We start from the raw sequence: 57,671 nt of genomic DNA, 5'->3' as shown, positions 1-57,671 counted from the left end.
TCTTAAGCGCGTCGGTGTCGGTCTGCAGTCTGGCCTTGGCCCGCTTCTTCGTCCGCGTGATGGCCGCATCCACCTTTGCCTCCATGTCCGTAGCCGCCGCCACAAGGAGGGCGCACTTGCCCTTATCGAGGAATTCACCCAACTCCTTCAGATCAGACCGCCTCATACCTCCGGCCACGTGCCCAACGATTGCACCGGCTCCAGCTCCGAAAGCACCACCTCCGAGCAGTCCGGCGCCCAAGCCCACACCGAGCGGCGGAAACAGAGCAACAGCAGCCCCAACCGCCAGACCGACGACTAATCCGATTGCCCCACCATGACGGGTCGGCTCCTCCACCCGTTTGATGATGTTGACCTTCCCATCGGCGCTGTGGCAGAGCACTGCCGCATCATAGGTGTCGATGATCCCGAGGTCTGTGTAGAGCTTGCGGACGGCTTCAAAGTCGGCGAGCGCGTCTGCTTCACTATCGTACTGGTTGGCAAGTAGAACGAATGTATCGAGGGCCATAATATCTTCTCCTTTTGTTCAGTTGATTTGAATTAATCAACAATCCCATTCTACGACTACCCCGCGCTATTTCCGGTGTCAAGTTTGCCAGCCAGCCAACTCGATCAGTGGACAGTAAAGTTCTCAGCTTCCGCCATTGTGTCGCCATTCTGTCACAGCTACTTCAACTTGCCGTGCGCTGAACTGTCTCGTTGATTCCATCAGTCGAAAACACCACTGGCTTTGGATGGGTCCGTGATTCTATCACGCCGATCAAAGATACAAGGACACACGAAGTGCCTAATTCCGGTTCTTTTTCCCATTTCGGAAATTAATTTTTGGCATTCGGTGTAGGGCATATGAGTTGCTTAACAGCTTGTAACAGTCCGGGAACTGGCCTCTCGAATCTGTAGAAAACGGAAAAGTTTGATTATGTAAGTTATTTTGAAACAAAGCATTATAACTGAAAAGCAGCTATTATTCCAGACTGGTCGACTACCATTCTCCGCTTGGTTGGGTGAATTATGGTCAAGCACCTGTCAATTAATTTGGCATCTCGAAAATTGAATGCTCTGGTGGAACTTACAACGGCTTAAGTCTAGGAATCCTCAAACGCGTCGCCAGACCGTCGAGGCCATCGCTGCCACTGGTAATTCCAAGGCTTTCAAACCCATTCATGACGCCCTCAAGGACGAAGATTCCCAGGTCCGCCTCGCTGCCGCCAAGGCCCTTCCCACCTTCCGTGACGAACGCAGCGGTCAGGTTCTTGCTTCCGCACTCCTCCTTGATCGCAATGCCGAAGTTCGCGCCCAAGCCGCCCTCTCCCTGCGCTCGATCGCTGACAACCGCACCATCCCCGCCCTCGTCTCTGCGCTCAAGGACACCGATCACAATGTCCGTTGGCAAACCGCCACCACTCTCAATGCGCTCGGCTGGCGACCCGAATCCGATACCGAATTCGTCCTCCGCTCCGTCGCCATGGGGCAACATGAGGACGCCGCCGAGTACGGCAAAGTTGCCATCGAAGCCCTCGGCCAGATGTTGCTCGATAAAACCTCCCCCTCGTCGTCGCTCCATCGCAAACGCGCTCGGAAAAACTGGCGATGCCTCCGCCGTCAAATTACTCGAATCCGCGCTGAAGGGATGACGACACCCAAGTCCGCGTCGCCGCCATCGAAGGCCTCAGTCAAATCGGCCAGGCCTCCAGTGCCGGCTTACTATTGCCACTTTTGAAAGACAGGGACCACCACGTCCGCGCCGCCGCCATCGAAGCCCTGGGCCGCATGGGCGACGTCCGCATTATTGATCCCATCGCCCAAAAACTCCTGCAGGACTCCTCTTGGGACGTCCGCAAACTCGCCGTAGAAGCTTTGGGCCGCATCCGTCATGATCGCGTCACCGAACTCCTTTGTCTCGCCCTGTCCGATCAGGATAACGATGTCCGTCAGACCGCCGCCAACTCGCTTGGTCAACTTCCCGACCCGCGCGCCATTGGCCCCGCTCATCCTCGCGCTTACCGATGAAAACAGTTCCGTTCGGCAAGCCGCCAAAGCCGCCCTCCGCCAGATCGATCGCCAGTGGGAAATCTCAGAAACCGCGAAGCTGGTCATTCCGAAACTCGAAGACCGGGTGAAGCACAAGGACTACTGGGTCTCGCAAACTGCCGCTGACACCCTCGCGAAAATCAACGATATGCAACAACGGCATATCGAAGTCGCCGACCAGGTGGATCCCGAAAAGCAAAAGCGCGAACTCGCCATCGCCATGCTTACCGATACCTTGCGCGACATGGATCGCGACCTCCGGCAGGCTGCCGCTGAATCTTTGGGGCGTATTGCCGATATCGCAGTGGTGGGCCCACTCGTCTCCGCTTTGGATGACCATGACGAATGGGTCGGGCGCGCCGCCGCACTCGCCTTAAACCGTCTAAACTGGAACCCCGGCCCCGAGGACAGTAGCCGGGCGGATAAAATGAAATCGTTAATGCTAAAGGTCTGATGTCCACCGAAAATCCCAATCTAAAAAGAGTTCTCTTTGTGGACGATAGTCTCGAGTTTCTCCAGATGATCGAACGCATCATGGGCAACTGGAGCCAGGGCGAATGGAAAATCTTCCTCGCCCAAAACTCCGGCCAGGCCCTGCTCGCTTTGCAGGAGAACACCATGGACCTCGTGGTTGTCGACGTCCAAATGCCCGTTGTTGATGGCATTCAATTTCTCGCGCTGCTCAACCGCAAGTATCCCACCGTCCAAAAGGTCACTCTCAGCGCCTATGCCGATGAAAAGGCGCGTGCTGCCTGTCTGAGCAATGGCGCGGAGCTATTCCTGGAAAAGCCCCGCGATTCTCAGGGTCTGGAAATCATTTTCGGCACGTTACGTGAGTTGGCCCGTCAAAAGCCAGCCTCCGGGTTTCGCGGCGTCTTGCGTCAGGTCAGCCTCGAAGATGTCATCCAGATGGAATGTTTGAACCGCAATTCCTCCGTCCTTGAAATCCAAGCTGGCAAATGGCACGGCAAAATGTACATCAGGGAAGGCGCCATCGTTCATGCCGAAGTTGGCAATCGCAATGGCGAAGCCGCCTTGAACAAGTTGCTCTCGCTCCGTGGTGGCGAATTCAACCTCAAACCTTTTACCGAACCGCCTCATCAAACCCTCGAAGGACAATGGGAGTTCCTCCTCATGGAAGCCGCCCGCGTCCGCGATGAAACGGCGGAAAAAGGCGATGTTGAGCCCACTGCGGCTGATGGACTTGAGGTCATTCCCGAGCCACCCACACAGTTTGTCATCACACCTGATGATATTCCTGACTTAATACCAGAGAAGCAGGACACTTCCCGTCCCGCCCAAATCAATGAAATGGTCATCTGCTCCGCGAAAGGCGAAGTGCTTTACGACTGGCAGAGTATGAATGTCAGCGAACGCATCAGCTTTCTCGAATTCCTCTCGCAAAAATCTTTGCAACTGGGTGAAGGTCTGAACCTCGGCGCTTTCGACCGCCTTGAGATTGAAGGATCACGCACCCGCATCGTGGCTCAGATCACTCCCGATCGCGGCATATTCCTGCGCACTTCACGCGGTCCGGCTGGCTCACCTTCACCCTCACCCAGCCGCGTGTAAAAACCCGCAACTAAATCATTCATGCACGAAGAAATCCAAAACTGGCTGGGTGAGAAAATCAAAATCTCCGGAGTCCTTGCATGTGGCGTCCGCTTTCCAGACCGCAAGACCTACACCCGCAACCAATCCGCTCAGTTTGAACCGGTCGCGCTTGAAAACGCTTGTCGCTGCCTGGCCGATACGTTCCAAGTCATCCATTCCAACCATTTTGCTGTCGAACACCTTCGTTGGATCTTCGGCGGCTATTTCGTTTACGGCTCGATGAGAGACGACGGTGCCTGCTTTTCCTTCATAACCCGTCGCGAAGATTCCCCACTAAAGACCGATGCCGTGAACCATCTCCTCGAGGAGTTTAAGAAGTTGCAGGCCTGAGCATCCGTCTCGTTGCTAATTCATATCCTATGAATGAATTCGAGTTTCAAAAGGACCCGCTCTCCCCTTTGGAAATCTCCGGCGCGATTAGCGCCAAGGTCATCCATGATCTCGCCAACATGGTCGGCGGGATCATTGGCAATGCGGAGTACGCTGCCGATGCCGCTGGCGATTCTCCCTCATTGAAAAAAGCCATTCAGGCCATCACCACCTCCGCTAATTCCGCCGGCCGGATTTTGGGCCAATGCCTTCCCTTGCAACGCTCTATTACTGGTGCTGCCTTCGCCTGTGATACCAATGAGCTGGCAAAAAGAATTGCCGCTGCCAATAGCTACGCTCCCGAGTGGCGGGTAAACGTCCCCTCCAATTTGAGAGGCCAGGTGCAAGCTCAAGGCCGCTGGCTCATCGGCGCAGTCTGGCAAATCGTTCGCGAAACGAAGGCAGTCCAGGGAGAAATGGATTTTCTCTGCGGCCCCGCTGTCTTCCCCGTCACCTGGCGCAGCCTCGGCCTCAATCAAGGCCGCCCCATCGATTTATTCCAAATCAACCTCCGCTACCGCTCCGAACAAACATTGCTTCCCCCTGACAACTCGGTAACCGCCGAGAACCCCGGCCTCTTCGCCGCCTGCGAACTCCTCCGCGTTTCCAAAGGCCAGATCCAATGCCGCACCAAATCCCCCGGCCGCCAGGAAATCTCCCTCCTCCTCCCGCTAACTTGAGGCGAACTGGTAACCACCGCGCCGGCAATCAATAATTGCGTTGGTAGGGAACGCGCTGCGCCGCTTCCGTGACCTCTCTTGCGCTCCCATCCTATTCATCGTGCCGAACGCGTAGGCGACCGCCGACTCAATCCCAACCGATACTCATCTTTCCATCGCGTCCTCAACTCAATTTTGTGTCTCCTCCTCTGTCCTCGCAAGCCGTCTTTTCCGTCTGCACTCCAATGGTCTTTCGTAATTTTTCATTTTTCATTTCCCTTTCCCGCGCATAACTTCTCCCTGCGGAATGAATATTTACGAAGAATTGGAATGGCGCGGTCTCCTGGCCGACTGCACGGATAAAGTCGAACTGCTGAAACGGCTCGCTGCCGGCCCCATCACCTTGTACGCCGGTTTCGACCCCACGGGAGACAGCCTCCACGTCGGCAATCTTGTTCCTCTCCTCGCCCTCCGACGTTTCCAACTCTTTGGCCATATTCCCATCGCACTCGCTGGCGGCGCAACCGGTTCCATCGGCGACCCCAGCGGCAAAACCGTCGAACGCCAGCTTCTCACCAAGGAAGTGCTCGACACCAATATCGCCAGTATCAAGGTCCAACTCCGCCGCTTGCTCGATTTCGATGCCGCGGCCAATCCCGCCCGCCTGCTCGACAACAACACCTGGACCGCTCCCGTCAGTTACCTGGATTTTCTTCGCGAAGTCGGCAAGCATTTCTCGGTAAACATGATGGTTGCCAAGGAAAGCGTTCGCGCCCGCATGGAAGACCGCGAAACCGGCATCAGCTACACCGAGTTCAGCTACATGCTGCTCCAAGCCTTCGATTTCTATCATCTCCGCAAGGAATTCAATTGCGAACTCCAAATCGGCGGCAGCGATCAATGGGGCAACATCACCGCCGGCAGCGATCTCTGCCGCAAAAAGCTCAGCGCTCACGTCTTCGGCCTCACCCTCCCGCTGATCACCAATGCCGACGGCTCCAAGTTCGGCAAAAGCGTCGCCGGTGCCATCTGGGTCGATGCCAAAAAAACCAGCGTCTATCGCTTCTACCAATTCTGGATTAATACCGATGACCGCGATGTCATTCGTTACCTGAAATTCTTTACCTTCCTGACGCAGGACGAAATCACAGCGCTGGAGCAACAGCACACTGCGAATCCAGGCGCTCGTGTAGCTCACAAAGCCCTGGCCAAAGCCATGACCGATCTCATCCACGGTGAACAGGCCACAACCGAAGCCATCCGTGCCAGTGAAATTCTGTTTGGCGGCGAACTCTCCGGCATTTCCGAATCCACCTTCAACGACATCGTCGGCGAAGTCCCCACCAAGGACCTCGAGAAATCCAAACTCGAAGGTGCTGGCATCCCGCTCGTCGAACTCCTCGTCCACTCCGGCCTCAGTCCTTCCAAAGGCCAGGCCCGAAAAGACATCGAAGGCGGCGGCGTCAACCTGAACAACGTTCGCGAAGCCAACTTCCAACGCCCCGTCACCACCAGCGATCTCCTCTTCGGCAAACACCTCCTCCTGCGCAAAGGCAAAAAGAACTACACCGTCCTCACCGCCCATTGATTCAAACTTCATCTTTTGCCTTAATCACACCACCATGGATTACATCACAAAAATTTTTATTCTCCTCTTCATCGTCATTGCACCATTCCTCACCGGCTGCGCCTCCGATCAAAGCGCCGCCGCCTTTGAATACAAAACAGTCATGGTCTCAGGCATACCGGACAGTGCCAACGGTTCACCAATCCATGTTATTCAGAACGAGACCATCGAACGGCTGCAAAGCCAGGGCTGGGAAGTTTATAAATGCACTGCATCTCACCCCTTGCCCGACATTTGCCACTACTATTACTCCCTCAGGCGTCCCAAAGCTCAAATCCAACCTGTCCCCTGACCGTACGTATATCCTGCTGTACCGCCCGCTCCCTCCGTATTTCTTGATCCGGAAATTAGTTTCCGCATCAATCAAACTCATCACGCATGAAATTTCGTCTCATCAATTCCCTCACGGAAAGCCAGACGCACGACTTGCATCAACTTTACCAGCAGGAATGGTGGTCCAAGGGTCGATCGCTGCAGGAAGTCACCACGGTGCTGGCTCACTCCGACCTGGTCTTTGGGCTTTGCGACCCAACCACCGAACGGCTCCTGGCTTTTACCCGGCTGTTAACTGACCGCGTGTTTAAAGCCATACTCTTTGACGTCATTGTTCATCAGGATCACCGCGGCGAAGGCCTCGGAACTGAACTCATGCAACAAGTCCTCAACCATCCCGTGGTTCAACAAGTGCAGCACGTGGAGCTTTATTGCCTTCCCGAAAGATTTCGCCTCTATCGCTCCCTCGGATTCACCGAGGAACTCGGCACCCTCAGGCTGATGCGTAGAAGTCGCTCCGCCTGAGCGCTCTTCGTGTGCTGCTGTCTTGACTTTTGACGCCAGACGGGATGAAATGCGCCAGCACCACGAACGTAGGTGCTTAATGGAATGCAAACGAAAAACTTGGAACAATTCATCTCAATGAAATTCAAACTCGCCCAGGTAATCCAGGTCGCATGCTTCGCCGTGGCCCTTATGCTGCTCACCACTGGCTGTCAAACCGACCGGACCAGCTCCACGCACGCTGACTTGCTCAAACCTGGCTCGGCGGCTGAGATCGACCTGAGCAAGTATCAGATTGCCACCGTCCTGCCGTTCGAGACCAAGAGTCCGGTTGACGCATCCATCGGCGTTAAATTCGCAAATGAGGTTGCCATCCGGCTCAAATCCGATTTTGGCCCCATCTTTCAAGACGTCCGTAAAGAGCTGCCTCCCTTAGGCACCAACAATGAACTGATCGTAACCGGCACCATCACCGATTATACGCCCGGTGACAGGTTTGCCCGATTCACGCTCATCGGAATGGGCGCAGCATCATTGAAAGGCAATCTCATCCTAAAGGATGGCGCTGACGGACGAATTCTCATGGACGCTCCGATGAGCAAACTCTGGGCTTGGGGCGGTTATATCGGTGGAAGCCGGGGCATTGAGGATATGGTGGCTGAAAGTCAGGCTTCTGTCGCCGCGACCGTTGCCCATGCCAAAGGCTGGCAACCTCCCACTCAATCTGAAAAAGCCAAAACTCAGGCCGCCAAACAATAGTTTTCCGAATAGGATTTGTTCAGCTTCATAATTTCGTCATGCGCGGCGACCTGCCCGGCCGCCGGCTTCATTATCAGTTTTTTTAATCTTCGCGCTTTCTCGTTTTTTTCACATTTCCTACATCAATCCTTAAACTTTCCGCTTTTATCCTGTCTCTCGCGCCTGTTAACCTGCTCCCATGGCTAGAAAGGCATCGCCTGAAAAGGCGTCCACACATCGCGGCTTTAATGACATTATCGGCATTGTGCTGGTAGGGTTTGCTGTGCTCCTGCTCGTCGCACTGATTTCCTACAATCCGCGGGACGTCTCGGCCAATGCCACCCCCCCTAACCATCCTGCTCATAACGCGATAGGACCATTTGGCGCCTGGCTTTCCTATATCTTTCTCCTCACCTTCGGTGTCTCCAGCTACGTCCTGCCTTTCCTCTTTGTCTTCGTCGGCCTTGGCTGCTTTCTGGAAATGCTCTCCTACGTCCGCCGCCGCTGGGCATGGACTCTCGTCATTTTCTTCTGTTGCATCGGCATGTTTGATCTTTACAGGGACTACCTCGAAGGCCTGCACAAAAAGCTGCGTGTCATGCCTGGCGGCATCATCGGCGTCAATCTCAACAACTACATCTTCAACTACTTCGGCACTACAGGCGCGACCATCATTTTCATGATGCTGTACTTCATTAGCATCCTGTTCCTCACGAACTTTCAGCTCGGCGCATGGATTCGTGCCCTGGTCAATCGCGACAAAACCGCCAATGGCAAAGTCTCCGGCCTCGCCACCAGCCCCGCTGGCCTGACCGACGATGAAAAGGCTCTGGAGAAAAAGGCTCGTGAGTTGGAAAAGCAAGCTCGTAAACTCCAGGAACAAGTCGATAAATCCAAGGCCAAGGAAGCCAAAGAACTCGCTAAAGATGCCGCCAAAGCTGATGCCAAAGCTGAACCCATGGCTGCCCCAATCGGAGCCGATTTGAAGCCGCTTCCCGAACCGACTGTTCGCGACCTCAGCGTTCCTCAGGCAAAGCCTCTCAACGGCAAGCCCAAAAAGCCGACCGCTCCCGAACCACTCAAGTCCCCTGAACCGCCAGCGGATGCCGTCGTCATTTCTGCCCGCGAACTCTCTGCCGCCTCCTCTGCTGATGTTCTCGGCCGGAAAGCTCCCACAAAATCCGAGGAACCCGCCGCCACTGAAATGGCCGCCAGGGTCAACGGTGAGGGCCAGCCAGTCGTCGACGGCGCTTCCGCTGAACCGGAAGTCAATATTGCTCCCGCAGCTCTCCCTTCCGCGCCCAAGCCCAAGCTGCAGCCCAAAAAGCCCAAGCCCATCACGGTTGCTGCCACGCCGATGATCGGTAACTACCAGTTGCCGCCCATGGATTTCCTGCAATACCCTGACATGACGTTGAAACCCACTGAGTCCAAGGAAGAACTCATGGCCAACGCCCGCCTCATGCAGCAAACACTCGCCCAATTCGATATCGAGGTGCAGCTCGGCGATATCACCAAGGGCCCGACCATCACCCGCTACGAACTCCACCCGGCTCCCGGTGTGAAGCTCGAAAAAATTGCCGGCCTCAATAACAACATCGCCGCGGCTCTCAAAGCCGAACGCATCAATATCCTCGCTCCCATCCCTGGCAAAAGCTCCGTCGGTGTCGAAGTCCCCAACGCCGTGAAGACCAAGGTCATCATGCGCGACCTCCTCGAATCCGAGGAATGGGCCAATTCCAAGGCCCGCATCCCGCTCGCTCTCGGCAAGGACGTCTATGGCCATCCCATCATCGCCGACCTCGCGGAAATGCCACACTGCCTGATCGCCGGCAGCACTGGCTCCGGCAAATCGGTTTGCATCAATTCCATCATCGCCTCGCTGCTTTACAAGTTTTCACCCGATCAACTCCGCTTCGTGATGATCGACCCGAAGGTGGTCGAGTTGCAGCAATACAACGCGCTCCCTCACCTGGTCGTGCCGGTCGTGACCGATCCCAAGAAGGTCATTCTCGCGCTCCGCTGGGTGGTCAACGAAATGGAAAAGCGCTATCAAATCTTCGCCAAGGTCGGCGTGCGTAACATCAAATCCTTTAACGAACGTCCCAAGAATAAACCAATCCCGACACCCGAACCTGAATTGCCGCTCATGGCGAAGAAGGAAAAGGTCGAGCCCGGTGCGGACGGTTTTGCGGTCGAAGTGGATGAACAAATCGTCGTCCCGCGCGAAGACGATATTGTCATTCCGGAAAAACTCTCCTACATCGTCGTCATCATCGACGAGTTGGCCGACCTCATGCTCGTCGCTCCCGCCGACGTCGAAATGGCCATCGCCCGCATCACTCAGATGGCCCGCGCCGCCGGCATCCATTGCATCGTCGCCACGCAACGTCCCAGCGTCGACGTCATCACCGGCGTCATCAAGGCCAACATCCCTGCGCGTATCGCCTTCCAGGTAGCTGCGAAGGTCGACTCCCGCACTATTCTCGATGCCATGGGCGCTGATAAACTCCTCGGCAAAGGTGACATGCTCTACCTCCCGCCCGGCTCCGCCCGTCTCATCCGCGCCCAGGGCGTGCTCATCACCGACCAGGAAATCCAGCATTGCGTGGACTTCATCGCCAAGCAGGGCAAACCGAGCTACGAAGTCGAAATCCATAAACAACTCCAGAAACCCGTCAGCAGCTTCGATGGTGGCGGTGGTGGAGAGAGTGGCATCGATGAAGATGAAGACCTCATCCAGCAATGCATCGAAGTCATCCGCAGCGAACAAAAAGCCAGCGTCTCGCTCATGCAGCGCCGCCTGCGTCTCGGCTACACCCGCGCTGCCCGCATCATGGATGAACTGGAAGACCGCGGCATCGTCGGCCCCAGCAAAGGCGCCGAACCCCGCGACATCCTCATCGACCTCGATGGCGAAGGCGCCGACGGCGGCGGCGAAGCCAGCCACGGTAAATAATCTCAGACCGTTCCGACGGTCAGAGTTATCACTTTTCTCGACAAATCTGCAGCTATTTTATAATTTTGGCTGGCAGGGTCGCTTGTTGGGATGCCACGAAATGGAGAATGAACTAACACCAGAGCAAAAGTTCAATGCGGAGTCGCCAGAGACGATGGTGCCGCGTGCACTTTTGCAAGGTCGAAATCACGAAGCTGTCATCGCTGATTTAATGCGTTTGGATTGGTCACCCAAAGCCGCACGGAAATTCGTGGAGCGCGTGGATGCTGATATCAAACGTTATCAAGCTTCACCAGAGAGCCGAGCTGCCTTGATCAAGGAATGTCTCCAGGAAATGATTGGCGGTTTAATCATTGTGTTCCTTGGAGTACTTATCACCATTTTGGGCTTTTTCATGTTCGCGGAAGGATATGTTTGGATAATCTTATGGGGCGTTATCATTTATGGTTTGATTACCACTCACAGAGGGCATGCTCGCTGGCGTCTATATCGAAAGGACATATTACCTCTTGCCCCAAACAAATAAAGCAGCACCCGCAACAAACCGCCTGCCTCGACAAATTCAGTCTTCCGCCTTAGCCTCTTGTCGCTATGATTCTCGAAGTCGCACTGCTCACGGTCCGTGAAGGAATGAACGAAAAATTTGAAACCGCCTTCCGTGAAGCCTCCTCAATCATCTCTTCAATGCGCGGTTACATCTCGCACGAACTCCGGCCCTGCATCGAAGACCAGCATCGTTACGCCCTTCTCGTTCAATGGCAGACTCTCGAAGATCACACAGTCGGCTTCCGTCAATCGCCCGAATACCAGCAATGGCGCCAACTCCTGCACCACTTTTACGATCCCTTTCCAACCGTCGAGCACTACGGCCCCTCGCTCATTTAAACTCATCCCGCATGGAACCTCGCATCAGCGTCATCACTTTGGGCGTCACCGACCTCCCTCGCGCCATCCGTTTCTACCGCGACGGCCTCGCCTTTCCCACCAAAGCCGCGGACGACGCCCCCATCGCCTTCTTCGAAACCACCGGCACCCGCTTCGCTCTCTACCCGCTAGACAAACTCGCCGAAGACATTTCACCCGAAACGCCCCGCACCCGCGGCGCCTTCAGCGGCATCACCCTCTCGCACAACGTTCGCGCTAGAACTGAAGTCGCCCAAGTCCTCGCCCTCGCGGAATCCGCTGGCGGCAAAATCTTGAAACCTGCGCAGGATGTCTTCTGGGGCGGTCACAGCGGCTACTTCTGTGATCCCGACGGTCATCATTGGGAAGTCGCCTGGAACCCTCACTTTCCCCTCGCCGAGGATGGCACTCTTCTGATTTCCTAGTCTGCCATGCAGGCAACTCGCATCGCACTCGTCGGTGACTTTAATTCCAAGGTGATCGCCCACCAGGCAATCAATGCCTCTTTCGCTCTCTGGAACTCCTCCACCGCGAAACCTATCGCTCCCATCTGGACCGGCACCGACACCATCCTTCCCGGCAACGATTCATTGTTCACCGATTTCCAAGGCATCTGGTGCGTCCCTGCCAGTCCCTACAAAAGCATCGACGGCGCACTCTGGGCCATCCAATTCGCCCGCACGCGCTCCCATCCCTTCCTCGGCACCTGTGGCGGATTCCAACACGCTCTTTTGGAATACGCGCGTAATGCCCTCAATCTCGCCACAGCCAACCACACCGAGCTCGATCCCTCCACCGAATTTCCCCTGCTCCATCGCATGCAATGCTCGCTGGTCGAAAAATCACAAATCATTTCGGCCACAGGCCATGGTCGCTTTACATCGATGTATGGAGCCACCGAAGGCACTGAAGCTTTCCACTGCAGCTATGGACTGAATCCCGCCTACGAAAATCTTTTTCAAAACACTCCGCTCCAAATCACTGCCCGTTCCGAGGACAACGAAATACGCGCCATCGAATTGACCAACCACCCTTTCTTCCTCGCCACCCTCTTCCAACCCGAACGCAAAGCCCTCACCGGCCAACTCCATCCTCTTGTTCATTCCTTCTTCTCCGCCGCGGCTTCCTGTGCCCTTAAGAATGCTTAGCCGGCAGGGTGTCTCCATTGTTTGCTTAATTCCCGTTCCTGAAGTAATAAGTGTTACCGGAAAAAAGGGATTATATGAATAAACGCAAGCTCGGGAATTCAGGATTGGAAGTCGCTCCGCTCGCACTGGGAACCAATGTCTTCGGCTGGACCATCGATGAACCCACCGCCTTCAAAATCCTCGACGCCTTCGTCGCCGCCGGCCTCAACCTCCTCGACACCGCCGACGTCTATTCCCGCTGGGCGCCTGGCAACAAAGGCGGCGAGTCCGAAACCATTATTGGCAATTGGCTCAAACGCACCGGCAACCGCAGCAACGTAATCATCGCCACCAAGGTCGGCATGGAAATGGCCCCGGATAAGAAAGGCCTCTCCAAAGCTCACATCCTTCGCGCCGCCGAGGATTCCCTTAAACGCCTCCAGACCGACCACATCGATCTCTACCAAGCCCATCAGGATGACCCGAACACTCCTCTCGAGGAAACGCTCGAAGCCTTCGCTCAACTTATCAAGCAGGGCAAAGTCAAAGCAATCGGGGCTTCCAATTATACCGGCGTCCGCCTTTCCCAGGCTCTGCAGGTCAGCAAACAACTCAATCTTCCTCGTTATGAAAGCCTGCAACCACTCTACAATCTCTACGACCGCGCTGAATTCGAAAAGGATCTCGAACCTGTCTGCCTGCAAAATCACCTCGGCGTCATCTGTTATTATTCTTTGGCCAGCGGATTCCTCACCGGCAAATATCGTTCACAAAAAGACCTCGCCAAAAGTCCTCGCGGCGCAAAAGCTGCCACCTATTTAAACGATCGCGGCCTGCGCATCCTCAAAGCTCTGGACGAAGTTTCTCAACGCTTCAACTCCACCCCTGCCCGCGTCGCCCTCGCTTGGCTCATCGCCCGTCCCAGTGTCACCGCGCCCATTGCCAGTGCCACCAGCCTGGAACAACTCGACGACCTGATCGCCGCCACCAAACTCCAACTCGATCAAGCCGCCATTCAACTCTTAAACCAGGCCAGTGCCTGATGTCCCCCAACTCAGTCGTTCCCGCTCTTTTTCGGATCTCTGCGATACGGCTCATGCTTCTCGTACAGGACCAATCTCCCTTCCTCTACCTTCAACGATTCCTTTGGAATATCTTTGGTTGCCAATGCCTGTTTCTGATATTTGACTGCCTTCTCAAAATCTCCGCACTCCGCGTAGGCGCTTGCGAGTGTGTCCAGAGTGCGGTTCTCCTGCCACTTCGTCAATTCGCACGCCCGCTTCGCGAGGTCCACAGCTTCCTGCCCGTTGCGTATTGCCGCATCCTGACTCGTCGCAAGTAACCACGCCAAATTATTGCACGACTCCTCATCCCGCTTTCCAAACTGCAATGCCACTCTAAAATCCTTCAGCGCCTCGTCATCCCGGCCCATGGTGCTGTAAAGAGCCCCGCGTCGGTTGTAAGGCATCGACCATCTCGGACTCAATTTGACGGCGGTGTTGCAATCCTTGAGCGCATCATCGTAATTCGTTCTGGCCGCATAAATTCCAGCGCGATACGCATAAACCATGGCACTCCTCGGCTTCAACCTCAGTGCCTCATTAAAGTCATCCATGGCATGGTCGAACTCCTTCCTTTCCGCATAAACCAGACCGCGATCGACGTAGGCCGTGAAATACTCCGGATCTTCCTGAATGCACTTGTTGAAATCACTAATCTCGTTGGTCCAATCCCCTTTCCGGAGGTAAACGTAGGCGCGCCGAAAATAGTTGGTGCAGTTGTGGGGATTGAGCGCAATCGCCGCCGTATAATCACTGAGGGCTTTGTCGTAATTTGTCATCTCGGAAAACACATACGCCCGACAAGCATAGGCCCATTCGTCCTTTGGATTGTTCTCAATCTCCCTGGTTAACTCTTTCACCGCCTGGTCGTATCTCTTTTCCTTCAAAAGCGGGTAAATCCGCTTCTCTATCGGTTGCGAATTTCTGATAAACCTCACCGTCATCATTCCGCCAGCCACACCGGCTACCAGCACCGTCAGAAATATCAATATCGGTACGTATATTTTGGATTTCATTCTCTTCCTTTTATCGCCCTGCCATTATTGGCATTTCCAAATCAAAAGTCCAGTGCCCGACAACTGCCGCTTCCCAAATTACCTTGCTGTGCTAATCTTTACCATGTTGCCAGTGAGCGGCGCATTCCAAAACCTCAACTGAAATGAACTGGGCGAGAGCCGCATCTCTGCAGAAGACTTTGCCGTCGCCTTCATCGATGAAGGCGAAAAAACCAAATCCATCCGCAAACGCATGAGTGTCGCTTACTAATCTCATCCTATGCCCCAGCTTCCATCCATCGATCCGCGCGTCCGCATCGGCCATGTTCATTTAAAAGTCTCCGACCTCGAACGCTCACTTAAATTTTATCGCGATATCCTCGGCTTCAACGTCACCCAGCGCATAGGCAACTCAGCCGCCTTCATCAGCGCGGGGGGATACCATCATCACATCGGGTTGAACACCTGGGAAAGTCGCGGCGGATCACCTCCGCCTCCCGGCACCACCGGCCTCTTTCACCTCGCCATTCTCTACCCGGAACGTCCTCTGCTCGCCGATGCCCTCCGCCGCCTTGTCACCGCCGGAATCCCGCTCGAAGGCGCATCCGATCACGGTGTGAGCGAAGCCTTATATCTCCGCGATCCCGATGACAACGGCGTCGAACTCTACTGGGACAAGCCCGAATCCCTCTGGCCTCGCGCCGCCGATGGCTCCATCGCCATGCACACTCATCCCCTCGACCTGCAGAACCTGCTCTCCACGCTGAATAAATAATTCACTCGCAACAACTCCAGTCATCGAAAATCCGCATCAATCCTTCTTCGGAATTTCGTGATCTGTCTTATGCTGCTCGTATAGAGCAACCCGCTGCTGCATCCCTTCCTTATCCTGCTCAGTCACACCCGCAACGCCCATCGCCTGCTTCTGGTATTTGACAGCCTGCTCGAAGTCGCCTGTTTCAGCATAAGCTGCTGCCAGGGTTCCAATACAGTGCCACTCCTTCCAGTTCGTCAGTTCGCACGCCTTCTTCCCCGCCTCCACCGCTTCCTTGCCCTTCCTCATCGAGGCATCCGGGCAGGTCGCCCGAAACCAGGCCAGGTTGTTGTACGATTCCGCATCTTTCGGATTCAACCTCAAGGCCTCATTGATATCGTCGATTCCCTTCTGATATTCGCCCTTTTGGTAATAAGCATAACCCCGCTTCGCAAACGCATCTGCATCTTGCGGATTCAGTTGAATGCTCTTTGAAAAATTCTCGATCGCCTTCTCCCAATCGCCCTTCCCCACATAAATCAGGCCCCGATTATGAAATGCCCCGGCATCCTTGTCGTTGAGCTTTATCGCCTCGCTGAAATCTGCCAATGCCTCATCCAACTTTCCCTGGTTTTGATACGCAGTGGCCCGGCTATCATAACCAATCGAATCCGTCGGCTTAAGTTTTATCAACTCGCTGAAATCACTCACCGCCTTGTCCCAGTCCCCTTTCATTGCGTACGACAATCCGCGACTGCCATAAGCTGGCGCATCCTTGGGATTGAGCTTGATGACCTCACTCAGATCCCTGATGGCCTTGTCCATGTCCCCTTTCATTGCGTACGCCAGGCCTCGGCTGTTGTAGGCTGATACCTGTTTGGGATTCAACTTAACCACCTGATCATAATCCGCAATCGCCTTGTCCCAATCTCTCTTCATCGCATAGGCGCGCCCCCGACTATCATAATAGTTGGCGTCCTTTGGGTTGATTTGAATGGCTTGTGTGTAATCGCTGATGGCCTTCTCCGAATCACCTTTCTTATGGTAATCCGCCGCCCGTTTGGCATAAGCCCACGCATCCTTGGGATTCAACTTGATGGCTTCTGTATAATCACTGATCGCCTTCTCCACCTCGCCCTTTTGATCATATAAATTCCCCCGGTTATCATAAGCCCGCCCCTCCGGATTCAACCGTATCGTTTCATCGAAATCATGGATGCCACTGGTAAAATCTCCCTTTTGCGTATACGCCATGCCCCGATTGAAAAACGCCGCATCATTCGTCGGTTGTAATTTGAGCACCGACGACCAGCACGAAATCGCCAACTCATAATCCCCATCCTCCTGGGCCTTCTTGCCGATGGTAAAAAAATCTGCAATTTGATCCGCCGGCACCGACACTGCCGCCACCGTCAACATCATCCCCAAAATCCCAAATTTCTTTAACTTCGATTTCATCATTCTTCTTAAATTCACAGGATTAAGTATTTACCCAATCCCACCCAAAGTCGAGTCACAGACATAATTGAACCAATCACCTAAAAACATTTACTCAACCGCTGCATCGTGCTCATTTTCAAGGAATTAAATTTTTACAACTCTTGTTAGCACCACATTCCCCATCCGTCCTTTGATTAACTACGCCAGCTCATTGCGGGTATTCAACCCACGAACCCACGACCACCAGAAAACATTTTGTTCGGTTTTATTTTCGGGCGGGTTCTTAATAGAAAAAGTGAAAACGACAGACAATTCAAAATTGCTCTCGGAATTTGTGCAGCAGGCCTCCGAACCAGCCTTTCGGGACTTGGTGGCCCGGCATGTCAACCTCGTCTATTCCACCGCCTTGAGGCTCGTCGCTGGCGATACCCACCTCGCTCAGGATATCACCCAATCCGTTTTCACCGATCTTTCTCGCAAAGCCAAAACCCTCGCCGTCGACATCCCGTTGGCCGGCTGGCTGCACCGCCACACCTGCTTCACCGCCTCCAAAACCGTCAGATCAGAACAGCGCCGTCAACGCAGAGAAAAAGTCGCGGCCGAAATGAATGCACTCCATAACCACCCGGACGCCGACTTCTCCCAACTCACACCCGTTCTCGACGACGCCATCAACCAGCTTGGCGAATCCGACCGCACTGCCATCCTGCTCCGCTTTTTCGAACAACACGACTTCCGTTCACTCGGAGCAGTCTTGGGCACCAACGAAGACGCAGCGCGCATGCGGGTAACTCGCGCTCTCGATAAATTGCACTCCTTCTTGAAACGCCGGGGCGTTTCCCTGTCCGTTACCGCACTGGCGACCGCCCTCACCGCTGAATGTCTCACCGCTGCCCCCGCCGGATTCGCGCTGAAGATCGCCACCGCCGCCATCGCAAACGGCAAAAGCGGCGGGATTACTTTTACATTTCTGAAAATGTTCACTGCAACCAAGCTCAAGTTCGGAATTGTTTGCGCGATTGTTGGCGTCCTCGTTGCGCTCCTCCTTGTTCAACGCGCAACTGAAGCCGGGCTCCGCGAACAGAATCTCTCCTTGAAACAGCAGAGCGATCAACTGGCTCAAGTGAAAGCCGAGAATGATAGACTCTCAAAGCTGGCGGCTCAGTCAGCGAACCCTTCCCTCTCCGAAGCTCAATTCCGCGAGCTGGTCCGCTTGCGGGGCGAAGTGCGGCGCTTACGCCAGCAACGGAAGGATTTCGAAAATGCCGCTGTCAATCAAACCCAAACCCTTTCCACCCCCAACCGGGAGCCATCAAAATCATCGGTGGTTCAGATTTTCCTGGTTGAGGATCAGCCGAGCCCGGACAGTCAACGCCTGACCAGCAATGTGACAGATAGTGACGGAAAACCCTTTCAGCAAATGGTTTACACCCAGAAAATTCCTCTGATGGACCAGACATACATCAGTTCAGCGAGCGTCACCACGAATACATATCATGGTGAACCACAAATCGAATTGGTTTTCACCGCAGAGGGCCGCGAGCTGTTTGGCTCCATTACAAAAACCAACCTCGATCACCGCCTCGCTGTGGTTATGGATGGTCAGTTATACAGCGCTCCCGTGGTCAGGGCAGCAATCACCAGTGGGAAAGTTCCAATCCCAGGTCCTTCCACCATGGAGGAGGCCGAAAGAATTGCATCCGTCATCAATTCTGCGCGAACCAATCGATAGCAGGGAATAATTCAAGATTCACCATCGATCATTTCCCATTGACAAGCCTAACAGTGCAAGGCATCTACTCTACATGCTTTCAAAAGAATTGGTTGCCGCCTCAACCACCACTTTGATTCTTTCGATTCTCAGCGAAGGAGACTGTTACGGTTACGCCCTCATCCAGCGCGTCCAGGAATTGTCAGACGGCGAAATTCTTTGGAGTGAAGGCATGCTCTACCCGGTCCTCCATTGGATGGAGAAGGAAAAGCTCATCGAATCCGAGTGGCGCGAAGGCGACCTCGGCCGAAAGCGCAAATATTATCGCCTCTGCAAGGCAGGCACCAAGGCTCTCCAACAGGAACAAAAGCAATGGATGACCGTGCATTCAACTCTCATCAAATTATGGAATCCAAAACCCAGTTCGATCTGAACCACAATCTGGAACTCTGGCGCCAGTCATTGGCTCAATCACCCTCCTTTCAACCAGACAACCTGGACGAACTCGAAGTTCATCTCCGCGATTCGGTGAACACACTCGAAGCCAAGGGCCTCTCGACTGAAGAAGCCTTTCTGATTGCGGTACGCCGCGTCGGCCAACCCACTGAACTAGACAAGGAGTTCGGCAAGGTAAACTCCGAAACAGTTTGGCTCTCTCGGTGGCTCTGGATGGCAGTTGGCACCTTCCTTTTCTTGTGGCTTCAATCTCTCAAAGGAGTCGTAAACTATGCCCTGTTGGGGTTTGGAAAGCACTTTGTTTTTAATGCCCATGTTCTTGGATTCCTGAACACAATTGCAACCCTTGCTCTGTTCGTCGCACCGATTGTTTTCCTGCCACGCCTTGCTGCTCGCAGTCTGAAACTACGCAGTCAGTTTATCACGAGAAGTATACTGCATCACCCGGTGATATCCATGGCGGGACTCGTATTATTCAGCATTAGCCTCACAGTTCTTTGTGCGGTTGGGAACAAATTAGCCTGGCGAGGCTTCTCCTCACAGCCAGCTGATGTGATTATACTGGCAACATGGTCCGCATGGCCCAAGATTGCGGGAATTATCCTTCTACCCATGGCGATAGTTTACTTATATCGCCGCCAACTTAAAACCCGCACCAACCCGGTCTGAATCACCGGAGATCCGCGATAAAATATCCTGCGATGGTGGAATCCCCGCCCTCTTCGAGCTTTATCAGCCGGTTGCCGTGGTGCTCCCCCTGCCGATGAAAGAACCATGGTTCCAGAGTAGTTGGTGAGGACCCCGTAATGTTCGGACAAATCCTTGAAAATATTCGAGGTTATAATACCGTCAAAGATCTTGAAAAAAATCTAAACGTCGATGCGTACCACAGCAAAATTGTTCTGGCAAATTGCCTGTATTTTGGTGTTTTCGTCGCTTCTTGGAGCGGGCTTCGGCTTCATCCAAGGCGTTGCGGCGTTCGCTCATCTTCCGATCGAGCAAAAACTGGGGCTCAGTGCTTGGGCTGCATTAACGGGAATTGGCGTCTCCGTTTTGCTCGGACCAATACTTTACTTCGGGGTCATTCGAAACCAAGTTTCCCTTGAAGCATTGGGGCAGGTACTTTTGATCGCATTTATCATTGGAGTTTCAACTGCAGCTTTGTTGGGGGCCGTTTTAGATGGGGGTTGGTTATCCTGCTTCGTTACTCCCGTTGCAGTTGTCTTATTGACAATAGCATTCCGCCTCCGATCAAGACACACGAACCGAGAAAATTAAACAGGTAATTTCCGCCGTAATCCGGTCGTCTCGTCAGGGTTGAGTTCTTATGGCGAGCGAATCTTTGTCTTACGCTGAAAGCGTGCAAGTAAGGTAGCCCGGAGTCCAGCCCGTCCCTCGGGCTTGTGGCCGTGCGCAAGCACCCCCGGATAAATGAACCAAAACAAATCCCCCACACTCTGCCGCTTGGAAACTGAAGCGGCGGTGGCATTACAAATTAGCACAACTTTCTTCGTGCTAAATCGACGGACGTGGTCTAGCCTTGTGCAATTCAAGAGGAACATTCGTCAGGCGGCGGTGTATAAATACAGTAAGCAGGGCCAGTTAAGGAGTTAAAACAACAAATCCAAGGAAAAGCGCATGAAATCAAATACGGGGAGGATCGTTGCATCTGTAATGATCTCGGGAGCATGTTTGTACGGGGCACTGGGCCCCATCGCGGCAAGGAGCCAGTCGGTGGACCAGGACTCAGCCGTCATGAGCGGTAACGATGAAGAACGGCGCGCTGCGGCGGCAAGGGCGAAAGATGCTGCCTGGAAACCGTCCTCCACCGAGGCCGGCCTCATTCAGATCGGCGATAGCAAAAATCCGGGGGCGCTCAAAAACTTCTGTCTGGACGCCGACGGCAACCTGTTGACGTGCTATGCACCACAGGGGAACGGACCGAAGAACGCACCGTGCATCCGGGTGTATTCGCCAAAAGGGCAGTTGCTGAAAACACTGCCGCTGGAGATCAAGCCAGGGGCGATCTGCACGGCCAGGGACGGCTCAATTTTCGTGGCGGGGGACGGCCGGGTGCTAAAGCTGGATGCCGCCGGGAAGGTCTTGGCCTCAGCAGACTCGCCAGTGGCAAAGGAAACGGTGACCATCACCAAAGAGACCGAGGAAATGGTCAAGCAGATGATCCAGCAATCGAAGCGCCCTCTCAAAGAGGAGCTTGCAAAAATGAAGACCAGTCTGGAAAAGCGTCGCTCCGAGGTGACCGGGGTGGCCGTGACGGAGCAGGATCTATTCATGGTGGTCCCGGCGCCGAGTGACTTCACTTTCCGGGTCTATCGTTTTAACCTCGCGTTGGCAGAGCCAAAGCTGGTAGTGGAAAAGCTGCGCGGCTGCTGCGGGCAGATGGACATCCAGACGCACGACGGAAAGCTTTGGATTCCGCACAATGCCCGGCACTCTGTCGAAACTCGCGATCGCGATGGCAATGAACTCTCGAAGTTCGGCAAGGCTGGCAGGGTGAAGGCAACCGATTTCGGCGGCTGTTGCGAGCCAAAAAACCTGCGAGTGCTGCCCAATGGCGACGTTCTGGCCGCGGAGTCTGGTCCGCCCACGTGCATCAAGCGATTCTCAGCCAGCGGCAAGTTCATGGAGGTGGTTGCCTTGGCGGATGGATCGAAGGGTGATTGCGTGCGCGTCACTGTGGAGATGAGTCCGGATGGGCGTCAATATTACCTGCTGGATACCACCCGTGACGCCATCCGCGTCTTCGCCGCGAAGCATTGAGATAAATGTGGCCACCCACAAGGAGGTTTAAATGAAATGCTCGAACCAGGAGGCACGTTTCTTCCAAGGGAGATCAACCGGAACTCACCGCCGCCGACACGATTTTGAAAGTGGCTCTATTCTCCGTCTGAGCGCCCTGCTGCTGGTGCTGTTGTTCGTCGCAGGCGGCGTCCTGGCCAAACCGGCGACGCGCGGGCCGGAGCCGATTTTACTCGTGGTCATGGACCCTCTTGCGAAGGAACTGGCCTGCGCCTGCGTGAAGGGCCACGGTCAGCGGGATTATCGCAAACTTGCGGCGCGGATGGAGACAACCCTCAAGCAGCGCGTCAGCATTGAGTTTTCCGACGACCTTGCCGAGTCCATGGTCGGGGTTAGTCCGGCGCGGGAGGTAATCGTCGTCGGCGACCAATCGTTGGTGGCGCACGGCGCGAAAAAGGCAGGTCTGCCGTGTCATCCGGTCTGCGAATTGACCGACCCGGACGGCAACACCACGCTCACCGCGTTATTCATCGCACGTTTCGACGATCCGGCCAGGGAGTTGAAGGACCTCGGCGGTCGGAAGGTGCTCTTCGGTCTGGCTGATGGTGATGAGAAAGTTGCCGCCAGCCTGGCGGCCCTGCGCGCCGCCGGCGTCGAGCCTGTCGGCACACCGGAGAAGCACGCGTCATTCAGTGACGCGGCGCTCGACCTGCTCGACAGCCAGTCGTCTCCGCCGCCCGTCGCGGTGATTCCAAGTTACGCGCTGGCGTTGCTTGAAGGCTGCGGCAGCGTCAAGCCCGGCAATTTGAAAGTGATCGGAAAGACACAGCCAGTTCCGTTCATCACGGTGTTCGTGGCCGACACCATCCCGGCGGAGAGACAGCAGAAGCTTCTCAAGACGCTGCTGAACATCAATGCCGACGCAAAGCTGCTGAAGGCTATGGAGAGCCGGGACGGTTTCAGGCCGGTGCAGGGCCGGGAACCCGGTGGGACGAAGGCAAGCACCGGACCTAACTGGCCTGATTGGCGCGGGCCGGCACGCGATGGGCACGTACCAAGACTTCCGGCACGACTTCCCGTGACGGCCAGGTTCGTCTGGAAAAAGGCGGCCATGATTGGCGGCCTTGCCGGTCTCAGCGTCAGCGGTGAACGGCTGATTCTGGCGGAGCGGGACTTCGATGAGGAACATGACGTGTATCGCTGCCTCAATGCGCACAATGGCGAGCTGCTTTGGCGGGTGGAATTTCCCGCGCGCGGCAAGTTGGATTACGGCCAGGCCCCGCGAGCAACGCCAGTCATTCATGCGGACAAGGCGTATCTGCTCGGCGCGTTTGGGGATTTGCGGTGTGTGAACCTCACCAATGGCAGGCTGATTTGGCAACGGTCCTTGCCGCGTGAGTTCAAGGCCACCTTGCCGACGTGGGGCATGTGCGCCACACCGCTGCTCGTGGATGATTTGCTGATTGTGAATCCCGGAGGCACGAATGCATCGTTGGTGGCATTGGATTGCGCCACCGGCCACACCCGCTGGACCACGCCAGGATTGCCGGCAGCTTACTCGGCGTTTATCTGCGGGGAATTCGGCAGCCGGCGGCAAGTCGTCGGTTACGACCGGAATTCGCTGGGCGGCTGGGATGTGAAAACGGGCAGGCGCCTTTGGCAACTCGTGCCTCCCGCCGAGGGAGACTTTAATGTACCTACACCCGTCGCCGTGGACGGCGGCGTCATCGTATCCACCGAGAACAACGGGACCCGGTTTTATCGTTTTGATGAATCGGGCCGGATCATTGCCACACCGGCGGCACAGTACGCGGACCTGTCACCGGACACGGTGTCGCCGGTGGTGACGTGCGGGCGGGTGTTCGGGGCGAATTCTGGTCTGCGTTGTCTCGATCTGCATAACGGATTGAAGCCCGTCTGGCATCGGCAGGAAGCGGCGCTGGATGATCACCTGACGTTGATCGCCGACGATGACCGGGTGCTGGTGATAACACTGCGGGGTGAACTCATTTTATTGGACGGCAGGACGGATACCTGCACCATCATTTCGCGGCTCCGGTTGTTTGATGACGATGTGGAGGTTTATTCGCATCCAGCGCTGGTCGGAACGCGGCTCTACGTGCGCGGCGGTTCCAGCTTGGTTTGCGTGGACCTTGGAACGGACTGAGCAAAAGAAATGACTTTGATTATGAAACTGTTCATCGCTATCGGCATCATTGCCGTTTATTTCGCCGGCTGTTCCAGCACTCCCCAATCCCAGTCCAACGCAAACCTGCTGCCTGCGCTTCGGCCGTATGTACAAGAAGTCGCCAATGAACTTGGAATGGTCTCCGCCGAGAGAAGGGTCATGCTGGACGCCATCGCCACCAACGTCGCTTCCCAGCTTCGCTCTGGAAAAGAAGCACAGCTGACCTTCATTTGCACCAGCAATTCGCGACGGAGTCACATGTCGCAGATCTGGGCGCAGACGGCAGCATATTATTATGGCCTCAACGACGTCCATGCCTTTTCGGGAGGGACACAAGCGACTGCCTGCAATTGCCGGACCGTGGCTGTCATGCGCCGGGTGGGCTTTACAATCGAGGACGCCACCACGGGAGACAACCCTGTGTATTTGGTCCGCTATGCGCAAGACCGGCCGCCAATCCGTGCGTATTCCAAGCGCTACAATGCCGATGCCAATCCGAAACGGGATTTCATCGCCTTGATGACGTGTAGCGTGGCCGACAAGACCTGTCCGCTCGTCGAAGGAGCAATATCCAGGTATGCCATACATTACGCTGATCCCAGGGTTTGCGATGACACGCCAACGGAAACCACCGCTTATAATGAACGCTGCAGGGAAATTGCCCGGGAGATGTTTTACATCATGTCTGTGACTCGCAGGCAGCTGGACGCAGTCAAGATAACCTCGCGGCTTCAACCTCGGTCGTCTCTGCAAGCTGAAAGCGTGCAAGTAAGGTAGCCCAGGGTCCAGCCCGTCCCCCGGGCGCAACACCGGGTAAACAAACCAAACAAATTCCCCCACACTCTGCCGCATCGCGGTACGAGCAAAGCGAGCATCTCCGTCCCATTCCCCAATCACGACCACCCACGACAGCCATCCGCTCAACCAAGCCCAATCAATCCAAACACGCCAGACGACTCCACTTCTCCCACCCTGCTCCGCCTGCTTTTCTTCGCAGAAATGTCACGAAATGCTGATTGACCTTGGTTGTAAATACTCCTACCGTCGCAGGACAAGCCTCACAAAAGTTGTCCAAACAACGCAGTTCCGGACGCCCTTGAATTCTCACAGGTGTCCAGCAGCAAAAACCGCAATAAGTTAAGCATCACCAATAAACCAGACAGTAGGAAAGGCACAACAATATGAAAAAACTATTCGGATATGCAGCCATTCTCGCGACCGCTTATGTAGCCACCTCTCAGGCCAGCGCCACCAACCTTTTGGGCATTGATGTTTCGGCCGCCCAGGGTTCGATCAACTGGACCTCTGTGCATGGCGCCGGAGTGGAATTCGCCTTTGCCCAGGCCACTGAGGGAAACTACTTTCAAGATTCAAAATTCAAAAGCTACATGACCAACGGCAAGGCCGCCGGCGTGCAAATGGGCGCCGCTCATTTCGCCCGCCCCGACCTGAACACACCCGCCACTGAGGCCAACTACTTCTGGAGCTTCGCCGGCCCTTACATCAAGGCCGATGGCAAGAGCATCAGTCCGGCCGTCGAATTTGAGACTTTTAATGGTCATGTTGGCGCCAGCACTTATACAGCCTGGTTTAACGCCTGGGCGGCTGACGTGAAGGCGAAGACTACAAACTCCATGACTCCGGTCATCTACGTAAGCTCTTGCGCCGGTGCCTGCTACCTTGACACCAGCATTATGTTGGATGGTTGGATAGCCAATTACAATGGCGAGAATCTGTACACTGGCAACCCTTGGACCTCATGCCTCTGTAATCCCTGGGGCCCGACCGTCTGGGACTATTGGCAGGTCACTTCCACCGGGTCTATTCCCGGCATCTCGGGCAACGTGGATTTAGACGCTTTCAATGGCACTTTGGCCAAACTGAAGAGCACCGAGGGTGTGGGCGGCCTGTAAACGGCCCCATCAAAGTGGATGTTGAATTCAAGACAAGCTCCACCTCCCGCATAATTTAAAGCCCGCGCAAATCTCCGGATTTGCGCGGGTTCCTTATTTGATCCGCACCTCCAACTTCGCACGACGCCAATCACGCGACAACGCCCACCCGCCCAAACATGCCACAAGCTTTTAGGTTTCTTTGCGGGGCTAAACCTCATTACACTCCCGGACAAATGCACCGTCCCGATCGCAACAAATGGTCGAACCTGGCTCTATTGCTGGCCTTCAGCCTTCTCGCTTTCACCGCACAACAGACTGTCGTAGCAGACGCTCCCGATATCCTGATCGCCGACTTCGAGGGACCCGATTACGGCCATTGGCAGGTGACCGGCGAAGCCTTCGGCAATGAACCCGCTCACGGAACCTTGCCCAATCAAATGCCCGTCACCGGCTATCTCGGAAAAGGATTGGTGAATTCCTATCTCCGCGGCGACCAAAGCCAGGGCACCTTAACCTCGCCGGATTTCAAAATCCTCCGTTCGAACATCAACTTTCTGATTGGAGGCGGTTATCATCCCAACGAAACGTGCATTAATCTTTTGATCGACGGAAAGGTGGTGCGCACCGCCACAGGAAAATCCCGCACGCCACAGGACACCGAGCGGTTGACGTGGGCCACATGGAACGTGGCTGAGTTCAACAGGCGAAATGCACAGATTCAAATCGTGGACAAACATTCCGGCGGCTGGGGCCACATCAACATCGATCAAATCGTTCAAAGCGACCACGAACCCGCCATACCAACAGCGCAGGACGAGAAGCGGGAACTCCTCACACAGGCCATGGCAAGTATGCAGGCGAATCTATCCCGCGCAGAAGCCGACCCCACTCGTCCTATTTATCATTTCCACGCTCCCGCCAATTGGATGAACGATCCCAACGGCCCCCTCTTTCACCACGGTTATTACCACATGTTTTACCAGTTCAATCCTTACGGAGATAATTGGGGAAATATGCACTGGGGCCACGCCCGCAGTCGCGATTTGGTGCATTGGGAACAATTGCCAATCGCCCTCTGGCCCTCCCGGATGCAGGGAGAAGAACACATTTACTCCGGTTGTTCGCTCATCACGCCAACGGGCAAGCCGATGATTATTTACACCAGCATCGGCCATCCGCTGCCGGAACAATGGGCCGCGCTCAGCGACGACGACATGATCGACTGGCAAAAGCTCCCGGCCAACCCGCTCCTCACCGAGACACTGCATGGCAAAACCAAAGTGTACGATTGGCGTGATCCGTTCTATTTCGAAGACAAGGGACACCACTATCTCGTGGCCGGTGGAAACCTGAATGAAGCCAGGGGCGGCGAAGCCATCGTGAACCTCTACGAAGCCGGGAATGACGAGCTGACCCAATGGAAATACCTCGGCGTCCTCTTCAAACATCCCGATGCCAGCATCAAAAATATCGAATGCCCAAACTTCTTTAAACTCGGCAACCGTTGGGTTCTCGCAATTTCACCTTATGGTCCCGTCCAATATTTTATCGGAGACTTCGATGCGACCACGCATCAGTTCACCGCCACTCGTCATGGGACAATGGATTTCAGCGATGCCTATTACGCGCCAAATTGCCTGCTCGATCAGCAGGGCCGCCGCGTTATGTGGGGCTGGGTAAAGGGATTTAAAGAAGGGCACGGCTGGAACGGATGCCTGACCGTGCCGCACATTTTAACGCTCAGCAAGGAGGGAGAACTCCATCAGGAACCAGCACCGGAGTTGCAGACATTGCGCGGAGAATCATTTCACAAAACAGAAATGCCATTGCAGGCCGGAAAACCATTCCAGTCAGAGCTCAAAGGAGACACGCTGGAAATCCTCGCCGAAATCGAACCGGGCACCGCTGCTGCTTCCGGATTGAAACTGCGTCAATCTGATGATGGCCGGAATGCCGTGACAATTGCCTACGACGGCAATCAATTGGACGTCGCTGGCACAAAACTGCCATTCAAACTCCACGACAACGAGAAGACACTCCAATTGCACATCCTCCTCGATAAATCCGTGATGGAAGTCTTCATTAACCACCGCGAGTGCGTGACGAAAGTAATTTATCCCGAAGCAGCCGACCTGGGTGTCAGTCTCTTTGCCAATGGCGGCCAAGCCCGCGTAAAATCACTCGATATCTGGCGCATCAAATCAATTTGGTAACCAACTGGACTGAATCCCAAAAGATTTCCGAACTACTTACAGCAGCTTTCCGGGGTTATCAGATCAGCGTGGTCGCACGGCTGGCGGCTGCCAATCGAGATGCCAGTAGCATTTCCAAAGATCTTCTAATTTCACCAATTCGGTATGGCCGTCAGCCAGTCCCATGTTGATGGCACCCGGCATTATTTGCGCGGAAGGAAAGTTGCGCGGGGCCCGGGAAGCACTGCGATCACCATGCCGGGCAATGGTGCAGCGCCCCATCTGGTTTGGAGACACGCCTAAAGGCTGGCCTTCGTAAAGATTGATGTAAGGCCGGTCGCTTTCTTCGGGCCACACGTCCACCCAATTCTCGTCGAAGAAAACCGGAGTCAGCGCCGGTTTCTGAATGCTTGCCTCCTTGGTGAAAATCTGTTGCTGTTTGGGATCACCCGGCTCAGAGAACTTCATGTCTGAATAAAGCCAGCCGTTGTAACCATAGCTGCCGTAAAACATGTTTTTTTTATCGGAGGTCCATCGCACCCAGGCGCGGTCCGCATAACCTTGTGCATTTCCGCTTGAGGGTGGCGGATTTTGCAGCGGGGCGGAAGGACAGACCAACAATCCCTTGCTCATGGCATAATCATTTAGAACTCCCATCCAGTTTCCTCCCGGAAACGCGGGAGTCTCGTAGCCTGCATGACGGGTGTTATCGCTGGCGTACACGAAACTCGCCAGGGACAATTGTTTGACACTGTTCAGACAATGAGTCCGTTGCGCCTTCAGCTTCGCAGTGCTCAAAATCGGAAGCAGCAGTGCTGCGAGAATGCCAATAATGGCAATCACCACCAGCAGTTCAATCAAGGTGAAACCGCGTTTTGGAGTTATCCTTGGGCAGAACATGGCAGGCCTCATTTTGGAGAAACCTGGGACTTCCATTGTACCAGTTTTACATTTCGCAAATAAAGCAAGCCACCGCCAGGCAGAAAAACGCTTACTTCGAGGCGTGTGGGCGGATGAACTGTGGCGGCGGGATCGAATGGCGGCGAAAAGCTGCTCGGATAAGTTTTGCCGGTGCGGTCGAATGGCAGGGAAAAAACACGCCAGTCTGAATTTCCACGAATTTTTGCGGCCGGTCCGGGATTGATGTCACTGGTGTAAGAGTAGAATTGTGCCTCCGGCAAGCCGGGCGACTGCGGTGGGAAATAATTCCACGTTGCCAGCAGACTGTCACTTTCAACATTTTCATATTTGATTTCACCGGTGACAGCATAATTCATTGCTGTAATCGGTGGCTTCACAATATTGAAAATGATCCATTGAACGGGAGTTTTATTGGTCTCATTGATTTTTAAAACTGTTCGACCATCCAACTTCACCATCTCCCCACCGAGCAACAGGCCTTTGTCAGCGAGCTTTTGCCAATCAAACTCGGTCAGAACTGTTATAGGTAGGCCTTCAAAACCCTTCACGATGCCGGGTTTGGCCAATTCAGTTACTATCACCGTGGTTGTACCGACGGTAAGCACCGCCGCTACGCCGATGACAATTGCCATTTTTGCTTTTGTCCATGCCATAATCTTCAGGACTCCGTTGATGATGGTTAGAGTTGAACCACTGACAAACGCTCCTTTCGCCGCAGTCGCCACGACCGGCACCGCTAGGCCCATCGGAGCAGCTTGCACCGAGTTCGCAACCAAGGCTCCGCCGATGGCCACCGCTGAAAGGGCAACCCCACGTTTAACGAAAAAATTCCGCAGCTTGTCCAGCGCGCGATTCACCCGCATTTTGGCTGCGTCTTCGCTCGCGCCAAGAACGGTTCCGACTTCCTGCAAGCTTTTGCCGTCGAAGAATCGAAGCACGATCGCATTGCGATCCCGCTCATTCAGCGCATCCATTGCCATATCCAGCAGCGGGGCGATTTGTTTCCACGCATCATCAGCTTCAGGTTCATTCAAAAGCGATTGCATGTGCGCCTCCTGTTCGCGTTGTTGCCGGCGTCGCTGAGTTTTCATTGCATCGGCGGCAGCATAGCGGGTTGTGCGGTAAAGCCAGCCGGAGAGAATTGTTTTCGAACCAAGCGCGGTCGCTTTGCGCGCCAGAATGATGAAGACAGCCTGCGTAACTTCCTCCGCCAGGTGGGTGTCGTGGACCTGACGCAGTGCCACGGAATAAACCAGGTTGATATGCCGCGATACGAGTTGCTCAAAGGCAAGCTCGGATCGTTTGGCGGCATATTCCTGCACCAGCGCCACGTCATCACTCATCATCTACCTATACATGGACGCCCACCCGAAAAGGTAACAGATTATTTTCAATCTCGAACGTAATGCGTGAAGGACGCCATTTGCGCACTTGTTCGTCCAACAAATGATGAAATGAGTAGGAAAGCACATGTTTCCAGCTTCCGCTGGCATGTGATTGGACCTCCAACAGCTTACAATTTTCTCGCGTTAATTTCCTCTTCGTGCAAATTTCTGCCCGCGTGAACGTTTGTAAACGACTTTTTCGCCGGGCTGCAGTATGGGGAATCCTCTCCGTACCTCTGCTTTCCTTCGCTCAAAGTTACAATCAAGGCCCCGTTTTCAGCGCCATCGAGGAAAACGATCTCGTTGTCAAAACTGACCGCCATTACACCCAGGGCATCAAGCTTTCCTACCTCCAACGCGATGGCGTCATGCCCGAGCTCCTGGATCGATTCAGCAAATGGGTTCCCACTCTGGGCTTTGAACTGGGCACCAATAAATTCGGCTACACCGTCGGCCAAAATATCTACACACCCGCGGATATCCAGCAACGGCAGTTCATCCCCAATGACCGTCCCTATGCTGGCTGGCTTTACACAGGCTTGGCCCTCCAACGTCGCGGCTCCGCCTTCAGTGACCAGGTGGCTGTTCTGGAACATCTTGAATTGGACCTCGGCGTTATCGGCCCCTGGTCTCTCGCCAATGAGGCACAAACCTGGGTCCACGAACTGCGCGGCTTCGCCACTCCGAAAGGTTGGAACCACCAGCTTCACAATGAACCCGGGCTCGACCTGAAGTTCGAACGCTCCTGGCGCTGGCCAGCCGTCGCCACCCGCCCCTGGGGTATCGATTTCATCCCCCGCGTCGGCTTCAACCTTGGCAACGTCGAAACCTCCGCCCGCATCAACGGCACCGTCCGCGCAGGCTGGCATTTGCCGGATGATTTCGGACCGCACACCATTGATTCCATAACCCTTCCCGAGGGCGGTATTTCCCCGGGTGCTGAAGAGGGCGAAAATTACGGGGTTTACATCTTCGGCAGTGCCCAAAGCAAAGGGGTTGCATACACTGCCTTTTTGGATGGCAACCTCTGGCAGGCCAGTCCTCACGTGGAGAAAAAGAATTATATCACCGAATTATCCACCGGCATCGTGCTCCAGCTCAACCCCGTGGAACTCGGCTTCACCTACGTTTACCGCACACGCGAATTCGTCCTTCAAACCGAGCGCGACAGCTACGGCTCCATCTTCATCAGCGGCCGCTTCTAACCCCGCGCCATCCTCCATCCTCCACTCTCGTTGAACGTTTTCATCCTTGAGGTTCCCACCCCATGGCATAACACCCCAGCGCAATCAGCCTCTTCCTGAATTATTCTTTCATGGGAACGATAATCAGAAGTTGCCAGTCGCCAATGACGAACAACTTCAATTAGGAGACAAACATATGTTAAGATGGGCAGCCATATTTCTGGTAATCGCAATCATCGCCGCACTATTCGGGTTCGGTGGCATTGCGGGTGCAGCCGCCAGTATCGCGAAGACACTATTCTTTATTTTCATCGCGATTTGCGTTGTCCTCTTCTTGATCGGCATCTTTGCCGGAAGAGGCTTGTAAGCTGTGGGTTGTTCTCAGTGAACATGGCGGAGATGGCATCTCCGCCGTGATGGGGGTTAGGCTTGCAATAGCGCAAGCACCTCTTCACGAGTTAATGTTTCCCGTTCGAGCAGCGCCTTGGCGAGTTTCTCAGTATCGTTCTTCTGCTCCTGGATAATCTCCAAAGCCGTGCGATCCGCATTCTCAAGCAGACGGTTGATCTCTACTTCTGCATCCTTCTGGTCAGGCTGATAATACAACTTCTCGCCCATTCCCCAGTCGTGGATCATCTGGCGTGCCGTCTTCCGTGCCATGTCCAAATCCCCTGTGGCGCCGTTCGTGGTTGCTCCGTAAAAGGTCTTCTCCGCCGCCCGTCCGCCCATCAGCACGACCAACTGCTGCAATAGCATGTCTTTGCTGTACAAGTTCTGGTCCTCTGTTGGCAACATCGTGGTGACCCCCAAGGCGTTGCCACGCGGAATGATGCTGACCTTATACAATGTGGGCAGCAACTTGCAGCGCAAATTGATGATCGTGTGCCCGGCTTCGTGATACGCAATCATCGCGCGCTCGGTCGGATTCAACACCATCGAGGTCCGCTCTTTGCCAAACTGCACTTTGTCGCGCGCTGCTTCTAGCTCGGTGCTCGTGATTTTCGGACGATTGTTCTGCGCGCATAGAATCGAAGCCTCGTTCAACACGTGCGCCAGATCTGCTCCTGACATCCCATGCGTCGTCTGCGCCAATGCTTCCAATGCCTGCTCATCTTCAATCGGCTTGTTCCGCACATGCGTCTGCAAGATCGCACGGCGTCCCTTCACATCAGGATAGGGCACCATCACCTTCCGATCAAAACGTCCCGGGCGCATCAGCGCATCATCCAAATCTTCCGGACGATTCGTCGCCGCGATCACCACCACACCTTCATTCCCTTCAAATCCGTCCATCGCCGCCAGTAACGCATTGATGGTCTGTTGCTGTTCCCCGTTGGTATCAAACTTCCGGTTCTTACCCACGCAATCGATTTCGTCGATAAAGATGATGGAAGGCTGTTGCTTCGCGGCCTGCTTGAACAACTGGCGCACCCGCTTGGCGCCCACGCCCACGTACACTTCTGTAAAATCGCTACCATGCACGCTGAAGAAATTCGCATTCGCCTCACCCGCAATCGCCTTGGCCAGCATCGTTTTGCCAGTCCCCGGAGGACCAATCAACAACACGCCCTTCGGCAACTTGCTGCCCATTTTGCTATACTTTTGTGGGTCCCGGAGAAAATCCACCACTTCCTGAACTTCCGCCTTGGCCTCTTCCACACCCGCCACATCTGCCAGGCGAACTGTTGGACGCTGCTTCACGCGACTGTTCTTGCCCCGACCGGCCCCTTTGGTCTGATAAGCCACAAAGCCCAGCAACAGAGCGGTCAACCCCACCGGCAATGCAATGTTCAAAAGCTGCCCCTTGAAACCCATGCCGGGCACTTCAACCTTCGTGGACTTCTGCGCAAACAATTCCTTCGCCTGCGCCTCTTCCAAATGGGTCGTAATGCCGAATGGCTTCACGACGTCGCCGGCCTTGTAGGTCCCTTCCAACGCATAAATACCCGTATAAGGTGTGGGAACCACTGTGGCTTCGACGATTTGCTTGTTCTCAATCAAATCCTTGAGTTGCACGCGTGTAATCTCGTTGGAGGGGAGACGTAAATAATATCCAATTAATCCAGCCAGGCCAATGACCAGGATTGTGATTGTCAGGATAAGTCGTAAATTCTTCGACTGCTTCATTCTTGGCTTTTTTTAAATGTTTTTGGTTCTTTGCTTAATTGCCACCGTCTTGCATCGAGTACACGCGGTGTTGGTTGGCAGCCATGCGAACATCATGTTTGCTCGCGTCCTTCAGTTCGGACGGCGTTTTCCCTTCAGTAGACAGCCTGCCTGAACGCTTTAAATACAGTGCCATCTGGTCTGCAAAGACCAGTAGCAAAATGCTTAACAACGTGCTGATTACCTTAGCCATGCTCCCAACTTGGCTTACTGGTAAAAATGCGAAATCGGAAGCGTTCCGATTCTCTTGTAGGTGTTGCTCCGACAAATCCTGGAAACCATCCCGCCGCATCATAACAATCACAAATGAATGCCTGTCTGGAGACCTCGACTAACCAGAATGAAAACTTATGAAGGTTGATGTCGCGTATTCAGGTTGGCAAACAAAGAGACGCCGGAGCGCCGACTTCAAACCGGCTAATGATGAAGTAACAACGAAATCTCCATTCTCCCCCAGGTTTGTAGTAAAACACTGGTCAAAAAATATCAAAAAGGAGTTCTCGTTCAGCAATTTTAAGGTTTTCTCAAAACTTCGGCACATAAAATGCTGGTTTTTCGAGCATGGAATCAGCAAGGCTTTTAAAATTTTGGATGTTGGCGTTCCTTTTCTCGGTTGAAATGCCCCAACGGCGGGTCGGTCAACAAGCTTGCCTCCAGCATTCAATGATTGCATAGACCCCACCAAAAACGCTAATAATGCCCGATATGTCAACTGTGGCTGAACATCTGCGCCAGACGCGCGAGACGAAAAACCTGACCATCAATCAGGTGGCCGAAGTCACCAAGATCCGCACCGACCATGTGCGCGCCTTGGAAGAGGGGGATTATAATGTCTTCTCCGCGCCGGTTTACATCCGCGGTTTCGTGCGCACCTACGCCAACTTCCTCAAATTGGATGTGCCTCAATTGCTGGCGGTTCTGGATGGAGAACTCGGCGGCACCACAAAGTTCCGGGAACCTCCTCCGCTGACCGACCAGTCCAAGGGTGTGATGGATTTTCTCACGCTCCAACTCTCCAAGGTAAACTGGCGTGTTGCAATTGTTTTGCTCTTGGTTTTGGGCGTTGCCGGCTTTGTTTACCTTGGCACGAGGAGTTCTCACAAAAGTAGCAAATCCGACCCGCTGAGCAAACTCCCACCCGCGTCCTACAAGCCCCAACCCGGCGGCGAAACTCTGCCCCTCCCCGCTCCTCGTCATCCCTGATTCATTTGGACTGGCTTTGGTCGGCCTATCCCCGATGGTGCTGGGCAATATACAAGGCATGCGCAGCTAGAACCACCAGGTTCACATACACCGCCGCCAGCACATCGTCGATCGTTACTCCCCAGCCACCTGGCAACGATTGGCTCTGCTTTACGGGCCATGGCTTCGCAATATCGAACAGGCGAAATAATACATAAACCGCTACCGTAATCAGCCACGTTTGCCGCGAAAAGAAATACTGCGGTTCAGGTAAAAACCCGGTTTTGAAATAAATAAAACTCACCCAACCCAGAAAACAAATCGGGATCGCTATGATCTCATCCAGCACCACCGATGGAGGATCGGTTTCATCCAGAATTTTCTCGGCCGCTCCGCAAAGTTGCACCGAGGCCACGATTCCCACGGCGCACCCGATCAAATACAACCAATAACTCCCGCCCGCCAGCAAAGCCGCGAACCATACTAACCCCACCAGCGAACCAAATGTTCCCGGTGCCCAGGGAATCCGTCCGCTGCCAAAACCTTGCGCCACCCAAAGCACAAAGTTCGCCACCGCGCCATTTGAGGGCCCGTCCCGCCTGTCCTTCTTTGATGGATCTTCTGAACCCATTGCGTCCTGCATCTCTTTTGTTACCTCGCCGGTTGCATTGATAAATTCTTCCATGCCTCGCTTGAATCCTTTGCCAAACCGAGACCATCGGCTCACACCAAACAGTATGAGCAACAATGCTAAAATAAGAATGATCTCGTATGCACCCATTTCCGAAAAGACCAGACCCCAATTGCCCGGTCACATTTTACATGTCCTCGAGGTACAGCCTCCGATTCCGCCACAGATACAACCATCCCGAAACAAACGTTAACACCACCGCCAGCCAGAGTGAAATCGGCATAAACCATTCAACCCACGGCTTTCCGGCAATGTGAAAACCAAAAATCGTCGGCCCCACCGGCCCCCAATCCCTGTAACTATGCTCTACCAATATGGCAATGATCGCCACAATTTGCGAAATAGTCTTATGCTTCCCGTAACGCTCCGCTGCCAACACCACATTCTTCGAAGCCGCCAACAATCGCAACCCCGTGATTGCCAGTTCACGGGCAACCACAATCACCACCATCCACGATTGAATCCAATTCAATCCTAAGAACGCAATAAATGCCGAGCAGACCAGTATCTTGTCGGCCAGTGGATCCATCAAAATACCGAAGTTGGTGATCAACTTGTCCCGCCGCGCAATCTTGCCGTCGAAATAATCGGTGAGGCTTGCCAGGCTGAACAACAAAAGCGCCAGGGTCGCATAGTAGGGAACCTGCGAGAACATGCAGACCAAAAACGCAATGGTCAGCACGAACCGGGAAACGGTCAGCTTATTTGGCAGGTTCATACAAGTTCTACTTCCGAATAACGAAATTAATTAAAGACGCCACGTGAAGGTCGGTCAACCCTTGCAAATGAAAACTACTGATCCAATGAGGTTTACACTCCTTGCTCTATACCGAATGCCGAAAGAAATTTCCGGATGGCAGGAGGGATTTTGGTTTGAGGCAAGGCGAAGGCCGCAGGCGCTATCCTTAGATAGCGACAAGGCCGACAACGCCGCCTCAAATCAAAAGCACCCTGTACCCAATGACTAACGAAGTTCCTCGTCCCCAAGGCCATGGCTTTTTCAGTCTCCACGTTCATCAGACTTATTGCCTCCTTTCATTCCCGTTCTTTTCCCCATTCCGGAAATTAATTTTGGCATTCGGTATATGCCAGCGCGAGTCTTTCTTTTAGAAATTTAAATCGGCTCGGCAATCAAATCGTAATCCGTGTGCCCAATCACCCGCACCTGCGCAAATTCTCCGATCGGCAAATTCCCGCGCACATAAACACGCCCGTCAATATCCGGCGCATCAGCCTCGCTGCGTGCCACCAAATAACGTCCTTTGAGCTGCCCCAGCTGCTTATCCTCTCCACGAATCAATCCATGCTCCCATGAACTGATCTTCGCATTCTTCAATTCCTTCGCGCTTGCCTCGGCTTCAACCAATACCCGGAGTTCCTTCCCTACAAACGATTCCGCCACCTGCTTCGCCACCTTCAATTGCTCCGCCATCGCCAGTTCGCGCCGTTTGCTTTTGATCTTATCCGCCAGCTGCCCCTCCATATTGCCCGCCCGTGTGCCATCTTCCTTCGAGTAGGTAAACACTCCCAATCGCTCGAATTTCGTATCGCGAATAAAATTCAACAACGTCTTGAAATATGTTTCAGTTTCTCCCGGAAAACCAACGATGAACGTGGTTCGTATCGCGATTCCCGGTATGCCCGCCCGAATGCGCTGGATCAGGTTGACAATGTATTGTTCCGAGGTTTCACGACGCATCCGTTCCAGCATGTTCTCATGGATATGTTGCAACGGCATATCCACATACCGCGCCACCTTCTTGCATTTTGCAATGGTCTGAATTAACTCATCGGTCCAATGCGCCGGATGTGTGTAGAGCAGTCGAATCCAGAAATCTCCCGGGATGGCGTTCAACTCGCGCAATAATGTGCACAGAGTTGTCGCGTCCGCCGGCAACGACTTGGCGGCCGAATTAAATTTCTCCGGCGATGCAATGTTGCGACTATGATTCGGCCGCAAATCCAATCCATAATAAGTCGAATCCTGCGAAATCAGGTTCAGCTCCTTCACTCCATCAGCAATCAGCTGCTTGGCCTCCCGCACAATGTCCGCCTGCACCCGGCTGCGGTGCGATCCCCGCATGCGCGGAATGATGCAAAAGCTGCACGGATGATTACACCCTTCTGCAATCTTCACGTAAGCAAAATGCTTCGGTGTCAACCGAAAACGCGGCGTTTCAAAATCGGGAATATAAACCGGCCGCGCATTGACATCCATCAAGGGCACTGCCGGAGCAACCACAGTTTTCGTTTTGCCAAATTTTTCCGTGCCCCGCAGGCTCTCTTCGTCCTCGTGTTTGAGTTCGGCCCGTGCTTTGTCGAGCTCGGCGATTTTCTCAACAATGTTGGTCTTGGAATTTTGCCCCTTCCCTTTGGCATTCTTCAACTTCTCCGCCCGGTGATCCAGCGCCTTATGCACAATCTCCGTGACCTGCGCCACCTGGTCGATGCCCATGAATACATCCACTTCAGGCAGCAGCTTCGGCAACTCCTCGCGAAAACGTTGCGGCAAACAGCCGGAAACGATCAGCCCTTGTCCGCGATTGTTCGCCTCGCGCACTTCTTCGGACTGCAAAATCGTGTCGACGCTCTCCTCCTGGGCTGAGTCGATAAACGAACAAGTGTTGACGATAACAACGTCCGCCTGCGTCGCATCATTGGTGATCTCCACGCCGCCCTTCATCAGGGAACCCAGCATGATCTCCGCATCCACCAGGTTCTTGGCACACCCAAGGGAAATTAATCCGACACGTACTGGCCGCTTATTGGTATCGCTACTTTTCATCACAGAATGGACAACTTAAGGAGGTATGGTCAAAGGCGCAACCCTTGAAACAGGTTTATTTGCACAAGCTACTGCTTTATGAGCTTTTTGAGGTTGTTAATGACCGGCCACCAAGCGCTATTTTGCCGGGGCCGGGCTCTGCGCCGCAGCTTCCACCGGGGCCTCAGTTGCCGGCTTGGCCGGTTCTGCCGCTGCTGGCAAATTAAGCTTGGTGCGCAATTGGTTGGCGAGCTCAGGCGACATTTCGCCATTCAACAACCGGTTCAAAACGTCTTTTTGCAAATCAGCAAATGGTGACAATCCCACCCGCTGCATGGTTTTGGCATCATGCGAAACCTTCGCCTGGTACCGGTCATAAATCTTCAACGCCATCGCCCGCAGCCCCACGAAACGATCGTCCTCTCCAATGGCCAGGCTGCTGTATCCCGTCCGTAATAAACCTTGGATCACTGCCTTCACCTTATCCATACCTGGATCATCCACTTCTTCCTGGATGCGACCCAGCGCATAATCTTCCAGGCTCAGTGTTCCTGGCAAACTTCCCGGCTTGCCATCCAACAGCGGCTTGTTTGGAAACTTATCGCACATGTATTTGAACCACTTGGCGGCGTCTGCCTGCCGATTGTAGGTGTAGAGAAAGAACACCACATCCCGCAACAAATTCCGGTGCGCGGTCATGATATGATCACGGTTCTTCTCGTCCTCTTGCTCCGCCTGCTCATAAGCCCCGTTCACATGTGGAATAATGTCCAGGTTGGGAGCGTATTCAAACTGCTTATCCGCCAGGTTTGGAATCATCCGTCCTCGCTGGAAGGTCATCTGCATGGATTGATAAATCACGCGCCGCAACGTGATCAAATCGTCCTGGCTGATCCGTTTTTCGTTTTTCTTGGCATGATCCAATCCCTGTGCCGCCCAATAAATCGCACTTGCTTCCGGCATGCGCCATTCCAGCGGACCATACTTCTCGTCCACCTCTTTCATGAACTTCGGGTCCATCTTGAACTTTTCCTGCAACAGACGTGAACGCTCTTTCTGCTCGGGAGTTTTGGGATCAATCAGTTCATCCCAGTTCGGGCGTTGAACTCCAAAAACCTTGTACATTTCGTTCGCCCACATCTGCTTGTAATACATGTGCGCGTCGTCCAGGTTTTGCCCCATCTTATGCTGAAAAAACCATGCCAGTTCGCGATACATCAACAACTCATGGGGGTTATAGCGCAATCCATCATCTCGCAACAACTCAATGCCGCGCTGCACCCAGCGCCAACGATCCTTCGCATCGGTAAATTTAACCGAGATGTTGTAAGCCATGTTCCACGCCTGCACGAGCCAGACCTGGGTGAAATGCGGCTCGAGCTTTGTAATCCAATCCGCCAGCTGAACCATTTCGAAATACTTCCCGTCATCCTGCATGTCGTTCGCGCGAATCCACAGCACGTTCGAGATCAACCCGCGAAATCCTCCCAGCGCCACCGTCGTCAAGGCGAGCACCGGCGGCGCCCCCTTCAATTCCGTATAGGCATTCAGCCCCAACGCATCACGGTCGCGATTCAACGAATTCTGTATCTGTGACACCCCCACCAGCAGCAGCACCGCCAGAATCCCTAAAATGATTTTTTTAACTTTGCTGCTCATCGTTAATTGGTTCCTTGGGCAGTGGCCAACTCGCGCCGATTAAAGATGAAAATCCCACCCACAGCCAGAATCCCACCCAGCAACAACACAATCTGTGCTGCCGCCAGGCCCAATTGTGTCCAAGTGATGCTTCGCCCCGTGCTCAACGAATCGATCGGTGAAAAGTCCCGCGCCAGATTGATGATTTGCAATATGCCTTTGAAGGTTGGCACCATGACCTGATCCAGGACGGAATGTCCAACCGTCCCCTTCTCCTCGTTATAACCCATGATCGTCCCTTCGGAGACCACGTTCGAAAGCGTGCCGCTGGAAAACACCATCGTCAAAACCGCCACACACACAAACGCCGCCACCGGAAATGACAAAAAGCTCGCCGCCGCCAACCCCAGGGCCGCCAGTAACGCCATCCAACAAAAAATAATCGTCAGCCCACGTGCAAAATTAAGCGCAAACCCGCCCTCCCGATACAAAACCTCCATCCCTTCATCCAATGGAAATAGCATCGCCACTTCGTTGGGATTATGGAACAGAATGTAGAGATCGCCCTTGTCGTCGAACAGATTGGGCTCGATTCGAAATTCATGAAATGTTTCCGGGGCCAGGCTCATCACGTCGCTCTGCCAGATGGCGGTCTTCTTGGGCAGACCCACCTGCCATTGTCCGTAGAAGGTTCCCGACGCACTCGCATCCGCCGTATTAAATTTTGACCTGATATACAACGGCTGGTTCTTCAGAGAATCCTTGGCCGAGCCAAGATGAATGACCCAGGGGCGCACACCGTTGGGAGGCACCACCTGCAACTCCGCTTTCACCTGTTCACTAATCTGTTGGCGGACAGTTTTTAAATCGATGCCTTTGGTGCCGCTCTTCTTGATCCGTTCTTCAAATCGCTTGTCGGTTTCCTTCTCGATCACCGGCGCCATATTCTGTTCCTTGGCCGACCCGCGCGATACCAACACTTCATTCCTTAACTTCACCTGCTCCTCAGCCGGCAGTTTCTTCGCGCGATATTCCAGCAATCCATAAATGCTGAATCCGCTGATCGCCAGCAACGCCGCGTTCAGGGTGATAATTCCCAACCACTTGCCCAACCAGATTTGCCACCGCCCAATTGGCTTCACGGCCACCATCTGAATCTGGCATTCCTCCACATCCCGCGCCAGTGTCCCACAAGCCAGCCACAACGTGCAAAACCCAAGTATCGCCGTAATCGCGCTCAACGTGTAGGTCAGCAAAATCTGGGTAAAACCTTCCGCCGTTCCATCATCCTTGATCAACAACGGCAATCCCACCACGGCGCATAGCAGCAATCCCGTCAAAACCCAAAACAGGCGATATCTAAAAGCTGCCTTCCAGGTCAACGTAACCATGGCAAAAATTCTCTGCACCGACTGCGGGACGGCCAGTAAACCCGCCGACCTTGGACCTGCCTTCAAATCCGCCGGAATGGTTCCACCTGATGCCGCCACCTTGCTCGTCGCCTCTGCTGCATCCCTGGCCTTCATCGTGCCCAGCAGCCTGCCACCGCGCACTTCCAGGTTATGACTGCGCCATCCGTTTCCCCTGAGCCCTACAGTCAACATGAACAGCAACGCACTGGTCAGCGCGAGGATTGGATTTTCTCGAAATACCTCAACAAACAGTAAAACTATGGGCAGTGCTATCAGGAGTAGAATAATTCCCGTCAACCACATCCGCCTGCTGAATGCCCATATCCAGGTGAAAAAGAATCCCGGCCACGAAAAGCCGCGTTTGACGGCTTGGTAACCTGTGTCGGGATGCTTGAAAACCTCGAATGATTGCATGAACTAATGCCTACTTGTCTTTGCCCGGGTTGCCGAGCAGTGATGAAAGTTTCTCGTTCGCTTTTTCCAACTCTGCCTTCGTTTTCTCCACATCTACTTTGGCAGGTGCAGGTGGTTGCGGGGTTGGTTCTTTCGGAAGTGTGAGTGCTTCCAGTTTCTTCGTATCCACCGCCTCAACCGGCTGCGGCACTGAACTAATCACGGGCGCACTTGAACTGGCTTGTGATGACGTCAAGCGTTCCAAAATCTTGTCGGTCGCCGGCTTGCCTTCCGCATCACCGCGCAGATAATCTGCAACTTTGTGACCCGACGTCGCCCCGGAGGTTTCTTCCGCCGCCTGGCGCGCTTTTTGCACCACATCCAGGAAGTAGCTTTCGAGATTCTGCGTCGGATTATCAATCCGCACGTTGCTCTCATCCACATCCTTGCGGATGATTTCCAGCACCCGCTCCATCGTTGCACGTGGGAGAACCGGGGCCGTGATGCGCACGGCATCAGGCTTGGCCAGCAATTCCTGCAGTGTGCCCATCGCCTGAATCCTGCCACCGTAATAAATCACCACCCGATCGCAAACATCCTCCACATCGGACAGCAAATGACTGCTCAAAATCACGGTCTTGCCACGCCGCGCCAGTGCGAGAATCAAATCCTTTACCTCGCGGCAACCGATGGGATCAAGACCTGCCGTCGGCTCATCGAGAATGACCAGGTCGGGATCGTTGATCAAAGCCTGCGCCAGGCCGATGCGCCGCTGCATTCCCTTGGAAAATTCACCCACGGCCCGCGTCCGGGTCTGGCTCAAGCCAACCATCTCCAGCAATTGCTCAGCCCGCTTTTCGCGCTCCGCGCCCGGGAGACGAAACAGGTTGCCAAAGAAATCCAGCGTCTCATGTGAATTGAGATACCGGTAAAGATACGATTCCTCCGGCAGATAACCGATGCGCGACTTGGTCGCCACATGCCGGGGTGAATGATTAAACACCTCGATGTGCCCCTTGGTGGGATACAACAATCCCAACAGCATCTTTACAGTGGTCGACTTGCCGGATCCGTTCGGCCCCAGCAATCCAAAAACTTCACCACGCCGGACTTCAAAATTCACATTGTCCACCGCGCGTGCTTTTGGACGTCCCCAAAAGTCTTTGAAGACCTTTGTCAGCCCACGCACAGCAATCACCACTTCCTGTGACGGTGCCGGACGGTTCGTCGTTTGCGCTATTGTTTCAGCAACGGGCATAAATTAATTTGATGTTCTCAATCAACTCACGCCAGCTTCGGCGTCAGTTGTGTAGCCGGGGTCTTCTGAGTCCCGGCAGGGCCCACCGGCTCAACTGCTGGTTGATAATGTTCCAATTCCTCACCTTTACGCACCAGTCGTGCGCTGTTGAAAATCACCATCAACGAACCAACGTTGTGCAGGATCGCAGCCACAATCGGATTAATGTATCCGAAAGCAGCGGCGGACAATCCCACAATGATGAAGAGCACGCCGAACAGAAAATTCTGGTTGATCACCGCGCGCGTGCTGCGTGAAAGCTTGATCAAAAATGGCAACCGGCGCAGATCGTTGTTCATCAGCGCAATGGTGGCGCTATGAATGGCCACTTCACTGCCTGCCGCGCCCATCGCAATTCCGATATCTCCCGCCGCCAATGCCGGCGCATCGTTCACGCCATCGCCCACGACGGCCACGCGATAGCCCTTCACCTTCGTCGCACGCACAAAATCCACTTTGTTCTGCGGCAAACAATCACCCACCACTTCCTCACAGCCAATCTCCCGCGCAACACGCACCGCCACGGGTTGGCGATCGCCGGAAACCATGGCGATGCGGCGCACACCGGCTTCCTTCAACTCCGCCAGCGCCTCGCGAGCTTCGGTGCGGGTCTGATCTTGCAATCCAACCCAGCCAATGCATTTGCCGTTCGCCGCCACAAACAAAAGGCTGAAGCCTTCGGTCTCGTTCAAATCAACCGCCTTCACGAAGTCATCCGCGACTCCATTATCCTTGAGCCATTGCGCACGGCCCACCAGGACAGCCTTGCCATCGACCTCGGCTTTGATGCCGCGGCCTGCTGTTTCCGAAAAGTTTTGCGGCTCAGTCAATGGGACACCGGCATCGACGGCCAGTTGCGCCAACGCCTTGGCCACTGGATGATTGCTATATTTCTCCGCCGTCCCCGCCAGGCGAAGCAGTTCCGCCGGCTTGGTTTCACCTAACGGCGCCAGGCGGCTGACGGCCAGCTTGCCCGTCGTCAATGTGCCTGTCTTATCGAACACGAACGCATTGATCCTCGCCGCCAATTCAATGTCGCCTACGTTCTTGATCAAAATTCCCAATCGAGCGGCTGCAGAAAGTGCCGCCACCATCGCCGTCGGCGTCGCCAAAATGAAAGCGCAGGGACATGAAACCACGAGCACGGAAATAACCCGCTTCAAATCGCCCGTGAACGCCCACACCAGCGCGCCAATCACCAACACCAGCGGCGTATAGAAACCCATGTATTGATCGATCAACCGCATGATCGGCAGTTTGGTTTTTTCCGCCGCCAAAATCAGCTCGCGCACCTTGCCGAGGGTCGTATCCTGCCCTGCCCGGCTGACCTTGATTTCCAACACACCGGTCAAATTCTGCGTTCCCGCAAAAACTTCGTCCCCTGCCTTCTTATCGACCGGCAACGACTCACCGGTGATGGTCGCCTGGTTGAACGAACCATGACCATTCACAATCACACCGTCAGCCGCCACATTGTCGCCGGGACGGATGCGAATCACATCACCAATCGCCAGGTCCTTTGCCGCCACTTCTTCCTCGCCTTTTCCTGTAATACGGCGAGCCTTGGTCGGGGTCAGTTTGATCAGGGACTCAATCGACCGGCGCGCACCTTCGGCCGTGCGGGTTTCAATGATCTCACCGGTCAACATGAAGAAGGCCACCAGGCCTGCGGTCTTGTAATCGCCTGAAGCGAACGCTGCCAACACCGCGATCGCCACCAATTCATTAATGCTCAGCACACCGCGTTTCAAATCCTTGACTGCCGTCATCACAATGGGGAAGCCCAGGATGATCGCGCCAATTCCCGCGCTCACGCTCGCGACCACAAGCCCCTTCTCAAAGGTCCAGTCCACCACGAATGCATTGATCACGAACACCAGACCGACCAACGTCTGCCACAGGCGCACCGGGGTATGTTCGTGGTCATGACCACAACCACACTCAGGCCCATGATCGTGATCATGTTTATGTTCGTGTTCCTGCTGGCTTAGGAGAGAGGTTACTTGCATACAACTTTATTGGTTCGGAGACGATTGTTGCGCTGCCGGTTTCTGCGGTTCACGGCTCAATTGTAATCTAAGTTCGCGGGTTTGCTCGGGCAGATAAACCTTGTCCTGCATGTTGGTCAAAACCTGGCCTATCTTTTCGCTCAACAGGATGTTGGCGAACAAAGCAGGATTGGCCTGGTATTTCGGCAGCAGATCGTTGAAACGTTGCGCCTCAGCCTTGACCGACTCCACCAACCGAACGCGTTCCGCCTGGGCAGCATTGGTCCGGCTCGATGCTTCAGCGCTCGCCCGGCTCAAAACCTGGTTTTGATAACTCAAGGCATCGTTGCGCACCTTATCGCGGGTGGACAACGCCGTCAGCACCTGATCAAAAGCTTGCCTTAACTGCCGCGGCGGCCGGCTCTCCACCTGGCATTGGTCCACCACAATACCCAATTTTTGTTTTGCCACCAATTCAGTCACGCGAGCCTGCACAGTTTCCTTAAAACCGGTAATGTCGCGGGTCAACGCATCATCCACCTTGTAACGGAGCGATGCATAGATTAGTGCGTTGTCGAGCGCGCTCTGCACTGTGTTGGAAGCGTTCACAAAGTCGAATGTGTACTGGATCGGTTCTTCAATCCGGTAATATAATGTCGCGCGAGTGTGAATGATATTGCCGTCTGCGGTGATGGTATAACCATCCTGGGCCGGATTCAGCGATGGCCCGGCGGGTGGCTCCATATTATTAACCTCCATCTCCTTTGTGGTGAAATACCAGCCGACCGTGGAGGTTACTTGTTGAATTTCAGTAATTGGAATTCTTACCACCTCATCAATGGGCGGAGGAAATCCCCAATGCAACCCGGCCGTGAGCAAGGCTCTGTTTCCCTCGCCCACCGGTTTTCCAAAACGCAACACCATCGCCTTCTGCTGCGAACCCACCGTGAAAAATCCCGAGCATAGAAAGACGATTAGCAGGAAGAACATCACCACCTTGACGATGGCAAAGCTGCTTTTTAATGCCTCCGCTAGCGCTTGCGAACCGGCATCTTCCGGCATTGCGGGCGCGGGCTGCGTGGGAGCATCATGGTTGTGGTGATGGTCGTGATCATGATCGTGGTCGTGATCATGATGCTGATGTGAATGGTCGTGCTTGTCGCTCATTCGACTATTTCTTGTTGGTCGTCAGGTTGGTCGAATAACCCTGGAACAAATTAAAGGGCTGGGTGTGCTGGTCGAAAATCAACGTCGCACGATCCTTCAAAGACAGTTCCAGGGCATTCAAATTAAGTAGGAAGGTTGCCAGTTCCGGGTTCTTTTGAAATACGGCAAAGGATTCGGCGGCCTGCGCCTGTCCCTCTCCACGAATTCGGGTGGCCTGCGCTTCGGCATTCGCCACCACCTCCGCGCCCTTGCTGTCCGCCAGCGTGCGAATCTTCGAAGCCTCCGCTTCGCCTTCATTTTGTGTCTTGCTGATCAACACTTGCCGCTCGGATTGCATCCGCTTGAAGACTTCCGCCGTCACGCTCTCGGGGAAACCCAGCTTCTTGACGCCAAGATATTCCATCTCAATGCCGTAATTCTTGGAGCTGAGCTGCTGCTGGACGTTGGTCAGTATTTCGCCTTCGATTTCCGAAAACTTCAGTTCCTTTGGATTGGTGGAGACAAAGTCCGAGAGTGGATGGTTGCCAATCGCCGCAAACTTGGCGTTCCGCACCAAACCTTCCAGGGTCTTCTCGGCTCTCAGGATGGAATCCGCCGAATCTCGGGAGGATTTCTTGTAAAACTCTGCTGGCTCGCTGATCCTCCAACCCACATATACCTGAGAGAGCAGGTTATAACTATCATGGGTCAGAGCTTCATCAAACTTGTCTTCGAAGTTTTGAATGCGCTTGTCGAATTTGTATACGCTCTGAATGGGCCACGGCAGCTTGAAATACGCACCAGGTTCAGCCTTGGTGGAGCTGATTCTGCCAAACGTGGTGACTACCGCCACCTCCGACTTCCGCACCTGGAACACGAACAAAAGTAAAACAAAGATGACGATTAGCAACGCGCCGATGGTTATGGCTAGTGGGTTCTTTTTCATATCTAACAGTAAATTATTTCTTCGGTGGCGGAACTGTGATGGTGTCCAACAGGTCCTGCCGTATTTTATCTTCCAGGTTCAGGATCACCACATCCTGCGCATTGGTGGACAACAGAATGTATTTGCGCGCCCCCGCCACCGATCGGGCAAAGGTCTGCAGATAGGCACGAGAGGAATACACCGATGGTGAAGCTTCATAGGCTGGGATCTGGTTTGTGAACAATGCCGCACGGGCCATGGCATCCACTTCCTGTCGCTGACACGCAACTCGTGCTTCCGAAATCAATTTAAAGGCCTGCGCCTCTGCCATTGCGTTCGTCTTGATTCCATCAGCCTGCGCTGCCAGGATGTTCGCCTCCTTGGTGTGAATGGCGGCGACCACTTTCTCATAGTCTGGAGCCACCTTCACTGGTGGATGAATATCCTGCAGGCCGACGAATAGAATGTGCGCACCCAACTTGCGTCTGTCCGCCTCCTGCTGGATGCGATCGCGCAAAATATTCGCCGCATCGGAACGGCCATGAGACATGATTTCCTGCAAATCAGCGCTTACCAGGTAGCGAACCACTTCGCTGTTTGCGATGTGATTCAAGAGTGTATCTGGCTCTTCGTTATTATACGCCCAAGCCAGCAAATTGGTGATCTGGAACTGAACCGGGATGCTAACCGTCAACAGGCTGACCGGTGGCGGCCTCTTGCCCGCTGCAGCGTTATTGGTCGCGTCGTTCAGCTGTACCAAATCCCGGTTTGCCACCAGGAAGTTTTCTTCCTTCGCATGGCTCACGGTCCAAAGCACGGTTTTATCATTCTCACGCCCCGGATCGGGAACAAATCCAACATTAAACGATTGGATCTGATCGGTGGGATAGCGATAGACCTTGTCAATCGGCCACGGTAACTTCAAGTGTGCGCCCGGCCCCAACAACTCCCGGCCCTCTACCGGCCGGCCAAATCGTTCCAACAAAGCCTGCTCACCAGCATCAATAAACACCATGCTGGTGGACAACAACAACACGCCCACTTGCAGCAAAATCAACATTGCCAGCCTCTTTTGGAAGAACTTGTAAAACCATGTTTCAGAAACCTTGAAGCCAAATTGATAGTCGAGGGTTTGAGCCGCTGTTGATACCAAACCATCCGGCTGGCCGAGCAGGCTTACGATACGGCTTTCATAGATCGGGCGCGCCACTTTGCCCTTCATCCGCGGGCGATAAATTTCAAGAATCAGGTTGACCAGCGTCTCGAGCGCTATCAGCGTGAGAATCAAACTGAATGCCTTCGCGAAATAAAGGTCAGCTCGTGGGAAACCCAGCACCATCACCAAGCCAATGGCAACCGGAGCAGCCCAGCACAGAAATGCGCTAAACAGCATGTAACTCGCTCCCGGACGGACGAGTCGCAATCCTTCAAGGCGCGCAATACCCGTGGAGTATTTGCCTATCAGGAACAGCACCAAACCGATCAAGGCGAAGAGTCCCGCCGAGAGATAAGCGGTCGATGGCTGCATCGGGGTGATGAGAATCTTAGCCAGCCAACGCCAAAGCAGGAACGCTCCCCCAGCCTGTAATAAAAAGAGCAGCACCGTGAACGCTGGGACGAAGAACCGTTCAAATTGTTCGCGTGAACGCTGGGCTGGAAACACTTCGGTTTCCTGCGCATTGAACAATGCCGAACTCGCTGCCGTCTTGCTCAGTTCATCAAACTCCAGCTTCTCCAACCGCTCCCGCTCCTCAAGGCGCATTTGGAACCAGCTTACGATTGCGATCAATGCGCCAATCCCCATGAACACTGTGCTCACAAGGCCGGCCAGAGTATTGCCATAGCGAGCAACGCCATAGGCAATCGCCCCAGCGGCAATCAATAATAACAGGTTAATCAGCCCGTTTTTTTCAGATTTTCGTTCCATTATCGGTTAACTCAGTTCGCGATCTTCAAACAACATGACGGCAAGGGCCAAAACCGCCCCGACATAGCAGACCACATAGCTAAAGGCCTTGCCCACGTAACCCCACTCGAACGTGCTCTTGCCTGTTTCCAAGGCATCGCCCAGCCAAAAAAGCTGCCAATTCGGCGTGATGGCATAAAGCGTCGATGCCCACCACGAACCCGCCTTGGCCTTTTCTCCAAACAGGTAATTGGACATCAATCCCAACAAAAATAGTGCTGTGCAAATCGCCAGGGTTGGAATCATGTCCAACCGCGTCGAGCAGGCCAGTGCCAACCCCGCCAAAATCCAAAGCGCAAACAACACCAAAATGGACGCCGGCACCAACCGCCAATCGACTCCGGTGGCGAAAGGTTGCGAAGCCCCGTCTTTATTGAAAAAGCTGATGATGATAAACGCCACGCTCACCATCAGGACAATCCCAAACACTGCATCTGAAACGAATGGCCTGCGTAAAAAGAAGTTACTGAAACCGCCAATCAGGTACGCCACGAGCAGTCCACCAGCGAAAATTCCCAATGCCAACATATCCGTGGAACCATAAGCATCGAATGCCATGCGGCTGGTTAATAAAGCTGCCACCAGGTTCACATAAGTAAGTAAAGCCAGTGCCACCATCAACCCAACATACTTGGCCACAATGAATTGAGCCCTTCCGATGGGCTTGGAAAGCACCGCCAGAGCCGTTCCAGCTCGAATTTCCCGGGCCAACGAGGCCGAAGCGCTCAAGACTGCTCCAAATAACCCAGCCAGCAGCATGACTGCCATGACGCTGTTCTTGACCAACTTCGGCTCATCCCCAAACGCGAAGTAATAGGGGGTCGCGAGAAAGATCTCGAACACGGCCGAACTAGTCATCAGGAGCAGGAATACTGGTTGCCGCACCAGTTCCATGAACGCGTTCGCTGCGATGGTAACAAATTGTCGCATTTCGATAAAACAAGAGTTGCTAGATTACGAAAGAACTAATCATTTGCAAATGCTATTCCAGCTCGTCTTTGTTGTACACACACCGAGTCTAGCTACTATTGCCAGCCCGAAAACTGTGCTTTTGGACGCACATATTAGAAAAACGCTCAAAATTAGCCTCTCCTTATCTGATCTCCCCTAAGCAAGCCATCACTTCTTTGGCCAGAAATGGGATAATTTGCTGCTCCGAAGCATGGTTTAACGTGAACGTAACCAACACGAAGCGCATTCCATTCGGTAACTCCACATAGGCCGCGTCATGTCGAGTCTCACTTGTCCAACCGGCTTTGGACCAAAGCTTTGCACCTTTCGGAAGCGCTTTGGCCGTAAAAGCATGAGCTTGGTCATCAGCTTCTCCCGGCTTTTCGTAATCCCTCTTCAGCAACTCTTTCATCTGCTCACAACGACTCTCCGAAACCGCTTTTCCCGTTACCACCTCCGTAAGCAACCGGGCGGTCGCATCGGTCGTGAGCTGATTCCGGGTTGGCTTGAAAAGCTTCAGCGCCTGGGTTTCACGGCCATAAGGTCCTTCACACCAAGGCTTCTTATTGACGTTGATATTGGTATAGCCCAATGAAGAAAAATAGCGGTTCACGGCATCCCTCTGATAGTGCCATTCCTTGATCTCAGTCTCGGACAACTCTGGTCCGCTGGTCGTTCCTGTCACCAAGTCCACAATGTATCCAGTCGCCTCGTTATAGGAATCGACTATCATATCCCGCATCGCCCGGCGCAATTCCGCAGTATCTTTCAGCTTCCCATCCTCCATTTGTCGATGCGCTGTCACCAGGTAGAACAACTTGATGACGCTCGCGGGATAAATTTGCTCCTCGCCCCGGTAATTCGCCTCCACCGGATGCGCGGGATCCTTCAAGTTCACCAAAGTCACCGCCAACTGATTGCTGCCGAGCTTTTTCGCAGAGAACTCTTGCAACGTCTTTTGCACCGCCTGCTCCACCACTCGTTGCAAGGCTGCTTGTGAATTGGAATTACCAGAGGATGCTTCCCCCTGATTTTGTGCGTGACTGGAAGACATGAGCAATGCAAAGCCCAAACCCAAAATGGCTGCCCTAAATGTAGAAAGCATATACCGGATTTTTCGGCAATGTTTCAGACCTCAAGCTTTCGGTCAAGCAAGGAAGCGTTGAGCCACCGGCATTGCCCCACTATTCGGACGGAGCCGCTTCGGCTTTTACCATCAGGAATCTCATCACGGTGTCCCCATGCTTAAGCATCTTTTTTTCTTCCCAGGGAGCCGTCAGTTCCAAAGTATCCCGCTTGGTGTGCCCGAGGATAAAAAGCCCGCCAGTTGCTATCAACCTCGGCAAGTTCGGGTCATCGAGTAATTGTTGCGCGAAGGAACGTGAGCGTCGCCCCACGTTCTTTTCCCCATACGGAGGATCAGCTATTACCACCTCAAACTGCCTGCCGGCTGCGGCAAGTTGTGGCAGTGCATTAAACACATCCTGCACCCTGACTTCCAACACCTCAGGCCCAATTCCAACCTTGCCCGCATTGTGGCGAATGGCCTGGGCATGTCGTTGCGCCATTTCCACGCAAACCACCTGCGCTGCCCCACGACTCAGACATTCCAAACTCAGTGCTCCGGTTCCAGCAAACAGTTCCAGCACCCGGGCACCCACCACTCGATTTCCTAAACTGTTGAACACGGCCTGTTTCACCAGGTCCGGTGTGGGTCGTACATCCAACCCCTTCGGGACCCTTAATGGCCGACCGGTAGCTTTGCCGCCTGTTATACGCATATGAGAATTTAAGACTTAATTGCTTGATCAATAAACAATAATCGGACTTTCCCGCTCCAACCCGTGATCCAACTAATGACGTCTCCTGCTTCCGTACCCCACACATGGTTCTCGGGTTAGACCCCATGGTTGCAAAGCCGCTCTGGGACTATTGTTTAGCGTCAATAAGGACAACATAAATCAACACATGAAAATTAACCTTAAGCAATTAGTTCTCGCTGCCTGTCTCGGAAGCTCCGTGGCCTTCACCGGCCTGACAGGTTGTCACACCGAAGGCCGTTCTGCTGGCACTTACATTGATGATCGCATGGTCAGCAACCGCGTCAAAGGTGCCTTGAATGATAATCAAATTTATAAGTACCCCAACGTGGATGTTTCCTCATTTAACGGAACCGTTCAATTGAATGGCTTCGTGGCCTCGGCCGATCAGAAACAACAGGCTGCCGTCATCGCCTCCAAGGTCGATGGCGTCAAACAGCTCGTCAACAACATCACGGTGCAACCCATGGCCACTGGCCGCGCCAACGCACCTGAGCGCATTTATGAGAACAGCACCAACGCGGTGATCTATCAGAGCACCACGAACACGCTGGTTCAGCCCCAATAATCTCGCCCCGCGCGTCACTGCGCCTCCGGCTGGAAAATCAAAGCCGCCTTTCGGTTTCCGAACGGCGGCTTTTACTTTTCGAATGAGCACCAACTGCTCCCGGCTTTTCTCCTGCAGCACCTTTTCGCTCTCAATGTTTTATTCCTCTGTTCCTTGGAAGCTGAGAACCGTACGCTCCTCATAAAAGCACTGTTATTTCTGCAGGTCATGCCAGGAATCGACACGTCGGGAAATATTCTTCACGATCTGCTTCTGTTTCTCCACACGATTGACCTGCGGATGCTCAGGCTCCTCCTCAGCTTCAGCTTTATGCGGCGCGGCGCCTGCGGTTTTATCCTTCTGATTCCCCTGCTCAATCCATTCCGCGTGGGCCACCGGCTCCATCTTTTCTCCAAACCGGCAGGCGTATGCCTGCGTAACTTCCGCCCCGAAAAACAAAATTTGCGCCGAATAGTAAACCCATAACAAAATGATCACCAGCGAACCCGCAGCGCCATAGGCCGAAGCTGTCGCGCTCTTGCCGAGATATAATCCCAACCCAAACTTTCCCAGCGTGAAGAGGAATGCCGTGATCGCAGCCCCAATCCAAACATCTTTCCAGGCAATCTTCACATCCGGCAGCACTTTGAACAGCATCGCGAATAGAACTGTAATCACCCCAAATGACACCACCACGTTCAATATCTGCCAAAGAATATGCAGGTCCGGCACCAGGCCGGCGAAATACTTGTTTAAAGCGGTCAGCGCGGTGCTCACCACCATGGATACCAGCAGTAAAAATCCTATGATGACGATCATGCCAAAAGATAGCAGTCGATTCTTAATGAAACCCGTGACGCCCTGGCCGGGCTTTTCTCTAACACCCCAAATGGAGTTCAACGCATTCTGCAATTCCAAAAAAAGTCCCGTGCTTGTCACCAGCAGCGCGCCGATGGCAATGGCACTCGCGACAAATCCCTTCTGCTGTTGTTGCGGATTGGCCATGATGCTTTTAATCGCTTCCCCTCCCTGCTTGCCAATAAGTCCGCCCACCTGATTGAAAACATCCTTTTGAACATCGTGGTGGCGAAGGACGAGGCCGGCCACAAAGAACAGAATCACAAATAACGGCGGCAATGCCAGCACCGTATAATAAGATAACGCCGCTCCCAACCGCTGGGCATTATCATTGATGAAATTATTTACAGATTGTTTCAACAACCCCCAAACGGCTTTTAATGTCGAAGCCATATTTCATTTTAGCCTCGAAACTCAGGTCTCCACAGTAGGCATTTACCCATGGGGAAAATAGCCGGGTGCGGGTGGCGCCCGCACCCGGCGTGCTTCATTTATTCAAATGCAGATTACCTCCTCCACTACATTCTGCGCAGGCTTCCCCAACTTCAAGGACGCAGTATAAACTGTGTATGGCAGCCCTGACCACGGATCGAATTCACAGGCTGCCAACACTCCACCAATGGCCACCTCACGTGCCGTGGCTCGGGTGTCATAAGCCTGGTGCATCGCTCCCAACGCATATTCACGACCGGACCCAATCGCCCAAAAGGCCTCTATTTCCGTTACATTTCGATCTGAATTCACGTCAAAAATGCCATGCGGATTGGCAATCACAATCGTCATCTGGCTCGTTTCGTATGCACTGTCCTCTTCCTTCGAATTTACGAAGAAGTCCTCCTTCAATACGGGATGCAACTTCAGGAACGTCTCAAAAATATGCCGACGACTCTTGAAGTCCAGGTCACTGGGGCGCTTTTCCATCAAGCTTTCAAACACATCACGGTGCGCACAATATCCCACGAATCCAATGTACGTATCTTCAAACCGCAGTATTTTTTCCTTTTGCGTTTTGAACCCGGCGGAAAGCTTCGTTCCGCCGCTTGTCGTTTGCGTATCCGCGGCAATTGCCACTTCACCATTCTTCTTCACCACAACGATTGTAGACATAGACCAGTAATATTTTTTTCAATTTTAAAACAAAAACATTCCTTCGCGCTGCGTACAGCAACGCACCACCAAAGGCTCCGTGCGAAGACACAACCTCTCCGCACAGGAATTGAATGGGATTATCTTTCCCTAAAAGTAGTGGTCACGAAGCGAGCCATCGTAACGCCCCGAGCGCAGGCAACAATTCTTGAAACCTGCGTCCCGAACCGCATGGGCACAAATCTCTCCGGCCCAGCTTTTCGATCAGCTCTTTATTCCCGTGAACAATTTGGACGCCGCGCTTCACGCGGGTCTCGGAAGGGAACCCCTTTCGACGCTTACTGGTGCGTTCGAAAAAAGTCGTATTCGTTTTTTAGTAGTTGGTTTGCCATACGGCCTCCAATTCTGTTGCAGAGCAACTAAACTACAGCAGTCTCCAAAAATCAAGCAGAAGATGAAAAACAATGAGGTTCGGGGACTTTCAATCTCCAGCACTCCCGCCACCTCCTCGACTTTATCTCGGCTGAATCTGACTGACGATGGTGGGATCTTTTATTTTGTCATCATCGACCAGCAGAAAGGCTTTGCTGAGTATCACTGCAAGTGTGCTGTCTCCTTCGAACGGCAAGAACACCTTCTCCCCGACACCTTCTGCAGCTCTGTTGGGAACAATGCACAAGTACTGATCATTCGGGTCCATCAGAATGTTACCGCTGCCAAGATGAATTTTATACTTCCGAAACCTGCCCTGCACGTTGAGAAATCTTTCACTCAACGAACACTTGCCTGCAATTTTCAACCTCGGCAACAACCGCAGCAGGAAGTCACGACGGGTTTGTGCAATGCTGGAAAGTTCACCGAAGGAATAACCTCCCCAATAAGTGCGATGATCAACTGCACCCCCATCCCTCCAAGCAGGATCGTTTCCAATGCTGCACACCCCCACAAACAAATCAATATCCCGCATCACCTCGGAAAACACCAGCGCCGGCACATCACTCAATGCAATTGGCTCTCCATCTGGCCTGCAAAATCGAACCTGATCTGTGGAAAGACAAAGAAAGATTCCTGCTCGTGAGATATCGTCGTTATCTCCCACACCCTCAACCCAAAACTCCACTTTCAAATTCCATTGCGGAAGTTCCAAAGTGGGCGTATTTGCCGAATCAAAAGCTCCCTGCAGACTATATTTCCACCCGCGCTGCCTGGCCAGCGCGGCAAACTGATGCTGTTTGATGATGTGGGCAGCAAATCGATTAGAATAGGTTCCCGTGGCCAACTCCGCATCAGTCAGGATGTACAACTCTCTATGCGCCTGCTTAAACGGTTGAACGATCTCATGCCCTTCCAACCATTTCCGCCACTTGGACACCGTATCAATATCAAATCCGATTGGATGCCAGAGCCTGACCTTGGTTTCCGGCGTCAGCCAATCTATCTGCTTATTATCAATATCCACCAACTTTCCGTCGCGCCAGATGCCCGATGCTTTCCGTTCTCCATTTTGGAAATGCCATATTAATCGCCGGGACATGTTTGCAAGCAACGGATGGTTCAGATACCGCGCGCGCCACGACTCGAAATCCCACTCGCGCTCCGCCACGAACAATTTCTCGATGCGCTCCCTCTGCGCCGGGAGCATTTTTTCAATTTCCGTGACAGTTCTTTTCAGGACTTTAAGTTCTGTTGCATGCTGAGTTTTGACTTCGGCGGGAATGCTTTTCTGCGGCTTGCCTCCCTGTGTCCTCCATGACAATTCCACCGACTGAGTGCCCGCAATGCGCACCTCCGCGATGAACGCGCCGAACTTCTCTTCCAATCGGCCCTGCTCGTCCAACCCATAGGTCGGAACCGCTATTTCCTCCAACTCCGCACTGCTGATCCCCATTTTGGCAGCCGCTCTTCCCAATGCCTTTTGAATCAATGTTTGCGCAGTGGCATACTTCACTTTCAACTTCAACCGCGATAACGCAGCTATTGGCTGCAAACCCGGCAGGCTCTCCAACACAAAAAGACATGCGTTTCCAACTTTATTCGAAAGTGCTCCCCAGTTGGGAAGTTTCTTAAAGCTGATTTCTGCCAGGTTTCCCAAGACATTGATCACCGAATCATCCGCGTATTCTGTGCAAGACCACACGAGACCTTTCAGCACAGTGACATTGCGCTCGCACATTGGCGGCACATAGGACTCCATCTTATCCGCTTTTGCGGATGGCTTCACCAATGGAAACCACTCCAGCACTGCAGCCCTGAACGATGATGCTCCAATCTGCCCTACCAGTTCTCCCGCTCCTTTCAACCACTTTTTGGAAGGTTTGGATTGTTCGGAATTCCGACAATACTCTAACAGCTTCTTCCAGCATCCCCGCAACTCAGCCGGTTGACTGGCGATCAACTTCTGCGCAGCTTGAGCCCAGAAATCCTGCAGGTCCAGAACTTGAGGTTCCTTCCCCTCCACGAGTTGATCAATGGTTTCAGTCCACTTTTGCATGCGGGCGTTCTGACCTTGGCGTGCAATCAGCTTCTTTATTTGCCCCAACGCTCTCTGAGTGCCGGGTGAAAGCGGTCGCACTGCTCGCACCATCTCGCATACCTTCAATGTCTTCTCCATTGAAATCTCGAAACCCTCCTGCACGAACTCATATTGCCGGTTAACCAACTCTTCCACATCCTCATCTGAAAAAGGCAGCGGATTACGCAGGAGAACAGCAAAGAGCTGCTTCTGTTTCTGGAATGCACCAAGATAATCTAAAAAATACGCATCAACTTTTCCGTGTCTTATCCGGTGAATCGTCCAAGCCATCCGGGCAAGCAGCAAACGCACTACCACAACTTTCTTCTCAGGAGACACTTCGAGAACGTTTATCTGAGGTTGAACTCGCGACTGCACCTTCCCGTTCAGATCCAGCTCCGGCTCTTTTAAATATGTCGTTATCCCGTTTTCGAGTTCAAGGTGCGGCGACGACGCATCAACGGGATATTCCATGGCTTCCCCCTTTGTGCTCTTATCCATGCTCATGGCAACCCAACTCCCTTCTGGAAAACGCCACATTTGTTCCCGCCATATAATCTCCTTGTTTCGCGAAATGCCGATC

The 57,671-nt window shown here is 53.7% G+C and carries 54 protein-coding genes and 1 pseudogene (1 of these 55 only partly in view); 31 read left to right on the top strand and 24 right to left on the bottom strand.

Annotated features, from left to right (window positions below; translation table 11 throughout):
- Positions 1–508: the 5' portion of a hypothetical protein gene (locus CFLAV_RS13310; RefSeq protein WP_007415257.1), read on the bottom strand. 26 nt of this gene lie to the left of the window's left edge; only the first 508 of its 534 coding nucleotides appear in the window; its start codon is at positions 506–508; its stop codon lies off the left edge, out of view.
- Positions 509–1,054: 546 nt separating this feature from the next.
- Here CFLAV_RS13310 and CFLAV_RS34105 point away from each other — a divergent pair.
- From CFLAV_RS34105 to CFLAV_RS13230, 16 genes are all read left to right on the top strand, one after another.
- Positions 1,055–1,720 (top strand): HEAT repeat domain-containing protein, encoded by a 666-nt coding sequence (locus tag CFLAV_RS34105; RefSeq protein WP_083808912.1) that lies wholly within the window; start codon positions 1,055–1,057, stop codon positions 1,718–1,720.
- The gene (locus CFLAV_RS34100) at positions 1,660–2,010 is read left to right on the top strand and encodes a HEAT repeat domain-containing protein (RefSeq protein ID WP_083808910.1); all 351 of its coding nucleotides are present in this window, start codon (positions 1,660–1,662) and stop codon (positions 2,008–2,010) included. The genes CFLAV_RS34105 and CFLAV_RS34100 overlap by 61 nt, the downstream gene beginning before the upstream one ends.
- A complete protein-coding gene (locus CFLAV_RS13295) occupies positions 1,979–2,485 on the top strand; it encodes a HEAT repeat domain-containing protein (RefSeq protein WP_040548538.1) in 507 nt (168 codons plus the stop codon). Before CFLAV_RS34100 ends, CFLAV_RS13295 begins: the two co-directional genes overlap by 32 nt.
- Positions 2,485–3,603, top strand: coding sequence for a response regulator (locus tag CFLAV_RS13290; RefSeq protein ID WP_007415253.1), 1,119 nt, complete (start codon positions 2,485–2,487; stop codon positions 3,601–3,603). The genes CFLAV_RS13295 and CFLAV_RS13290 overlap by 1 nt, the downstream gene beginning before the upstream one ends.
- A gap of 21 nt (positions 3,604–3,624) precedes the next feature.
- Positions 3,625–3,975, top strand: a complete 351-nt coding sequence (locus CFLAV_RS13285; RefSeq protein ID WP_007415252.1) for a hypothetical protein — start codon at positions 3,625–3,627, stop codon at positions 3,973–3,975.
- 29 nt (positions 3,976–4,004) lie between these two features.
- Positions 4,005–4,694, top strand: a complete 690-nt coding sequence (locus tag CFLAV_RS13280; protein WP_007415251.1) for a hypothetical protein — start codon at positions 4,005–4,007, stop codon at positions 4,692–4,694.
- 286 nt (positions 4,695–4,980) lie between these two features.
- A complete protein-coding gene (gene tyrS / locus CFLAV_RS13275) occupies positions 4,981–6,261 on the top strand; it encodes a tyrosine--tRNA ligase (RefSeq protein WP_007415250.1) in 1,281 nt (426 codons plus the stop codon).
- Between the two features lie 34 nt (positions 6,262–6,295).
- Positions 6,296–6,592: a hypothetical protein gene (locus tag CFLAV_RS13270; protein WP_007415249.1), complete on the top strand. Its 297-nt coding sequence runs from the start codon at positions 6,296–6,298 to the stop codon at positions 6,590–6,592.
- 86 nt (positions 6,593–6,678) lie between these two features.
- Positions 6,679–7,098: a GNAT family N-acetyltransferase gene (locus CFLAV_RS13265; RefSeq protein ID WP_007415248.1), complete on the top strand. Its 420-nt coding sequence runs from the start codon at positions 6,679–6,681 to the stop codon at positions 7,096–7,098.
- Between the two features lie 84 nt (positions 7,099–7,182).
- Positions 7,183–7,836, top strand: a complete 654-nt coding sequence (locus CFLAV_RS13260) for a hypothetical protein (RefSeq protein WP_007415247.1) — start codon at positions 7,183–7,185, stop codon at positions 7,834–7,836.
- Positions 7,837–8,014: 178 nt separating this feature from the next.
- Positions 8,015–10,774 (top strand): DNA translocase FtsK, encoded by a 2,760-nt coding sequence (locus CFLAV_RS13255; RefSeq protein ID WP_007415246.1) that lies wholly within the window; start codon positions 8,015–8,017, stop codon positions 10,772–10,774.
- Positions 10,728–11,300: a hypothetical protein gene (locus tag CFLAV_RS13250; protein WP_007415245.1), complete on the top strand. Its 573-nt coding sequence runs from the start codon at positions 10,728–10,730 to the stop codon at positions 11,298–11,300. Before CFLAV_RS13255 ends, CFLAV_RS13250 begins: the two co-directional genes overlap by 47 nt.
- Before the next feature lie 65 nt (positions 11,301–11,365).
- On the top strand, positions 11,366–11,659 hold the full coding sequence (locus CFLAV_RS13245) for an antibiotic biosynthesis monooxygenase family protein (protein WP_007415244.1): 294 nt from the start codon (positions 11,366–11,368) through the stop codon (positions 11,657–11,659).
- An 11-nt stretch (positions 11,660–11,670) separates the two neighbouring features.
- Positions 11,671–12,102, top strand: a complete 432-nt coding sequence (locus tag CFLAV_RS13240; RefSeq protein ID WP_007415243.1) for a VOC family protein — start codon at positions 11,671–11,673, stop codon at positions 12,100–12,102.
- A 6-nt stretch (positions 12,103–12,108) separates the two neighbouring features.
- Complete coding sequence (locus CFLAV_RS13235; RefSeq protein ID WP_007415242.1) at positions 12,109–12,825, top strand: CTP synthase C-terminal region-related (seleno)protein; 717 nt, start codon at positions 12,109–12,111, stop codon at positions 12,823–12,825.
- A gap of 74 nt (positions 12,826–12,899) precedes the next feature.
- Positions 12,900–13,847, top strand: coding sequence for an aldo/keto reductase (locus CFLAV_RS13230; RefSeq protein ID WP_007415241.1), 948 nt, complete (start codon positions 12,900–12,902; stop codon positions 13,845–13,847).
- An 11-nt stretch (positions 13,848–13,858) separates the two neighbouring features.
- On the opposite strand, the gene CFLAV_RS13225 is transcribed toward CFLAV_RS13230, so the two are convergent.
- Positions 13,859–14,881 (bottom strand): tetratricopeptide repeat protein, encoded by a 1,023-nt coding sequence (locus tag CFLAV_RS13225; RefSeq protein ID WP_007415240.1) that lies wholly within the window; start codon positions 14,879–14,881, stop codon positions 13,859–13,861.
- Positions 14,882–15,023: 142 nt separating this feature from the next.
- On the opposite strand from CFLAV_RS13225, the pseudogene CFLAV_RS37605 reads away from it, so the two are divergent.
- Positions 15,024–15,131: pseudogene (locus tag CFLAV_RS37605) on the top strand (NAD(P)-dependent oxidoreductase); the annotation flags it as partial.
- Between the two features lie 9 nt (positions 15,132–15,140).
- Complete coding sequence (locus CFLAV_RS13220) at positions 15,141–15,635, top strand: VOC family protein (RefSeq protein ID WP_007415238.1); 495 nt, start codon at positions 15,141–15,143, stop codon at positions 15,633–15,635.
- Between the two features lie 36 nt (positions 15,636–15,671).
- On the opposite strand, the gene CFLAV_RS13215 is transcribed toward CFLAV_RS13220, so the two are convergent.
- Positions 15,672–17,075, bottom strand: a complete 1,404-nt coding sequence (locus tag CFLAV_RS13215; protein WP_050785748.1) for a tetratricopeptide repeat protein — start codon at positions 17,073–17,075, stop codon at positions 15,672–15,674.
- Positions 17,076–17,349: 274 nt separating this feature from the next.
- Between CFLAV_RS13215 and CFLAV_RS13210 the strand changes: the two genes are divergently transcribed.
- The 9 genes from CFLAV_RS13210 (at position 17,350) to CFLAV_RS13170 (ending at position 28,277) form a co-directional block, all read left to right on the top strand.
- Positions 17,350–18,786, top strand: a complete 1,437-nt coding sequence (locus CFLAV_RS13210) for a sigma-70 family RNA polymerase sigma factor (RefSeq protein WP_007415236.1) — start codon at positions 17,350–17,352, stop codon at positions 18,784–18,786.
- A gap of 73 nt (positions 18,787–18,859) precedes the next feature.
- Positions 18,860–19,198, top strand: coding sequence for a PadR family transcriptional regulator (locus tag CFLAV_RS13205; RefSeq protein WP_007415235.1), 339 nt, complete (start codon positions 18,860–18,862; stop codon positions 19,196–19,198).
- Positions 19,171–19,890, top strand: coding sequence for a permease prefix domain 1-containing protein (locus CFLAV_RS13200; protein ID WP_040548535.1), 720 nt, complete (start codon positions 19,171–19,173; stop codon positions 19,888–19,890). The genes CFLAV_RS13205 and CFLAV_RS13200 overlap by 28 nt, the downstream gene beginning before the upstream one ends.
- Positions 19,891–20,100: 210 nt before the next feature.
- Positions 20,101–20,499, top strand: coding sequence for a hypothetical protein (locus CFLAV_RS13195; RefSeq protein WP_007415233.1), 399 nt, complete (start codon positions 20,101–20,103; stop codon positions 20,497–20,499).
- Between the two features lie 360 nt (positions 20,500–20,859).
- Positions 20,860–22,002, top strand: a complete 1,143-nt coding sequence (locus CFLAV_RS13190; protein ID WP_007415231.1) for an NHL repeat-containing protein — start codon at positions 20,860–20,862, stop codon at positions 22,000–22,002.
- A 31-nt stretch (positions 22,003–22,033) separates the two neighbouring features.
- Entirely contained in the window at positions 22,034–24,148 is a 2,115-nt protein-coding gene (locus tag CFLAV_RS13185) for an outer membrane protein assembly factor BamB family protein (RefSeq protein ID WP_007415230.1), read from the top strand.
- Positions 24,149–24,169: 21 nt separating this feature from the next.
- Positions 24,170–24,946: an arsenate-mycothiol transferase ArsC gene (locus tag CFLAV_RS13180; protein WP_192812797.1), complete on the top strand. Its 777-nt coding sequence runs from the start codon at positions 24,170–24,172 to the stop codon at positions 24,944–24,946.
- Positions 24,947–25,350: 404 nt separating this feature from the next.
- Entirely contained in the window at positions 25,351–26,082 is a 732-nt protein-coding gene (locus tag CFLAV_RS13175; RefSeq protein ID WP_007415228.1) for a glycoside hydrolase family 25 protein, read from the top strand.
- Between the two features lie 158 nt (positions 26,083–26,240).
- A complete protein-coding gene (locus tag CFLAV_RS13170) occupies positions 26,241–28,277 on the top strand; it encodes a glycoside hydrolase family 32 protein (protein WP_083808904.1) in 2,037 nt (678 codons plus the stop codon).
- A 63-nt stretch (positions 28,278–28,340) separates the two neighbouring features.
- On the opposite strand, the gene CFLAV_RS32280 is transcribed toward CFLAV_RS13170, so the two are convergent.
- Positions 28,341–29,156, bottom strand: a complete 816-nt coding sequence (locus tag CFLAV_RS32280) for a type II secretion system protein (protein ID WP_150107404.1) — start codon at positions 29,154–29,156, stop codon at positions 28,341–28,343.
- Between the two features lie 8 nt (positions 29,157–29,164).
- Complete coding sequence (locus CFLAV_RS13160; RefSeq protein WP_007415224.1) at positions 29,165–30,523, bottom strand: RNA polymerase sigma factor; 1,359 nt, start codon at positions 30,521–30,523, stop codon at positions 29,165–29,167.
- Positions 30,524–30,738: 215 nt separating this feature from the next.
- Between CFLAV_RS13160 and CFLAV_RS13155 the strand changes: the two genes are divergently transcribed.
- Together CFLAV_RS13155 and CFLAV_RS34095 are read left to right on the top strand one after the other, a co-directional pair.
- Positions 30,739–31,767 carry a lipid A deacylase LpxR family protein gene (locus tag CFLAV_RS13155; RefSeq protein WP_160164573.1) on the top strand — a complete coding sequence of 343 codons (1,029 nt, stop codon included), beginning with the start codon at positions 30,739–30,741 and terminating at the stop codon, positions 31,765–31,767.
- A gap of 175 nt (positions 31,768–31,942) precedes the next feature.
- A complete protein-coding gene (locus CFLAV_RS34095; protein ID WP_007415222.1) occupies positions 31,943–32,113 on the top strand; it encodes a DUF1328 domain-containing protein in 171 nt (56 codons plus the stop codon).
- A gap of 56 nt (positions 32,114–32,169) precedes the next feature.
- Here the strand turns inward: CFLAV_RS34095 and CFLAV_RS13145 are convergent, their stop codons facing one another.
- Positions 32,170–33,873 (bottom strand): ATP-dependent metallopeptidase FtsH/Yme1/Tma family protein, encoded by a 1,704-nt coding sequence (locus CFLAV_RS13145; RefSeq protein WP_007415221.1) that lies wholly within the window; start codon positions 33,871–33,873, stop codon positions 32,170–32,172.
- 34 nt (positions 33,874–33,907) lie between these two features.
- Complete coding sequence (locus tag CFLAV_RS13140) at positions 33,908–34,105, bottom strand: hypothetical protein (protein ID WP_007415220.1); 198 nt, start codon at positions 34,103–34,105, stop codon at positions 33,908–33,910.
- Positions 34,106–34,617: 512 nt separating this feature from the next.
- Between CFLAV_RS13140 and CFLAV_RS13130 the strand changes: the two genes are divergently transcribed.
- Entirely contained in the window at positions 34,618–35,115 is a 498-nt protein-coding gene (locus tag CFLAV_RS13130) for a helix-turn-helix domain-containing protein (protein WP_040548529.1), read from the top strand.
- 25 nt (positions 35,116–35,140) lie between these two features.
- Here CFLAV_RS13130 and CFLAV_RS13125 read toward each other — a convergent pair whose 3' ends face one another.
- From CFLAV_RS13125 to CFLAV_RS13065, 13 genes are all read right to left on the bottom strand, one after another.
- Positions 35,141–35,875, bottom strand: a complete 735-nt coding sequence (locus tag CFLAV_RS13125; protein ID WP_007415217.1) for a phosphatidylglycerophosphatase A family protein — start codon at positions 35,873–35,875, stop codon at positions 35,141–35,143.
- Positions 35,876–35,912: 37 nt separating this feature from the next.
- On the bottom strand, positions 35,913–36,503 hold the full coding sequence (pgsA, locus tag CFLAV_RS13120; RefSeq protein ID WP_007415216.1) for a CDP-diacylglycerol--glycerol-3-phosphate 3-phosphatidyltransferase: 591 nt from the start codon (positions 36,501–36,503) through the stop codon (positions 35,913–35,915).
- A 396-nt stretch (positions 36,504–36,899) separates the two neighbouring features.
- Positions 36,900–38,570: a 30S ribosomal protein S12 methylthiotransferase RimO gene (gene rimO, locus CFLAV_RS13115; protein WP_007415215.1), complete on the bottom strand. Its 1,671-nt coding sequence runs from the start codon at positions 38,568–38,570 to the stop codon at positions 36,900–36,902.
- A 117-nt stretch (positions 38,571–38,687) separates the two neighbouring features.
- The gene (locus CFLAV_RS13110; protein ID WP_007415214.1) at positions 38,688–40,208 is read right to left on the bottom strand and encodes a hypothetical protein; all 1,521 of its coding nucleotides are present in this window, start codon (positions 40,206–40,208) and stop codon (positions 38,688–38,690) included.
- Between the two features lie 2 nt (positions 40,209–40,210).
- On the bottom strand, positions 40,211–42,013 hold the full coding sequence (locus CFLAV_RS13105; protein ID WP_007415213.1) for an ABC transporter permease: 1,803 nt from the start codon (positions 42,011–42,013) through the stop codon (positions 40,211–40,213).
- 10 nt (positions 42,014–42,023) lie between these two features.
- Positions 42,024–43,250 carry an ABC transporter ATP-binding protein gene (locus CFLAV_RS13100; RefSeq protein ID WP_007415212.1) on the bottom strand — a complete coding sequence of 409 codons (1,227 nt, stop codon included), beginning with the start codon at positions 43,248–43,250 and terminating at the stop codon, positions 42,024–42,026.
- A 26-nt stretch (positions 43,251–43,276) separates the two neighbouring features.
- Positions 43,277–45,298 (bottom strand): heavy metal translocating P-type ATPase, encoded by a 2,022-nt coding sequence (locus CFLAV_RS13095; RefSeq protein ID WP_007415211.1) that lies wholly within the window; start codon positions 45,296–45,298, stop codon positions 43,277–43,279.
- A gap of 6 nt (positions 45,299–45,304) precedes the next feature.
- On the bottom strand, positions 45,305–46,444 hold the full coding sequence (hflK, locus tag CFLAV_RS13090) for a protease modulator HflK (RefSeq protein ID WP_007415210.1): 1,140 nt from the start codon (positions 46,442–46,444) through the stop codon (positions 45,305–45,307).
- Between the two features lie 4 nt (positions 46,445–46,448).
- Positions 46,449–47,369, bottom strand: coding sequence for a protease modulator HflC (gene hflC / locus CFLAV_RS13085; RefSeq protein ID WP_007415209.1), 921 nt, complete (start codon positions 47,367–47,369; stop codon positions 46,449–46,451).
- Between the two features lie 13 nt (positions 47,370–47,382).
- Entirely contained in the window at positions 47,383–49,275 is a 1,893-nt protein-coding gene (gene hflK, locus CFLAV_RS13080) for a protease modulator HflK (RefSeq protein WP_007415208.1), read from the bottom strand.
- A gap of 6 nt (positions 49,276–49,281) precedes the next feature.
- Positions 49,282–50,244, bottom strand: a complete 963-nt coding sequence (locus CFLAV_RS13075; protein ID WP_007415207.1) for a hypothetical protein — start codon at positions 50,242–50,244, stop codon at positions 49,282–49,284.
- A gap of 163 nt (positions 50,245–50,407) precedes the next feature.
- Complete coding sequence (locus CFLAV_RS13070; RefSeq protein ID WP_007415206.1) at positions 50,408–51,370, bottom strand: serine hydrolase; 963 nt, start codon at positions 51,368–51,370, stop codon at positions 50,408–50,410.
- Positions 51,371–51,449: 79 nt separating this feature from the next.
- Positions 51,450–52,046, bottom strand: coding sequence for an RsmD family RNA methyltransferase (locus tag CFLAV_RS13065; protein WP_007415205.1), 597 nt, complete (start codon positions 52,044–52,046; stop codon positions 51,450–51,452).
- 187 nt (positions 52,047–52,233) lie between these two features.
- Here CFLAV_RS13065 and CFLAV_RS13060 point away from each other — a divergent pair, with 187 nt between their 5' ends.
- Entirely contained in the window at positions 52,234–52,653 is a 420-nt protein-coding gene (locus CFLAV_RS13060; RefSeq protein WP_007415204.1) for a BON domain-containing protein, read from the top strand.
- A gap of 192 nt (positions 52,654–52,845) precedes the next feature.
- On the opposite strand, the gene CFLAV_RS13055 is transcribed toward CFLAV_RS13060, so the two are convergent.
- The 4 genes from CFLAV_RS13055 to CFLAV_RS13045 all read right to left on the bottom strand — a co-directional run bounded on the left by CFLAV_RS13055 (position 52,846) and on the right by CFLAV_RS13045 (position 57,589).
- The gene (locus CFLAV_RS13055) at positions 52,846–53,883 is read right to left on the bottom strand and encodes a YihY/virulence factor BrkB family protein (RefSeq protein WP_007415203.1); all 1,038 of its coding nucleotides are present in this window, start codon (positions 53,881–53,883) and stop codon (positions 52,846–52,848) included.
- A 102-nt stretch (positions 53,884–53,985) separates the two neighbouring features.
- Complete coding sequence (locus tag CFLAV_RS13050) at positions 53,986–54,597, bottom strand: Ntn hydrolase family protein (RefSeq protein WP_007415202.1); 612 nt, start codon at positions 54,595–54,597, stop codon at positions 53,986–53,988.
- A gap of 142 nt (positions 54,598–54,739) precedes the next feature.
- Positions 54,740–54,883: an SEC-C metal-binding domain-containing protein gene (locus tag CFLAV_RS37600; RefSeq protein ID WP_085998868.1), complete on the bottom strand. Its 144-nt coding sequence runs from the start codon at positions 54,881–54,883 to the stop codon at positions 54,740–54,742.
- Positions 54,884–55,090: 207 nt separating this feature from the next.
- The gene (locus CFLAV_RS13045) at positions 55,091–57,589 is read right to left on the bottom strand and encodes a DUF4132 domain-containing protein (protein ID WP_160164572.1); all 2,499 of its coding nucleotides are present in this window, start codon (positions 57,587–57,589) and stop codon (positions 55,091–55,093) included.
- Positions 57,590–57,671: the final 82 nt, after the last annotated feature.

It is taken from the genome of Pedosphaera parvula Ellin514 (assembly GCF_000172555.1).
Classification (GTDB): Bacteria; Verrucomicrobiota; Verrucomicrobiia; order Limisphaerales; family Pedosphaeraceae; genus Pedosphaera.
Note: the sequence above shows the minus strand (reverse complement) of the source record. Positions and strands in the feature narration are given on the sequence as shown.

Bases quoted from the DNA above. Each gene is read 5' to 3' on its own strand.
- CFLAV_RS34105 (WP_083808912.1), top strand. From the start codon at position 1,055: ATGCTCTGGTGGAACTTACAACGGCTTAAGTCTAGGAATCCTCAAACG.
- CFLAV_RS13290 (WP_007415253.1), top strand. From the start codon at position 2,485: ATGTCCACCGAAAATCCCAATCTAAAAAGAGTTCTCTTTGTGGACGAT.
- CFLAV_RS13285 (WP_007415252.1), top strand. From the start codon at position 3,625: ATGCACGAAGAAATCCAAAACTGGCTGGGTGAGAAAATCAAAATCTCC.
- CFLAV_RS13280 (WP_007415251.1), top strand. From the start codon at position 4,005: ATGAATGAATTCGAGTTTCAAAAGGACCCGCTCTCCCCTTTGGAAATC.
- tyrS (WP_007415250.1), top strand. From the start codon at position 4,981: ATGAATATTTACGAAGAATTGGAATGGCGCGGTCTCCTGGCCGACTGC.
- CFLAV_RS13270 (WP_007415249.1), top strand. From the start codon at position 6,296: ATGGATTACATCACAAAAATTTTTATTCTCCTCTTCATCGTCATTGCA.
- CFLAV_RS13265 (WP_007415248.1), top strand. From the start codon at position 6,679: ATGAAATTTCGTCTCATCAATTCCCTCACGGAAAGCCAGACGCACGAC.
- CFLAV_RS13260 (WP_007415247.1), top strand. From the start codon at position 7,183: ATGCAAACGAAAAACTTGGAACAATTCATCTCAATGAAATTCAAACTC.
- CFLAV_RS13255 (WP_007415246.1), top strand. From the start codon at position 8,015: ATGGCTAGAAAGGCATCGCCTGAAAAGGCGTCCACACATCGCGGCTTT.
- CFLAV_RS13250 (WP_007415245.1), top strand. From the start codon at position 10,728: ATGGCGAAGGCGCCGACGGCGGCGGCGAAGCCAGCCACGGTAAATAAT.
- CFLAV_RS13245 (WP_007415244.1), top strand. From the start codon at position 11,366: ATGATTCTCGAAGTCGCACTGCTCACGGTCCGTGAAGGAATGAACGAA.
- CFLAV_RS13240 (WP_007415243.1), top strand. From the start codon at position 11,671: ATGGAACCTCGCATCAGCGTCATCACTTTGGGCGTCACCGACCTCCCT.
- CFLAV_RS13235 (WP_007415242.1), top strand. From the start codon at position 12,109: ATGCAGGCAACTCGCATCGCACTCGTCGGTGACTTTAATTCCAAGGTG.
- CFLAV_RS13230 (WP_007415241.1), top strand. From the start codon at position 12,900: ATGAATAAACGCAAGCTCGGGAATTCAGGATTGGAAGTCGCTCCGCTC.
- CFLAV_RS13225 (WP_007415240.1), bottom strand. From the start codon at position 14,881: ATGAAATCCAAAATATACGTACCGATATTGATATTTCTGACGGTGCTG.
- CFLAV_RS13220 (WP_007415238.1), top strand. From the start codon at position 15,141: ATGCCCCAGCTTCCATCCATCGATCCGCGCGTCCGCATCGGCCATGTT.
- CFLAV_RS13215 (WP_050785748.1), bottom strand. From the start codon at position 17,075: ATGATGAAATCGAAGTTAAAGAAATTTGGGATTTTGGGGATGATGTTG.
- CFLAV_RS13205 (WP_007415235.1), top strand. From the start codon at position 18,860: ATGCTTTCAAAAGAATTGGTTGCCGCCTCAACCACCACTTTGATTCTT.
- CFLAV_RS13200 (WP_040548535.1), top strand. From the start codon at position 19,171: ATGGAATCCAAAACCCAGTTCGATCTGAACCACAATCTGGAACTCTGG.
- CFLAV_RS13195 (WP_007415233.1), top strand. From the start codon at position 20,101: ATGCGTACCACAGCAAAATTGTTCTGGCAAATTGCCTGTATTTTGGTG.
- CFLAV_RS13190 (WP_007415231.1), top strand. From the start codon at position 20,860: ATGAAATCAAATACGGGGAGGATCGTTGCATCTGTAATGATCTCGGGA.
- CFLAV_RS13185 (WP_007415230.1), top strand. From the start codon at position 22,034: ATGAAATGCTCGAACCAGGAGGCACGTTTCTTCCAAGGGAGATCAACC.
- CFLAV_RS13180 (WP_192812797.1), top strand. From the start codon at position 24,170: ATGAAACTGTTCATCGCTATCGGCATCATTGCCGTTTATTTCGCCGGC.
- CFLAV_RS13175 (WP_007415228.1), top strand. From the start codon at position 25,351: ATGAAAAAACTATTCGGATATGCAGCCATTCTCGCGACCGCTTATGTA.
- CFLAV_RS13170 (WP_083808904.1), top strand. From the start codon at position 26,241: ATGCCACAAGCTTTTAGGTTTCTTTGCGGGGCTAAACCTCATTACACT.
- CFLAV_RS32280 (WP_150107404.1), bottom strand. From the start codon at position 29,156: ATGTTCTGCCCAAGGATAACTCCAAAACGCGGTTTCACCTTGATTGAA.
- CFLAV_RS13160 (WP_007415224.1), bottom strand. From the start codon at position 30,523: ATGATGAGTGATGACGTGGCGCTGGTGCAGGAATATGCCGCCAAACGA.
- CFLAV_RS34095 (WP_007415222.1), top strand. From the start codon at position 31,943: ATGTTAAGATGGGCAGCCATATTTCTGGTAATCGCAATCATCGCCGCA.
- CFLAV_RS13145 (WP_007415221.1), bottom strand. From the start codon at position 33,873: ATGAAGCAGTCGAAGAATTTACGACTTATCCTGACAATCACAATCCTG.
- CFLAV_RS13140 (WP_007415220.1), bottom strand. From the start codon at position 34,105: ATGGCTAAGGTAATCAGCACGTTGTTAAGCATTTTGCTACTGGTCTTT.
- CFLAV_RS13130 (WP_040548529.1), top strand. From the start codon at position 34,618: ATGTCAACTGTGGCTGAACATCTGCGCCAGACGCGCGAGACGAAAAAC.
- CFLAV_RS13125 (WP_007415217.1), bottom strand. From the start codon at position 35,875: ATGGGTGCATACGAGATCATTCTTATTTTAGCATTGTTGCTCATACTG.
- pgsA (WP_007415216.1), bottom strand. From the start codon at position 36,503: ATGAACCTGCCAAATAAGCTGACCGTTTCCCGGTTCGTGCTGACCATT.
- rimO (WP_007415215.1), bottom strand. From the start codon at position 38,570: ATGAAAAGTAGCGATACCAATAAGCGGCCAGTACGTGTCGGATTAATT.
- CFLAV_RS13110 (WP_007415214.1), bottom strand. From the start codon at position 40,208: ATGAGCAGCAAAGTTAAAAAAATCATTTTAGGGATTCTGGCGGTGCTG.
- CFLAV_RS13105 (WP_007415213.1), bottom strand. From the start codon at position 42,013: ATGCAATCATTCGAGGTTTTCAAGCATCCCGACACAGGTTACCAAGCC.
- CFLAV_RS13100 (WP_007415212.1), bottom strand. From the start codon at position 43,250: ATGCCCGTTGCTGAAACAATAGCGCAAACGACGAACCGTCCGGCACCG.
- CFLAV_RS13095 (WP_007415211.1), bottom strand. From the start codon at position 45,298: ATGCAAGTAACCTCTCTCCTAAGCCAGCAGGAACACGAACATAAACAT.
- hflK (WP_007415210.1), bottom strand. From the start codon at position 46,444: ATGAGCGACAAGCACGACCATTCACATCAGCATCATGATCACGACCAC.
- hflC (WP_007415209.1), bottom strand. From the start codon at position 47,369: ATGAAAAAGAACCCACTAGCCATAACCATCGGCGCGTTGCTAATCGTC.
- hflK (WP_007415208.1), bottom strand. From the start codon at position 49,275: ATGGAACGAAAATCTGAAAAAAACGGGCTGATTAACCTGTTATTATTG.
- CFLAV_RS13075 (WP_007415207.1), bottom strand. From the start codon at position 50,244: ATGCGACAATTTGTTACCATCGCAGCGAACGCGTTCATGGAACTGGTG.
- CFLAV_RS13070 (WP_007415206.1), bottom strand. From the start codon at position 51,370: ATGCTTTCTACATTTAGGGCAGCCATTTTGGGTTTGGGCTTTGCATTG.
- CFLAV_RS13065 (WP_007415205.1), bottom strand. From the start codon at position 52,046: ATGCGTATAACAGGCGGCAAAGCTACCGGTCGGCCATTAAGGGTCCCG.
- CFLAV_RS13060 (WP_007415204.1), top strand. From the start codon at position 52,234: ATGAAAATTAACCTTAAGCAATTAGTTCTCGCTGCCTGTCTCGGAAGC.
- CFLAV_RS13055 (WP_007415203.1), bottom strand. From the start codon at position 53,883: ATGGCTTCGACATTAAAAGCCGTTTGGGGGTTGTTGAAACAATCTGTA.
- CFLAV_RS13050 (WP_007415202.1), bottom strand. From the start codon at position 54,597: ATGTCTACAATCGTTGTGGTGAAGAAGAATGGTGAAGTGGCAATTGCC.
- CFLAV_RS13045 (WP_160164572.1), bottom strand. From the start codon at position 57,589: ATGGATAAGAGCACAAAGGGGGAAGCCATGGAATATCCCGTTGATGCG.